Here is a 57,671-nt window from a genome sequence, read left to right as displayed (position 1 = left end):
GGTCTCGCTGCCGCCTTCCGAAGGCGAATCCGTCCGCAACGACACCACGTACGACTACTACGACAACGGCCAGGTCAGGAAATCCACGGACCCGTGGAACATCACCACGACCTACGACTACAACGAACTCGGTCAGCAGACCGCCCGCCAGCTGACCTCCGCCGCGGGGTCATCCTCGCGCACGATGCGCTGGAGCTTCTACCCGGACGGCAAGCTCAAGTCGCTGGACGACGACGGCATTCCGGTCGGTTCGGCCGAGGTGCTCGGTGCCGATTCGCAGGCGGTCCCGACCGTTGCCAGCGCGGCCGACGTGCGGACCTGGAAGCTGACGATCCCCAAGTCCGGCTCGTACACGGCGTACAAGCAGTCCACGCCCGACGGGAAATGGACCAAGGTCGGCAAGGAGGACTACAAGAAGGGCGAGATCACCACCCTCCAGGCCGACGCGGAACAGGTGAAGCTGGTCCGCGACAACTCGAAGGCAGTGGACACCGAGCGCAAGCGCTTCGCGTACGCCTACGACGTCAACGGCAATCTCACGTCGATCGACGACACCTCGACCGGGAGGAAGATCGACGCGTACACGATCTCGTACACCGGCCTGAACCAGGTGTCGAAGGTCGTCGAGGCGCTGGCCGGCGAGGAGAAGAAGTCGACCTCGTACACGTACGACGCGAACGGGCAGCCGGAGACGCTCACGCATCCGGACCAGTTCGCCAAGTACACGTACGACCTGCGCGAGTTGGTCAAAACGGTCTCGGTCGGCAAGTCGGCCACCGACGCCTCGCCGAAGGTGACCTCGTACGACTACACCTGGCGCGGTCAGAAGCAGAAGGAGACCAAGGCCAACAAGAACACCGTCGAGTACGGCTACTACCTCGACGGTGCGCTGAAGTCGACGACGGAGAAGAAGGCCGACGGCACCACCCTGGTCGCCTCGCACACCTACGCCTATGACGCCAATGGCAACAAGGCGCAGGACGTGGCGAAGAAGATGAACGCCGACGACCACACGAAATACCTGTCGTCGACGACGTCCTACACCTACGACCCGGCCGACCGCCTGGCCAAGTCGGTCCGCACGGGCGACGGCGCGGGCACGGAGACCTACGTCCACGACGACAACGCCAACGTCGTCTCGCAGACGGTCAAGGGCAGGACGACGACGTTCGGCTACGACCGCAACCGCCTCCTGAAGGCGACGGCGGACGGAGCCACGGCGACGTACAACTATGACCCGTTCGGGCGGCAGGAGTCGGTCACCGCCGACGGGAAGGTGATCGAGCGCAATACCTTCGACGGATTCGACCGGGTCGTGGAGCACGGCAGGCTCGATGCCGCGTCCGGCTCGATGCAGACGACGCAGTACAGCTTCGACCCACTGGACCGGACGTCTTCGAGGACGGCGAACGGCAAGAAGACCGAGTACACCTACCTGGGCCTGTCCGACGAACTGCTGGGTGAGGAGGTCGCCGGAAAGCGGACCGCCTCCTACCAGTACGGCGCCGGGGGTGAGCGGCTCTCCCAGGTCAAGTACGCGGCGGACGGCACGCCCAATGCGACGGCGTACTACGGCTACAACCAGCACGCCGATGTCGAGACCCTGACAGGCGCCGACGGCGAAGTGACGGCGACCTACGGGTATACCGCGTACGGCTCGGACAACAGCGCCGACTTCACCGGGGCCGACAAGCCGGCAGCCGACGGATCGGCCCCGGAGGTGTACAACCCGTACCGCTTCAACTCCAAGCGGTGGGATGGTGCTTCGGGTACGTACGACATGGGCTTCCGGGACTACAGCCCCGCCCTGAACCGGTTCACGACTCGGGACACGTACAACGGTGCCCTGGCCGATATGCGGCTCGGTTCCGACCCGATGACCGGCAACCGGTATGCGTTCGCCGGCGGTAACCCTGTTTCGTTCATGGAGCTCGACGGGCATGAGAGCTGCCCCGTCGCCATGGGCACGAACCCGAATTGCGGGTGGGACGGACAGCCGAGAAAGGTCGAGCCGAACGCGGCGAACATACCTGACCTGCCTTGCCCCGAGAGTGATCCGGAGTGGGTCTGCAAGATCCGGAATTCTCACTACAAGACCATGGCGGTCTTCGGTCCCATCATCGGGGCGAAGAGTGCCACCTCCGGCTGGGCCAATGCCAAGGGCGGCAAGACGTCGTCGAAGGGCAGAGGTGCAGCCGCCGGAGAGAGCAGCGCGACACTGCCGCAGAGCAGCACTCCGCTCACGAGCAGGCCGTCGCCCTACGGGCCTGCTCCCAGTCCGCGAGGCGCGGCACGTGACCAGGACGCCGGCCCGCCGAAGGCAGGGCCGGCCATCATAGAAAAGCAGGCTGCCGTGCCCGGCCGCACCACAGCGGAGACCATTCACGTCCTGGAGAGCCGGCTTCCCTCGTTTGCCGGGTTCAGCAGGACGAGAAAGACGGAGAACAGATCGTACGTGGGGGCGGTCAACACCAGAACCGGTGAGTCGGTCCTGGCGTCATCCGGATGGAACGCGTCCTGCAATCGGTCCTTCTGTGCCGAGGGCAATGCACTTATTGCTCTGGGCGGCTACCGCAGTGAGGTCCTCTTCACCAATGCGGTTTGGGTCCGGAGAGTGGACGGAATCCAGTCCGTCGTTCCCAGACCCGTGTGCGTACAGTGTCAGGCGGACTACCCGGTTCCGTCGCTGAACTTCTTGCCCGGCGTGCAGGGCGACCCCGGGGGCCTGTGGGGGGTGAGGGAGGATTGATGAAGCTGGAACTGCTCGAAATCGAGCTGGCTCGACACGACTGGGACGCCATGGCGTGCGGATGCGGCCGATCGGCCGCACACCTGCCGCATGAGCTGCGGCGGCTCGCCGCGGCGGCCACGGATGAGCAGGCCACGTACGAGGGCATCGTCGGCCACGTAAGCGTCAACGAAGTCTTGTACGAGCCCGCCTTCCCAGCGACTGCGGTCACCTTGGCGGCCCTGGCGGGGGAGCTCTCCGTGCCGGCCCGACGGGCCTGTGTGGAGTTGCTCTCGATGCTGACGGCGGGGGAGGACCAGGCCTCCGAGGTCGACAAAGGCCGGGATTTGAGCGCCGAGTGTCTCGAACTCGCACGAGGAGCCATCTGGCTGTTGTACGCCGATGTGTTCGCGAGTCACGACCCAGGCACTGTGTCCACGGCATTCGAACTGCTCCTCGACCTTGATGAGGACGAGGACAGGGTGGAGCGGGTGCGCGAAGCGCTCGGGGAACGGCTGAGCTGGGACCTGCGCCACTGACCCGTCGCTTATGCGCGTGGGTCATTCGACCGGCCACCGGCGTCTGCCGGTGGCCGGTCCTTTATGGGATCAGCCGTGTGCCGGCTGTGGACCGACGGCCGAGCCGCCTCAAAGGTTGTAGGGAGTGCGGAAATGAGGCTGTGAGAACCCGCACCTCCCATATGTGTGACGTCTCCGTGGGCGGTGGCGCAGTCACATGAGGACGGAGGCGAACGGTCGCCTCCACGGATCTGAATAAGGGGTGGGGATTCATGACCAAGTCGGACAACCGAGGCCATAAACAGATCCCGCAGGCCGAAGGAATGCGGGAGTACGCGGCGGAATTCGTGAGTCGGGTCAAACGGCACAGACGGCTTCCGCTCGATTACTCCCCGGCGAGCCTGCGGGTGATGGATTTTCTGATCGAGGGAATGCGTAAGGGGGGCCGTCGGCGGCCCGAAGTCGACGCGCTGCTGGCCGGTTTCGGCGCGTACGTCGGCGAGGTGCTCGTGCGCAAGGCCGGTGCCGTGTGGGTCGACTTCGACGAGGAGCAGCGGGCGTTGTTCGGGCAGCCCGTGGGTGTGCTGATGCCCGACGGGCGGGTGTGGAGCCCGCTGAGCCGTGTGGTGAACCGGTTCGAGATCGGCAAGGAAGAGTCCTTGCAGCAGTTCTATCTGACGTTGCCCGGTCGGGCGTCCGCAGGCCGTGAGCCCGTCTTCCGGTCCGGGATGGTCCAAGTTCCGGTGTACGAAGACACCATGAGCTGAGACAGCGCCGTGCCGGGTGAGCCGGCCCGAGGCCCGCTCACCCGGCACGGTCACGTAAGCGGTGTCAGGAGATCAGCTCCACCTCCGCCAACGTCCCCTCGCCCCCGGTGAACACCAGCCGGTACTTCGCGTACGCCCCCGGCTCGTCCACCGTGAAGACCCGCGTCTGCCGGTCCCACGCGAACGATTCGGCCGAGCGCTGGTCCAGGTCCTTCCAGCGCGAGCCGTCCGAGGAGCCCTGAAGCACCCACCCCGACGGGGCCTTCGCCTTGTCGGAGGAGGAGGTCAGGGTGTACTGGACGGCCTTCACCTTGCCGGGGACCGGCAGGTCCACCGACGCCGAAGTCGCCGCCGTCGCCGAGGAGTTGTCGAAGAGTTCGCCCGTGCCCTTCAGGACGTCGTCCCGCGGCGTCGGGACCTTGTCGTCGTCTGTGATGGAGACCGGGGCCGCCGAACGCCCCGTGCCCCACTTCGACGGCTTCGGCCCCATGGCGAACTCCAGGACGCCGCCCTTCGCGACCACGGAGTGCGGAAGGGCGGTCGAGTTCCACGCCTTCCCGTTCACCTTCAGACCCTGCACGTAGATGTTGCGCGCGCTGTTCTGCGGTGCCTTCACCACCAGCGTCCGGCCGTTGTCCATGCGGACCGTGGCCTTCTCGAACAGCGGGGAGCCGATGGCGTATTCGCCGCTGCCCATGACGAGCGGGTAGAAGCCGAGCGCCGAGAAGAGGTACCAGGCCGACTGCTCGCCGTTGTCCTCGTCGCCGTGGTAGCCCTGGCCGATCTCGCTGCCCACGTACAGCCGGGAGAGGACCTCGCGGACCTTCTCCTGCGTCTTCCACGGCTGAGAGGCCGCGTTGTACATGTACGTGGCGTGGTGCGCGACCTGGTTCGAGTGGCCGTACATGCCCATCCGGACATCACGGGCTTCCGTCATCTCGTGGATGACACCGCCGTACGAGCCCTTGAACTCGGGGGAGGCGGTCTCGGGGGTGGAGAAGTACGTGTCCAGCTTGTCGCCGAGGCCGGACCGGCCGCCGTAGAGGTTCGCCAAGCCGCGCGAGTCCTGGGGAGCGGTGAAGGCGTAACCCCAGCCGTTGGTCTCGGTGTAGTCGTAGCCCCAGACTCTCGGGTCGTACTGGCCCGACGGCACGCGCCAGTCGCCCTTGAGGTCGCGGCCCTGGAAGAAGCCCTTCGAGTCCGTGTCCCCGCCGCCCGCGGCGGCATCGAACAACTTCACATAGTTCTGCGCCCTGTTGAGGAAGTAGTCGGACTCCTCCTTGTAGCGCTTCTTACCGGTCTCGCGGTAGAGCTTCCGGCCCATCTGCGCGATGCCGTAGTCGTTGAGGTAGCCCTCAAGCGACCAGGAGAGGCCCTCGTGGGTCTCCGTCGAGGCGTAGCCGAGGAAGGGCGAGGTCTCCATGCCCTTGCGGCCGACGCCCGAAGACGGCGGGACGACGGTGGCGTTCTTCAGGGCCGCCTCGTACGCGGCGGAGGCGTCGAAGTCCACGCCCTTCACGTACGCGTCCGCGAAGGCCACGTCCGAGGACGTGCCCGTCATCAGGTCCGCGTAGCCCGGCGAGGACCAGCGCGAGATCCAGCCGCCGTCCTTGTACTGCTGCACGAAGCCGTCCACCAGCTCACCCGCCTTGCCGGGGGTGAGGAAGGAGTATGCCGGCCAGGTCGTGCGATATGTGTCCCAGAAGCCGTTGTTGACGTAGACCTTGCCCTTGACGATCTTGGCGCCGGTCTCCGTCGGGGTGTCGGGCTTCTCGGCGGGGGAGAAGGGGCTCGCGTACTGGTATGTCGAACCGACCTTCTCGAAGCCGGAGTTGGGGTAGAGGTACAGGCGGTAGAGCGAGGAGTAGAGCGTGACCAGCTGGTCGTGGGTCGCGCCCTCCACGTTCACGCGGCCGAGGATGTCGTCCCACTGCTTCTGGGCCTTCGACTTCACCTCGGAGAACGCCGTGCCGGCGGGTATCTCCGCGTCCAGGTTCGCCTTCGCCTGGGCCACCGAGATCAGGGAGGTCGCGATCCGCATCGTGACCGTGCGGTCCTTGCCCGCGTCGAAGCGCAGATGGCCCTTCACTCCGGACGCGGCGCCGCCCGTCACAGGCTTGTCGAAGGTCGCGTACACGAAGAGCCGGGTCGCACCGGTCGACAGGCCGCTCTTCACGTCCGAGTAGCCGGTGACGACACCCTTGTCGGTGTCGAGCGTCAGGCCCGCCTTGTCCGAGACGTTGTCGAAGAGGACCGAGGCATTGTCGTCCGGATACGTGAAGCGCATCAGCGCCGCGTGGTCCGTCGGCGTGATCTCCGACTTGATGCCGTTCGTCGATGTCATCGCGTAGTAGTGCGGACGCGCGGTCTCGTCCTCGTGCCGGAAGGGCAACGCCCGCTTCACACGGTCGAGTTCCGGGGTTCCCGCGTCCTTCGAGGGCAGCACCTGGAAGGTCTGGCGTTCGCCCATCCACGGGCTCGGCTCGTGGCTCGCGCTGAACGCCTGCACGGCCGGCAGATTGTCCGCGTTGTTGCCGCGGTGGTACTCGTACAGCCAGCTCAGGGAACCGGCGTTGGTCACCGGCGTCCAGAAGTTGAACCCGTGCGGCACGGCCGTCGCGGGGAAGTTGTTGCCGCGCGAGAAGCCGCCGCTTGAGTGGGTGCCGCGGGTGGTCGAGGCGTAGTCCGAGAGGTGGGCGCGCGGAGCCTCGGGCGCCTTCTCCTTGATCACGACGTCGTCCAGCCAGCCGCGGAACTTCGCCGGCCCCTTCGGGGCGTCGTACGCGACCAGGATCCGGTCCACGGTCTTGCCGCGCGCCACCCGGCCTATGTTCGAGGCCACGTGGTTCCACTGGTTCACATACAGCCGCTTGGCCTCGGCCTGCCCCTGCGGCGTCAGCTTCCCGCCGTGGCTGTCCACCGCACCGAGATCGCTCAGATACGTGCCGTCCGTGAAGGCCAGGTCCACGCTCACGAACGTCGCCGGATACTTCAGATCCGGCTCGTTCTCCGACATCTGCGGAAATACGCGGTACGAAAGCTCGGTATTGCGCTCTATCGCCACATCGACATCGAAGACCTTGTTGTACGAATACGCCCGGCCGTCCGCCTTGTGCGTACCCGCGTAACGCAGCGCCCGCTTTCCGGTGTATCCGACGCCGGACTTCGCGGTCGGCGAGCCGCTCGGACCGCGGTCGACCGCGCTCTGCATCTCCTCGGGGGCGGGCTGCGTCGTATTGCCGTCGGAGAACTGCACGTCGGCGAGCTGCAGAATGTCGCCCGAGCCGTTTGCGGTGAATTCGATGCGGTAGTGCGCGTATGCGGTGGAGTTCTCGAAGTCGTACTTCTTGGTCTGGAAACGCTCGGAGAAGGTCTCGCCCGTGCGCGTGTCGAGCGTCGTCCACTCCTTGCCGTCCGCGGACCCCTGGAGTTTCCAGTCCTTGGGGTCGCGCTCCGCATGGTCATTGGCCGAAGTCAGCGCATACGTCATGACTTTGACCGGAGCGTCCAGGTCGAACTCGACCCAGCCGGTGGACGCGAAAGCCAGCCATTTCGAGGAGGGCTCGAGATCGACCAGGTTCTCCTTGACCTCGCCGCCGGCCGCGTTCTCGGCGCTGGCGCGCACCGTGGTGACGCGGTCGGTGACATTGCCGGGGATGCCGCTGCTGAAGGTGCCGTCCACGCCGGACGCCTTCTTCTTGCCGTCGGGTCCCGTCTCGGGGGTGTTGCGCCAGTCGACCGCCGGCTGGTCGTCCTCGAAGGAGGAGCTGAACTCCCGGTCCGCGGAAGGTGCTTGGGGCGGTGCGGCGACGGCGGCGCCCTGCCCCGTGGCGAGGAGGGCGAAGGCGCACGTCAGGCCGAGCAGGGTGGTGTGTTTCGAGGGTCTGCTGCGGTGGCGGCTGTGCGGGGATCTGTGCGAGGACCCGGGCATCAGCATCACTCCCTTGGGTTGAGACAACGTTGTCACGATCGGCGCATCGTCCAGTAGGTGGCCAAGTGCCCAGTGATGTCAAGGGTGTTGCAGTGCCACATGAGGGGTGGTGGCGGGAATCCGACGGAGCGGCGTCGGGGCTCGTGGCCGGCGTTCGGGCGCGGGGCGCGAGCGGTCTGCGCGCCCGCGCGGGCCGGAGCCGGTGATGTTGCCGGCGTGATCGCGGAGATACGCCAAGAGGCCATGTGTGCGGCGGTTTCGAGGGTCCCGGGTTTGCGGGTGAAACGTTCCGACCGGCACCGGAATGCTTCCCTCCGGTGCCGGTCGCTCAGGGTGCCGTATGTCCGTGAGGTCTCAACTCAGGAAAGACTGACATCCAAACTTGCATTCGATCTTGCCCACTTGACGGGAAGTGGACTATACCTGTCGGCGTCCGAGCATCCTGCGGAAGCGGGTGCGAGGAGGGGGGAACAGGGGGGCCTAGAACGTTCAGGCGTCAACAGTTCACCCGCCTCAGTAAATTCAGCAGCACTTAGAGCTTCATCTGTTCGCGGGCGCCAGTGGATTCCACTGCACCGCCTGAGTCCAGGAGGGGGCGAGGACTTGAGCATGGGATCCACCCTCGGCGTATTCCATCGCGATCTGATCAGGAGCGTCGATCACGGCGCCGTGCATCTCGCAGCTGATCATCCCCGGCGCCGCTGAGCGGCGCCGGAACAACGGTGAAACGCCCCGGGTGTGCCTCTCCGCCGGCATTCCACGCGGAGACGCACCCAGAGCCGCGCTTTCAGGAAAGCGCGGCCAGCGCATCGCCGACCTGGCCCAGACGGCCGAACACGCAGTGAAACCCATGAAGATCGAATCGATCAGTGAGGATGCAGAGATGACGACTCGTATGGGGTCTCTCGACAGGCGGATGTTCCTGCGCGGGGCGATCGCGGCAGCGGCCGCAGCATCGATGGCGACTGCATGTGGTTCTCCCTCCTCCGGCAACAACGACAAGGACAAGCCGGAGGGCAAGACCTCGGCCAAGAACCCGTTCGGCGTCGCCGAGAACTCCAAGGTCGAGGCGGCCATCTTCGACGGCGGCTACGGCGTCGACTACGTCACCTTCGCGGGCACGGTCGTCCCGAAGCAGATCGCCGGTGTAAAGGTCGACGTCAAGCCCGTCGTCGACATCGCCCCGCAGCTCCAGCCCCGCTTCGTCGGGGGCAACCCGCCGGACCTCATCGACAACTCCGGTGAGGACCAGATCGGCTTCCTCAGCATTCTCGACCAGCTCGAGACGCTGGACGACGTCCTCGAAGCCAACAACTACGAGGGCAAGAAGATCGCCGACACGATCTACGCGGGCGTCAAGGAGCCGGGCACTTTCAACGGCAAGTTCATCGCGCTCAACTACGTGATGACGGTATACGGCGTCTGGTACTCCAAGTCGCTGTTCGACGCGAACGGCTGGACGGCCCCGAAGACCTGGGACGAGGCGTACGAGCTCGGCAAGAAGGCCAAGGAGAAGGGCAAGTACCTCTTCGTCCACGGCAAGGAAGCCGCGACCTACTACCAGACGCTGCTCATCGAGTCGGCGATCAAGGAGGGTGGCGACGAGGTCCGGCTCTCCCTGGAGAAGCTGGAGGCGGACTCCTGGTCGCAGCCTGCCGTCCAGGGCGTTCTCAAGATCATGGAAAAGATGGTCAAGGAGAAGATGTTCGTCCCGGGTGGCTCCGGCACCCAGTTCCAGAAGGCCCAGGCGATCTGGAGCAACGACCAGAAGGCCCTGCTCTACCCGACCGGTGGCTGGATCGAGAACGAGATGAAGGACGCCACCAAGGCCGACTTCCAGATGACCGGCATCCCGTCGATGACGCTCACCTCCAGCTCGAAGATGCCCTACGAGGCGGTGCACGCCGCCGCGGGCGAGCCGTTCATCGTCCCCAAGCAGGCCAAGAACTCGGCCGGCGGCAAGGAAGTGCTGCGGGCGATGCTGTCCCAGGAAGCGGCCGCCAACTTCTCCAAGACGAAGCTGGCCCCGACCATCGTCAAGGGCACCGTGCCCGCGGACGGCTACGGATCCTCCGCGCTCGTCTCGCAGTCGAAGATGCTCGAGGCCGCGGGCGAGAACATCTTCACCTTCAACTTCGTCGGCGCGTACGGCATCAACACCGACATGCTGGTGCCGTGGAACTCGTTCCTCTCCGGTGACCTCGACGCCAAGGGCCTGACCTCGGCGCTGCAGAAGATCTCGGACAAGATCCGGGAAGACGACTCCATCGAGAAGCTCGAGGTCAGCTAGTACCGCCATGAGTGACACGATCACCAAATCCGAACCCGCGAGCGGCCGGCTCACGTCGGCCGCTCGCGGCGGGCGGCCCCGGCGCCGCAAGCTCACCTTCGACCGGGTGACGTTCTTCCTCGCGTTCCTCGGTATCCCGCTGGCCGTCTTCATCATCTTCGTCCTGTATCCGTTCATCCAGGCGATCTACTGGGCGATGACGGACTGGCGCGGCTACAGCCCCGATTACAACTTCGTCGGTCTCGACAACTTCACCAAGATGCTCGAGGACGACGTCTTCCTGAAGGCGCTGCGCAACGTGGCGCTCCTCGCGGCGGTCGTCCCGCTGGTCACGCTCACGCTCGCCCTCGGGGTCGCGGTGGCCATCACGCTGGGCGGGCCCAGCAAGGGCCCGGTCCGAGGGATCCGGGGGGCATCGTTCTACCGGATCGTCTCGTTCTTCCCCTACGTCGTGCCGGCGATCATCGTCGGCCTGATCTGGGCGCAGATGTACGACCCGAACGCGGGCCTGCTCAACGGCATGCTCAACAAACTCGGGCTCGACTTCGAGGCGTTCGCCTGGCTGGGCGAGAAGACGACGGCGATGCCCGCCCTGATGTTCGTCTTCGTCTGGGGGCTCGTCGGGTTCTACGCGGTGCTCTTCATCGCGGCGATCAAGGGCGTTCCCGGTGAGTTGTACGAGGCGGCCAAGATCGACGGTGCCGGACGGTTCCGCACGACCATCTCGATCACCCTGCCGGCGATCCGGGACAGCGTACAGACGGCGTACATCTATCTGGGCATCGCCGCCCTGGACGCCTTCGTCTTCGTCCAGGCGCTGCTGCCGAACGGCGGGCCGGACAACTCGACGCTCACGATCAGCCAGCATCTGTTCACCACCGCCTTCCGCAAGGGGCAGTTCGGATACGCCACCGCGATGGGTGTCGTCCTCGCCGTCGTCACCCTGGTGTTCGCGGCGCTGGTGTTCACCGTCAACCGCCTGACCGGCGGTGGCGAGGAAAAGAGCAACGCACGTGGCTTCAAGGCTCGGCGTGCCGCAGTCAAGGGAGGTGCTCAGTGAGCGCCACAGCCGCCGACCCGAGCCTGGTGGCCGACCGGAAGCTGGTGAAGAGGACCAACAGCAGCGACCGCAGGTTCGCGGCGATCTCACACACCCTGCTCTCCATATGGGCCGTGATCGTGATCGTGCCCATGCTGTGGGTGCTGATGTCGTCGTTCAAGTCGACCGGCGAGATCCTCTCGTCGCCGTTCTCGCTCCCCACTGAGTGGAAGTTCGAGAACTACGCGAACGCGTGGTCCGACGCGAGCATCGGCAGGTACTTCCTGAACTCGGTGGTCGTCGTGGTCAGCGCGCTGTTCCTGGTCATGCTGCTCGGCGCGATGTGCGCGTACATCCTGGCCCGGTTCCAGTTCCCCGGACGCCGGCTCATCTACTACACGATGCTCGCCGGACTGACCTTCCCGGTCTTCCTCGCGATCGTGCCGCTGTTCTTCCAGCTGCAGAACTTCGGGCTGCTGAACACGCGTCTGGGCCTGATCCTCACCTACGTCGCGTTCGCCCTGCCGTTCACGATGTTCTTCCTCTACTCGTTCTTCCGGTCGCTGCCGCACGAGGTCTACGAGGCCGCGTTGATCGACGGGGCCGGCGACTGGAGGGCGTTCTTCCAGGTCATGCTGCCGATGGCCAGCCCGGGGATGGCCGCGGTGGCGATCTTCAACTTCCTGGGTCTTTGGAATCAGTTCCTGCTGCCGGTGGCGCTCAACACCGATCAGGACAACTGGGTCCTGACGCAGGGGATGGCCGCGTACGCGGCCTCGCAGGTCTACGACATCGACTACGGTGCGCTGTTCGCAGCGATCGTGGTCACGGTCGCGCCTGTCCTGGTCGTGTATGCCGTCTTCCAGCGCCGGATCGCCGGTTCGGTGTCCCAGGGCACGTTCCGCTGACGCTCCCTGCCCCGACTGCCCGCCGAGGACGACGATGTCGGCCTCGGCGGGCAGTTGCGTCCATACGACCTGGGTGATCACCTTCGCCCTGCCCATGGCAGGGTGGAACACGTGCGCATCCTCGTCACCGGCGGCGCCGGATTCATCGGCTCCCACTACGTCCGTACGCTCCTCGGCCCCGACTCTCCCGATCCGCACGCCGAGGTCACCGTCCTGGACGCGCTGACGTACGCGGGCCGGCGCGACAACCTCCCCGCCGCCGCACCAGGGTTCTCCTTCGTGCAAGGCGACGTGTGCGACGGACCGCTGGTCGACGAACTCGCCGCGCACCACGACCACATCGTGCACTTCGCGGCCGAGTCCCATGTGGACCGCTCGATCGCGGACCCGGCCGCGTTCATCCGCACCAATGTGCTCGGCACCCAGACCCTCCTGGACGCCGCCCTGCGCCACGGCCGGCGGGTGGTCCTGGTCTCCACCGACGAGGTGTACGGCTCGATCGACCGTGGCGCCTGGACCGAGGACGCGCCCCTCGCACCCCGCTCGCCCTACAGCGCGAGCAAGGCCTCCGCGGATCTGCTCGCCCTCGCCCAGCACCGCACGCACGGCCTGGACGTACGGATCACCCGGAGCTCCAACACGTACGGCACCCACCAGTACCCCGAGAAGATCATTCCGCTCTTCGTCGCCCGGCTGCTGCGGGGCGAGCGCGTCCCCCTCTACGGCGACGGGCGCAACGTGCGCGACTGGCTGCACGTGGACGACCACGTGGCCGGGGTCGACCTGGTGCGCAGGGAAGGGCGGGCCGGGGAGGTCTACCACATCGCCGGCGGTACGGAGCTGAGCAATCGCGAACTGACCGGCCGCCTGCTCGCGCTGCTCGGCGCGGGCTGGGACCGCGTCGCGTATGTGGCGGACCGGCCCGGCCACGATCTGCGCTACGCCCTCGACGACCGCAAGATCCGCGCGCTCGGCCACCGCACCCTGCGCGAGTTCACGGAAGGTCTGAAGGAAACGGTGGAGTGGTACGTGCGGCATCCGCAGTGGTGGGCGGGGGCCGTGAGCGGCCCGCCCACGGACGCCGGCACTCCGCTCACCAGCCGATAGTCCGTATTGCGCCGATCTTCAAGCCCTTGTGGTATCCCGTTCTCTTTCTCTCAAGGGCTTGACGGGGATGAACCCCTCAGGCTCAGCTTAGAGTTCATAAGTTGGAGAAAGTCGGGGGGCTGCAACGACGCCGCGGCCCCGGCAAGGAGGTCGTCGTGCAGACTCCGGGGTCGCAGTCGTCGCTGCACCGGGCCAATCTCGAGCGGGTCGTGAGGGCCGTGCGGATGGCAGGCTCACTCACCCAGGCCGAGATCGCCAGGACGACGGGCCTCTCGGCGGCCACGGTCTCCAATATCGTGCGCGAGCTCAAGGACGGCGGCACCGTCGACGTCACCCCCACGTCGGCCGGCGGCCGCCGCGCCCGCAGCGTCTCGCTCAGCGGGGACGCGGGCCTGGTCGTGGGCGTCGACTTCGGTCATACGCATCTACGGGTCGCGATCGGCAACCTCGCCCACCAGGTGCTCGCCGAGGAGTCCGAGCCGCTCGACGTGGACGCCTCCTGGACCCAGGGCTTCGACCGGGCCGAGGTCCTGGTCAGCCGCCTGATCGAGGCCACCGGCGTGGACCGCTCCAAGGTCGCGGGCGTGGGGCTCGGCGTCCCGGGCCCGATCGACCTGGAGTCCGGCACCCTCGGCTCCACCTCGATCCTGCCGGGCTGGCAGGGCATCAACCCCGCCCAGGAGCTCTCCGAGCGCCTCGGCGTCCCGGTGTCCGTGGACAACGACGCGAATCTGGGCGCGCTGGGCGAGCTGGTGTGGGGGAGCGGACGCGGAGTCAAGGACCTCGCGTACATCAAGGTCGCGAGCGGCGTGGGCGCCGGCCTCGTGATCAACGGGCAGATCTACCGCGGCCCGGGCGGCACCGCCGGCGAGATCGGGCACATCACGCTCGACGAGTCGGGGCCCGTCTGCCGCTGCGGCAACCGCGGCTGCCTGGAGACCTTCGCGGCCGCCCGCTACGTGCTTCCGCTGCTCCAGTCGAGCCACGGCTCGGACCTGACCATGGACAAGGTGGTCGCGCTCGCGCGCGAGGGTGACCCGGGCTGCCGGCGGGTGATCTCGGACGTGGGCCGGCACATCGGCAGCGGAGTGGCCCACCTGTGCAATCTGCTCAACCCGTCACGGGTCGTGCTCGGCGGGGACCTCGCCGAGTCCGGTGAGCTGGTCCTGGCGCCCATCCGCGAGTCGGTGGGACGCTATGCCATCCCCAGTGCGGCTCGCCAACTGTCCGTACTTCCCGGGGCACTTGGCGGTCGTGCGGAGGTGCTCGGCGCCCTCGCGCTCGCGCTCAGCGAGATGGGCGACTCGACCCTGATCGAGCAGTCCGCGCAGTCCGCCGCGGCCGGCCGGTCTGCGCCTTCCGCCCCCTCCGCAGAGGGTTCGGACGGTGACGGAGAGCTGCGTGGGACGCCCACACCTGCCTTCACTTAGATAACGAATGGCACCGTTGTCATCTCGTTAAGTATTAACTCCTTGACGGTCGCTACGCGGCCGAGTTGACTCACTGCCACCTCGGCCGCAACGACGCGGCCTCGTCAGGGAGGTTCCCCAATGAACGCGCGTATGCGTCGTGCTGCCATAGCCCTTGCTTCCACCGCCATGGCGGTTTCCCTCGCCGCCTGTGGCAGTGCCAAGGAGTCCGGCGACAAGGCCGAAGAGTCGAACGGCGGCAAGGCCAAGGGTGACGACATCACCGTCGGTCTGCTCCTGCCGGAGAACCAGACGGCCCGTTACGAGAAGTTCGACAAGCCCATCATCGAAGAGCAGATCAAGAAGCTCACGAATGGCAAGGGCAAGCTCGAGTACCTGAACGCCAAGCAGGACGCGACCGTCCAGTCGCAGCAGATCGACACGATGATCACCAAGAAGGTCGACGTGCTGATCCTCGACGCGGTGGACTTCAAGGCCGTCGCGGGCGGCGTGAAGAAGGCCAAGGACGCCGGCATCCCGGTCGTGGCCTACGACCGCCTGGCCGAGGGCCCGATCTCCGCGTACACCTCGTTCGACAACGAGGAGGTCGGCCGCACCCAGGGTGAGGCCCTCCTGAAGGCCCTTGGCGACAAGGCCAAGGACAGCACCATCGTCATGATGAACGGCTCCGTCACCGACCCGAACGCCGCGCAGTTCAAGAAGGGCGCCCACTCCGTCCTCGACGGCAAGGTGAAGAAGATCGGCAAGGAGTACGACACCAAGGAGTGGAAGCCGGAGAACGCCAACGCCAACATGGAGGGCGCCATCTCCGCCCTCGGCAAGGGCAACATCCAGGGCGTCTACTCCGCGAACGACGGCATGGCGGGCGGCATCATCACCGCGCTCAAGGGCGCCGGCTTCGACAAGCTCCCGCCGGTCACCGGCCAGGACGCCGAACTCGCCGCCGTGCAGCGCATCATCGCCGGTGAGCAGTACATGAGCGTCTTCAAGTCCTACCCGCAGGAGGCCGAGACCGTCGCCAAGATGGCCGTCTCGATCGCCAAGACGGGCAAGCTGGACGACGCCGGCCTGGAGACCAGCACGGTCGACAGCGGCACCACCAAGGCCATCCCGTCCGTGATCGTCCCCGTCGTCTCCCTCACGCAGGAGAACATCAAGGAGACGGTCATCGACCAGGGCTACTACACGCTCGACGAGATCTGCACGGCCAAGTACAAGGCCGCCTGCGACAAGATCGGCCTGAAGTAGTCACCCCGGGGCCCGGGGGCCGCCGCCGCAACGGCGCCCCCCGGCCCGTACCGGAGCTGCCGTAGCCGCAACTCCCTTGTTCCCTGCGGGACTTGCGCAGCCCTCGAAGGCGCGCTCCCGTGGAAGCACGTCCGGCGCCCCGCCGCCGACAGCCCCGCAAGCTCAACGGCGGGGCGCCGGACGGAACACCCCTCACCCCTTCATGTACAACCTCCCGCCGGGTCAGGCTCGGGCGGCGAAGGAGATGGTTCACGTGTCCGCTACGCCCGTGCTGGCGTTGCGCGGGGTCTCCAAGCGATTCGGTGCCGTGCAGGCGCTCACCGACGTAGAGCTTGAGGTCCACGCCGGCGAGGTGGTCGCCCTGGTCGGCGACAACGGTGCCGGAAAGTCCACCCTGGTCAAGACGATCGCGGGTGTGCACCCCATCGATGACGGCGTCATCGAGTGGGACGGCCGGCCGGTCAAGGTCAACAAGCCGCACGACGCCCAGGACCTGGGCATCGCCACCGTCTACCAGGATCTGGCGCTGTGCGACAACATCGACGTCGTCGGCAACCTGTTCCTGGGCCGTGAGATCCGCCGCCGCGGCGTGCTCGACGAGGTCGAGATGGAGCGCCGCTCGCGCGAGCTGCTCCAGACCCTGTCGATCCGCATCCCGAGCGTCCGTATCCCCGTCGCCTCGCTCTCCGGCGGTCAGCGCCAGGTCGTGGCCATCGCCCGCTCGCTGCTCGGCGAGCCCAAGCTGGTCATCCTCGACGAGCCCACCGCGGCCCTCGGCGTCGAGCAGACCGCGCAGGTCCTCGACCTCGTGGAGCGGCTGCGCGAGCGCGGTCACGCGGTCATCCTCATCAGCCACAACATGGCCGACGTGAAGGCCGTCGCGGACAAGGTCGCCGTGCTGCGCCTCGGCCGCAACAACGGTGTGTTCGAGGTCAAGTCGACCTCGCAGGAAGAGATCATCTCCGCCATCACCGGCGCCACGGACAACGCCGTGACCCGTCGTGCGGCGCGCAGCAACGTGGAGGCTCAGAAGTGAGCATCGACAAGACGGACCAGGTCCAGGCCTCCGACGCCGCTGTGGACGCCCCCGCCGCCGCGCCCGACGCCGTGGCCGTCGTCGACCCCCGCCTGCTCGTGCGGGAGCAGGGATTCGCGGGTTACATAGGCGAGTTCAAGCGCAAGATGCGCGCCGGCGACCTCGGCGCCGTGCCGGTGGTCATCGGCCTCATCGCCATCTGCGCGATCTTCCAGAGCCTGAACTCGGCCTTCCTCGGCGCGGAGAACCTCAACAACATCTTCGTCGCCATGGTGGCCACCGGCATGATGTCGGTCGGCATCATCTTCGTGCTGCTGCTCGGCGAGATCGACCTGTCGGTCGGCTCGGTCAGCGGTGTCTCGGCCGCGATCCTCGCCGTCATGAGCGTCACGCACGGCGTCAACGAGTGGCTCGCGGTGCTCACCGCGCTCGCCGCGGGCGCCGTCATCGGTGCGCTGCACGGCTTCTTCTTCGCCCGGATCGGCGCCCCCGCCTTCGCCGTCACGCTGGCGGGCCTGCTGTTCTGGAACGGCTTCATGCTCCAGCTGCTCGGCGCCAACGGCACGATCAACATCGACGGCGAGGGCGTGGTCGGCAAGCTCACCACGTACTACTTCACGGACGTCGCGGCCGCCTACGGCCTCGCCGTCGTCGCCGTCGCGGGCTACTTCCTCACGGCCTTCTTCGGCGCCCGCCGCCGCGAGGCCGCCGGCATCCCGTCCCGCCCGCTGAGCGAGATCGTGCTGCGCACGGCGCTGCTCGCCGTCGCCGCCTTCGCCGTGGCGGTCATGTTCAACCAGTACAAGGGCCTGCCGCTCGCCACGCTGCTCTTCGTGGTCGTGCTCGTCCTGAGCGACTTCGTGCTCCGCCGCACCGCGTACGGCCGCAAGGTCTTCGCGCTCGGCGGCAGCGTCGAGGCCTCGCGCCGCGCCGGTATCAACGTCACGGCGGTCCGCGTCTCCGTCTTCGCCATCGCGGGCTTCTTCGCGGCGGTCGGCGGTCTCTTCTGGGCCTCGAAGATCGCGGCGGCCAACCAGAGCGCCGGCGCCGGCGACCTCCTGATGAACGTCATCGCGGCGGCCGTCATCGGCGGCACCTCGCTCTTCGGCGGCCGCGGCCGCACGTGGAACGCACTGCTCGGTGTCCTCGTCATCACGTCGATCCAGTACGGCCTGGCGCTGGAGGGCATCGCCACCCCGATCCAGTACATGATCACCGGTGGTGTGCTCCTCGCCACGGTCGTCATCGACTCGATCTCCCGCAAGACCCAGAAGTCGGCGGGCCGCGCGTAATCCCGCTCACGTCCGAGCCCGGTGCCCCTGGTGGGCGCCGGGCTTCGGCGTGTGGGGGCGGGCTCGTGCCCGTACGGGGGAGTGCGCCGCAAGGCGGGCCGCGGCCTGCGCAACCCCCGCCGCCGCGGCGGCGTCCCTCCCCATACGCCCCGGGCCTGTAGCAGCCGCCGTCGCACTCCCGTACCGCCGAACGCGTGACGCACCCGACGGCAGCCTGCGGGGGCGGAACATTAGACTCGACAGACCCGGCACAGCTGCGGCAGCTCGAACAGCTCGACCGAAACACCAAACGCTAGGAGGAACGGGTGGGCATGCTCTCCCGTATCAAGGGACCGCGCGACCTGGACGGGCTCAGCCATGAGCAGCTGGACCAGCTGGCCGCCGAGATCCGTACCTTCCTCGTCGACGCCGTCTCCAAGACCGGCGGCCACCTGGGCCCGAACCTGGGTGTCGTCGAGCTCACCATCGCCCTGCACCGCGTGTTCGAGTCCCCCAAGGACAAGGTGCTGCTCGACACCGGCCACCAGAGCTATGTGCACAAGCTGCTCACCGGCCGCCAGGACTTCTCGAAGCTGCGCGCCAAGGGCGGCCTCTCGGGCTACCCCTCGCGCGCCGAGTCCGAGCACGACGTGATCGAGAACAGCCACGCCTCCACGGTGCTCGGCTGGGCCGACGGCCTCGCGAAGGCCAACGAGGTGCTCGGCAAGGACGACCACGTGGTCGCCGTGATCGGTGACGGAGCGCTCACCGGCGGTATGGCCTGGGAGGCGCTGAACAACATCGCCGCCGCCAAGGACCGCCCGCTGGTGATCGTCGTCAACGACAACGAGCGTTCCTACGCCCCCACCATCGGCGGACTCGCCAACCACCTCGCGACCCTGCGGACGACCGACGGGTACGAGCGCTTCCTGTCCCGTACGAAGGACCTCCTGGAGAAGACCCCCGTCGTCGGGCGGCCGCTCTACGAGACCCTGCACGGCGCCAAGAAGGGCCTCAAGGACTTCATCGCCCCGCAGGGCATGTTCGAGGACCTGGGCCTGAAGTACGTCGGCCCGATCGACGGCCACGACATCGCCGCCCTGGAGTCCGCGCTCCAGCGCGCCAAGCGCTTCGGCGGCCCGGTGATCGTGCACTGCCTGACCGAGAAGGGCCGCGGCTACCAGCCCGCCGTCCAGGACGAGGCCGACCGCTTCCACGCCGTCGGCGTCATCCACCCCGACACGGGCCTGCCCGTCGCGGCCTCCGGCGCCGACTGGACCAGCGTCTTCGGCGACGAGATGGTCGAGCTCGGCAGGGAGCGCAAGGACATCGTGGCGATCACGGCCGCGATGCTCCAGCCCGTCGGCCTGAAGAAGTTCGAGGCCGCCTTCCCCGACCGGATCTTCGACGTCGGCATCGCCGAGCAGCACGGCGCGGTCTCCGCGGCCGGTCTCGCCACGGGCGGTCTGCACCCGGTCTTCGCCGTGTACGCGACCTTCCTCAACCGCGCCTTCGACCAGCTCCTGATGGACGTGGCCCTGCACAAGTGCGGCGTCACCTTCGTCCTCGACCGGGCCGGCGTCACGGGCACGGACGGCGCCTCGCACAACGGCATGTGGGACATGTCGATCCTCCAGTGCGTCCCCGGGCTCCGGCTCGCCGCGCCCCGTGACGCCCAGCAGCTGCGCGCCCAGCTGCGCGAGGCCGTGGACGTGGACGACGCCCCGACCGTCGTGCGCTTCTCCAAGGGCCTGGTCGGCCCGGCCGTGCCCGAGGTGGGCAAGGTCGGCGGCATGGACCTGCTGCGCAAGGCCGGCACCGACCGTCCCGACGTCCTCCTGGTCTCCGTGGGCGCGCTCGCGCCCATGTGCCTGGAGATCGCCGACCTCCTCGACAAGCAGGGCATCTCCACGACCGTGGTCGACCCGCGCTGGGTCAAGCCGGTGGACGAGGCGCTGGCCCCGCTCGCCGAGCAGCACCGCGTCGTCGTCACCGTCGAGGACAACGGGCGAGCGGGCGGCGTGGGCTCCGCCATCGCCCAGGCCTTGCGCGACGCCGGCGTGGACGTGCCGCTGCGCGACTTCGGCATCCCGCCGCGCTTCCTCGACCATGCCTCCCGCAAGGAGGTGCTCGCCGAGATCGGTCTGACCGCCCCGGACATCGCCCGCCAGGTCACCGGACTCGTCTCGAAGCTGGACGGCCGTTACGAGAACGCGGCGCGCGAAGCCGTGGAGCCGGCCAGGGACTGACCTTCAGCGCCGGCGCCCAGCGTCACCGAGGCCCGGCCGGACCGCCCTTAACGGGTGGTCCGGCCGGGCCTTTCGTGTGACTTCGGGCCCTGGCGAGGGGTACCCGCGGGCCCGACATCCCGATCATGTCCCTCGACACGAGCGCAGGGAGGCACACGGTGACCACACCGCAGGGCACACGCCACGCCGACGGCGGCGGCAGCAGAGGCATGTTCCGCACCAAGACCGTCGAGCAGTCGATCCAGGACACCGAGGAGCCGGAGCACGCACTCAAGAAGTCCCTCTCGGCGCTCGACCTGACCGTCTTCGGTGTCGGCGTCATCATCGGCACCGGCATCTTCGTCCTCACCGGAAAGATCGCCAAGGAGACCGCCGGCCCGGCCGTCGCGCTCGCCTTCGTGGTCGCCGGCCTGGTCTGCGCGCTCGCCGCGCTCTGCTACGCCGAGTTCGCCTCGACCGTCCCGGTCGCCGGATCCGCGTACACCTTCGCGTACGCCTCCCTCGGCGAACTGCCCGCCTGGATCATCGGCTGGGACCTGATCCTGGAGATGGCACTCGGCTGCGCGGTGGTCGCGGTCGGCTGGTCCGGCTATGTGCGCTCCCTGATGGACACGGCGGGCCTGCACCTGCCGGACGTCCTCACCGGCACGCACGACGGGAAGTTCGGCTTCGACATCCTCGCCTGCCTGCTCGTGCTGCTGCTCACCGGCATCCTCATCGCCGGCATGAAGCTGTCCTCGCGCGTGAGCGCGGTGGTCGTGGCCCTCAAGGTGTCCGTCGTCCTGATCGTGATCATCGTGGGCGCCTTCTTCATCACGGGCTCCAACTACGACCCCTTCATCCCGCCCTCGCAGGCGGTCGAGGCCGGCAACGACATCACCTCGCCGCTGATCCAGCTGCTCTTCGGCTGGGCACCCACCAACTTCGGCGTGATGGGCATCTTCACCGCGGCCGCCGTCGTCTTCTTCGCGTTCATCGGTTTCGACATCGTCGCCACCGCCGCCGAGGAGACCCGCAACCCGCAGCGCGACGTCCCGCGCGGCATCCTCGGCTCGCTCCTCATCTGCACGCTGCTCTACGTCCTGGTCTCGATCGTCGTGACCGGCATGCAGAAGTACACCGAACTCTCCACGGACGCCCCGCTCGCGGACGCCTTCAAATCCGTGGGCCACCCCTTCTGGGCGGGCCTGATCAGCTTCGGCGCGGCGGTCGGCCTGACGACGGTCTGCCTGATCCTCCTCATGGGCCAGACCCGCGTCTTCTTCGCCATGAGCCGCGACGGTCTGCTGCCCAAGCCGTTCTCGGCCGTGCACCCCCGCTTCGGCACCCCGTACCGCTCGACGATCCTGCTCGGTGTGATCGTGGCGGTCGTCGCGGGCTTCACCTCCATCGACGAACTCGCCGAACTGGTCAACATCGGCACCCTGTTCGCCTTCGTGGTGGTCGCCATCGGCGTGGTCATCCTGCGCAAGCGCCGCCCCGACCTGCCGCGCTCCTTCCGCACCCCGCTGGTCCCGCTCGTCCCGATCCTGTCGGTGGCCGCCTCGCTGTGGCTGATGCTGAACCTGCCCGCCGAGACCTGGCTGCGGTTCGGCATCTGGATGGTCCTCGGCGTCGTCATCTACTTCGCGTACGGGCGCCGGCACAGCCGCCTCGGCAAGCACATGCCGCCGCGCACACCGACGGTCGACTGACGCGGGTCCACGACTCGTCGTACGACTCCCCGAACGACTCCCTCTACAACTCCCCGAACAACTCCCTCCACAACTCTCCGAACAACTCCCTCCACAACTCCCCGTCACGGACGGCGCATTCCGGCGTTCTTCCCGCGGCCCCGTATGTCCCGCTTCGGCGTGGACTGCGGGGCCGTTAGCTTGGCCCGTATGCTCGTCGAGCCTGCCGCAACCTCACGCTCCGTATCCGGACGGCCTGTTACCCGGCCAGGCGTCCCCCGGCCGCGTACCGCCTCCGACCGGGCACCCGCGCCCGCCGCGCCGTACTGGCCGAGACTCCTCGCACTCCTCGCGGTGCTCGCCTGCGTGACACGGATCCCCTCCTTCCTCTGGCCGGTGTGGAATCCGGACGAGGGCTTCCTGGCCACACAGGCCCGGATGCTGGCGGACGGCGGGCAGTTGTACGAGACGGTGGTGGACCGCAAGCCGCCCCTCGTGCCCTGGCTCTACCGGGGCGCGTTCGCCCTCTTCGGCGACGACTCCCTCGTTCCCCTGAAGATCCTCGCCGTCGCCGCGGTCTTCGCCACCGCGGCCCTGCTCGCCGCACTCGCCCGTCGCCGCTGGGGCGACGGCGCCGGGCGCACGGCCGGCGTCCTGTGCGTCCTGCTCTCCATCGGCCTCAACCCCGAGGACACCCAGGCCGCCACCTTCGAGGTGTTCATGCTGCCGTGCACCGCGGCCGCCATGTGGTGTGCGGACCGGCGCCGTTGGGGCGGTGCGGGGCTCGCGGTCGCGGCCGCCTTCCTCACCAAACAGACGGGCGCCGCGGTGCTGCTCCCGGTCCTCTGGCTCCTGTGGCAGTCGGACCGGCAGCGCGCCGCTCTCCTCCGCCTCGCCGCCGGCGCCCTGACCCCGGTCCTCACCGCGGCCCTGGTCACCACCCCCACCGGCTTCCTCTTCTGGACGGTCACCGGCTCCGGCGCGTACGCCTCCTTCACCGGCTCCGAACTCCACGTTCTCTTCCGGGCGTTGGGCAACACCGCCCTGCTCGCCGTGGCGAGCGCGGGCATCCTCCAGCCCGTGGCCCGCGTCCTGCGGATCGCCCGCACCGGAGCCACCGACCTCTGGCTCTGGCTCGGCTCATCGGCCGCGGCGGTCTGCCTCGGCTTCCACTTCTTCGGCCACTACTACCTCCAACTCGTCCCGGCCCTGGCCCTGTTGGGCACCGCGGCCCTCCAGATCCTGCCCCGCGACTGGCTGGCGACCGCCCTCCTGACCACGGCCTGCACCTGCGCCTTCTTCCTGCTCTGGGGCCTGATCGCCCCCCGCCCCGAACTGGCCCACGCGGCCCGCGTCGCCGCGGCCGTCCAGTCCCGCACCCCGCCCGGCGAACGGGTCCTGGTCTGGGGCATACACCCGGAGACGTACTGGCTGGCCGACCGCCCCCCGGCCAGCCGCTTCCTGACCGCCGGCCTGCTGACGAACTACAGCGGGGGGCGCAACGGGCCGCAGGTGGGGGAGAAGTACGCGGTGCGTGGGGCGTGGGACACCTTCCAGGGAGAGATGACCGGCCGACCACCGGCCCTGGTCATCGATGACGCACGCGGCAAGCCGTTCGGTGTGGAGCGGATCACGGGCTTGCGGAAGTTGCTGGAGCGTGGGGGGTATCAGCGGGTGGCGGTGGTGGGCGGGGCAGTGTTCTACGAGAGCGAATCGGCCCGCGGCGAACGGACAAGCCCCGTCACCGAATGAACAGGCACTGTCCGGAACCCAGCCGGGTGGTGTCGGGAAGCGGGCTTATGATGTGGCGATTCCGCAAAATTCCCGAGCTGAATGCCGGGCGTGCGACGGCAAGGGACGGTGACGGCAGGCCATGCGAGGCAGATCAGCGCGTGCGGCGGGCGACAGCCTTATAGGGGCCCCGCAGCCGGTGCAACCCCCTGCTTCCGCCATGGAGCTGACCGGGCAGTGGCTGGTCAACGGCAAAGACGGCCGACTGACCGCCTATGTCGCGGACGCCGATGGCCTGTACCGCTGGACCGAGGACCGGCCGGCTTCCGGGCAGTGGTCGGGACCAGCCTTCTTCCCCGTGTCCGGTCTGACCCACCTCACCGCGGTGCAGGGCGTCGACACGTATGTGCATTTCCTCGGGCGCCGCGAGCGCGCACATGCCGGGGGGCGCATCGACACCGACATCGTGCACGCGATCCAGTATCAATCGGGGCGCCCCGTCACAGAGTGGCGCTCATTGGGCAACCCGCACAGCGAACAGGACAGGGCGCGGCAGCTCGGCGCTCCCGCGGCGGTAACGGACGAGCGCGGCACGGTCTTCGTCTTCGCGCGCAACGCGGGCGGCGGCCTGATGCTGCGGCGCGAGGGCAAGACCGGCAAGTGGGAGCGGTGGACCGACCTGCGCGGTTCCGACCTCCTGGATCCACCCGTGCCGGTTGCCACCTCCGACGGCCGCGTCGAGGTTGTGGCGTCTACGCGCAACGGCGTGCTGCGCTGGGCGCAGAGCGAGCCGGACGGGCCGTTCGAAACGGGATCGCCCACGGGTATGCACGCGCTGCCCGGCTCCGGGGTGGCGCTGGAGACCGCTCCGGGCCGGCCCACGTACTACTGGACGGACGCCGGTCGCTCGGGAGTGGTGGCGCACCGTCCCGGCGGCTGGCCGATCCCGCTCGGCGGTGCGCCGGGCGACGGAGCCATCGCCGCCGTACGCACGATGCTCGACGGCTATGACTGCACGGTGCTCGCACAGCGAGGTCCAGGCGGCACCGTGGTGGTGGGCGTCTGCGGTACCGAGGCCGAACAGAACGGCGTGTGGTGGTCGGACACGGGCGTGGAGTGCGCGGGCGCGCCCGCTCTCGTCCGCGACGCCTACGGCCGAGTGGTGCTCGGAGTCACAGGCCGGGACGGTTCGCCTCGCGTCGTGCGCCAGGAGCAGGGCCCCGGGCTGACGCTTTCGCCGCGCTGGGAACAGCTGTAGAGCAAAGGCGCACGTGGCCAGGGGAGCGGTGGGGGCTCCGGCGTTCGGTTGGTCCCCACCTGTCCCCGTCGGCCGATGTTCCCCGGCCCCCTCAACGCCCCCCGGTGGCGGGCGACTTCTTGGCCGACTCCGGGATCTCGCCGTCCGCGCGGATCGCCTTCCACAGCGTGGTCGCCTGCGGCTCCGCGGCGACCACCCGGTTCGGGTCCCGCTTGTCGTACATGACCGGGAGCATGATCGTCTCCATGGTGGCCGGGTCGATGCCCTGCATGCTGCGGCCGAAGTCCGCGAGCGCGCTCAGCGAGGCCAGCTCGGAATCGGTGGTCAGGGATGACGTGAGGCTGTCGGCGATGCGATAGGTCTTGGTGGGGCTGCCCAGGAGGTCCTGCTGCTTGATCTCGCTCAGCAGCGCGATCATGAACTGCTGCTGCAATCCGATCCGCCCGAGGTCGCTGCCGTCCCCGACACCGTGCCGGGTCCGTACGAAGGCCAGGGACTGCGTGCCGTCCAGCTTGTGCGTGCCCTTGGCCAGGTCGAGGCCGCTCGACTTGTCGTGGATGTCCTGGTCGATGGTGACGGTGACTCCGCCGATTGCGTCGACGAGCTCCTTGAAGCCGGCGAAGTCGATCTCCATGAAGTGGTCCATGCGGACGCCGGACATCTTCTCGACGGTCTTGACCACGCATGCCGGGCCGCCGAGCGAGTAGACGGAGTTGAACATCACGCGCTGCGCCGAAGGGAGCGTCGACCCGTCCTCCTTCAGGCATGCGGGCCGCGTGACCAGGGTGTCCCGCGGAATGCTCACCGCGACCGCTGCCTTGCGGCCCTCGGGTATGTGCATCACCAGCGCGGTGTCCGAGCGGGCGCCCGCGACTTTGCCCGTGCCGAGGGAGGCGTTGGCGCCGGCACGAGAGTCGGAGCCGAGCACCAGGATGTTCTGTCCGGACGTCGGCAGTTTCTCGGGGCGGTCCCCGCCCAGAGCCTTCCCCAGGTCCACGCCTGAGATGTTGCCGTCCAGGCTGCTGTACAGCCAGTACGCGCCACCGCCCGCGCCGAGCAGGAGTGCCAGCAGGGACCACAGGACGATGCGGCGGATGCGCTGCCCGCGGGTGAGGTGCCGGCGTTCCCGGCCGCGGGGCTTCCTGCGGCTGGGTCGTGCGGGGCGCACAGCGGCAGCGTGGCTCATGACCGGTTTTCCCGTTTCTCGTGGACGCTACGAACGTTGCCCGGGCCGGTCCCGCGTGCTGCTGGGACCACTACGCCCGGGTGGTACCGGCAAGCGGCGGGCTCGAAAGTTGTCTGCCGTTTGTCGGGCCTTCACGCCTCAGACACACACTCGTGGTGAAGGGTTGTACGAAAGGGGCGGTGGGATACATCACCGTTCCGACCACGTCGTCGCCCGGTTCGGTCGCTGTATTTTTTAGTTCGATCAGATGTGAACATCCTGCGAACTGTCGACGTCGCAGGACTTAGCACTCACAAGTCGACATATCGAGACAAACAGGAACGACCCTTCGCGCGGAACCACCGGCACGACGCTGTGCCAGTCGTCCGCTCGAGGGGTCGTGGCAGGTGGATAGGGGGTTGCCGCATGGCGAGCGCGAGCAATCCGGAAGCGGGATCTCTGGTCGCGGCTTACCGGTCGGCGTTGCCGGCCGGTGCGCGGCGACGGATCGTGCGAGGTGTGCCCGTGCCGGTGAGGTCGGCGGTCAAGTCCTCGCTCGGGGCCGTGGACGCCATCAGGTCGGCCACGGTCGTCTGGGCCATGGGCGGACGGCGCAACGCTCCCCGCCACAGCGCCGCCTTTGCCCGCCGGGTGGTACGGGTCGGCCGCCGCCACATGCACGCCCTTCTGATCGACGGCGCTTCCGCCTGGGCCGCACAGGCACGCAACCTGCACATCCTCGTCAGCATCCTCGAGGCCGAGGGCATCGACTACTTCTGCATCCGCGGCAGTGCCGAAGGGGTGCCCACCGTCGCCGTGCCGAGCCGGCAGCGGGCTCAGGCGGAGGACATGCTTCGGCTGGCGTTCGAGGAAGCGCCCGGATACGTAGGGCCCCAGGGCGCCAGGGAAAGCCAGATGGAGCCCGGCGACGAGGCCAAGTCCTGGAGGCAGCTGCGCCGACAGCAGGTGCTGCGTGTCGCCTGGTACGTCACCGACCCCACCCAGCAGCTCGTGTTCGGCGCCGAGTCTGGCTGCGACGTCGAATTCTGGAGCGAGAAGGACGGCCGGCTGATCGCGCCACGGGCCAACAAGGTCGCCGACGATGTCCCGGCCTCGGCCCCGCGCAGGAGCGCACCGCAGGCCCTGTTCGCCCCCATTCCCGCCGCGTACGCCACCGGAGACGCGCAGACCCTCGCCGAGTTCGCCGTACGACTGCCCGACGACCACGCCTTTCCCATCGACGTCGTCTACACCTGGGTCGACGATTCCGACCCGCTCTGGCGCGAGCGCCGTGACCGGGTGCGGAGTGCGCTCACCGGTGAGCCCCTGCACGCCCAGGCCGCCAACGACTCGCGCTTCACCAGCCGCGACGAGCTGCGCTACTCGCTCCGCTCGCTGCACCAGTACGCCCCGTGGGTGCGCAACGTCTACCTGGTCACCGCGGGCCAGGCGCCTGCCTGGCTCAACCACGACCATCCGAACCTCCGCGTGGTGGACCACCGCGAGATCTTCTCCGACCCGGCTGCCCTGCCGACGTTCAACTCCCACGCCATCGAGACGCAGCTGCATCACATCGAAGGCCTGTCGGAGTGCTTCCTCTACCTCAACGACGACGTGTTCTTCGGGCGCCCGGTCAAGCCCTCCCACTTCTTCCACCCCAACGGGCTGACCAAGTTCTTCCAGTCCAAGGCCCTGATCCCGGCCGGTGACGTTGTCCCCGACGACCTGCCGGTGAACGCCGCGGGCAAGAACAGCCGCCGCCTCATCGCGCAGGAATTCGGCAGCGCCATCTCGCAGAAGATGAAGCACACCCCGCACGCGCTGCGCCGCAGCGTCCTCGACGAGATCGAGGAGGCGTTCGCACGCGAGCACCACATGACCCAGCACTCGCGCTTCCGCTCCCCGCGCGACATCCCGGTGGCGTCCTCGCTGCACCACTACTACGCGTACCACTCGGCCCGTGCCACGGTCGGCGATCTGCGCTACCAGTACATCGACCTGTCCGCCGATCTCGCCCAGCGCCGCCTCAACGGCCTGCTCGCCCACCGCAACTTCGACACGTTCTGCCTCAACGACACGGTCACCGCCGCGGATCCCGCCGCCCAGTCCGCAATGCTGGACCGCTTCCTGAACACGTACTTCCCTGTGCCCAGCCCATACGAGACGACCGGGCAGGTGCCGGGGATCGGGCGTAGGCGCGGGATCGAGGCGCAGGGAGCGCTTGCATGACGGCGTCCTTGACGCGTGCGGCAGGCGTCTTGCGCCGGCGTGCCCTCGCATTCCGCCGCCGCGTACGGGCCCTCCTCGCCGCGCTACGTGCCTGGTTCCTCCGCCGAGTGTTCCTGCCGATGCGCTCGCGCCGTGCAGCGAGGCTGCGGTACGCCGCGATCCTGGACGGCCAGACCGTCAACCTCCACGCTGAGCTGCCACGCAACGCCTCCCTCCCCGAGCGTGCCGAGATCGTGCTGGGGCGCGGGCGGCGCAGGTGGCGTACCGAAGCACGCGTGTACCAGGGAGCACAGGGCCGGGTGCTGATGGACGCTGCCCTGTTGCTCGGCGAGGAACTCGGCGGCGCACCCATGGCCGACGGCCGTGCGAAGCTCCAGCTCCGCGTGCGTCAAGGCCGCCGCTCCCGCCGCTACGCGCTGCTCCTGGTCGAACCGCCGGTGCCGTACGCGGGACCCACGAAGCCCATGGAGCAGTCTGCCGCGACGGGCGCGCGCCACCGCATCGGCCGCTCGTTCACCGGCAGCGCCCGGATCGTCACCCGCGCCGCACGTGCGTCGGCCGAAGTGGTCAAGGTCCACATGGACCACGCAGGCATCGTCGTGGACTTCCGGCTGTTCGGTTCACCGGGCCGCCCGGAGCAGGTGGAGTTCGTGGCGTCCGGCCGTGTTCTCGGCCGGCCGGTGGAGTTCCTGGCCCCCGACGTCGTAAGGGTGGCGGTGCCTCTGGGCGGAATGCCGCCGCGCCGCAACCGCCCAGACCACTGGGACGTGGTGGCCTGCTTCGGCAGGGGCACCCGGCTCCGTCTCGGCCGGCGGATTCACGACGTCCGCAACCCGGCCCGAGTCTTCGCGATACGCCAGCTGGCGATCACCCCTGAGGGCCTGGCGCCGATGATCGTCCAGCCTCGCTATACGCCGGCGGGCAACCTCCGCATCACCTGTACCCCCATGCCTGAGGCTGACTGAACCACCCATGAAGATCACCTTTCTGCTCACCACGGCCGACGCCGTGGGCGGCACCGAGCGGGCCGTGTTCAACCAGGCTTCGGAACTCGCGGCCCGGCACGACGTACGTGTGCTCAGCGTGTTCAAGAGCAAGCCCGCCCAGTTCTTCTCGCCCGATGAACGCGTCCGCGTCGACTACCTCATCGACGCCACAGGGCAGGGCCAGCGTCCACTGCGCCCCACCGGCGCCGACCCCGCGCTGTGGAACTCGCTCGCCGCCCAGCCCAGCGAGATCGTCGACCGCTCGTGGGAGAACGCCTTCAACCGGCTCACTGACCTCGAACTCGGGCTGGCTCTGCAGGACATCGACACCGACATCCTGATCACCACGACTCCCGCCCTGATGGCGCTCGCAGTCTCGCTCGCGCCGTCCCGTGTCGTCACCGTTCACCAGGAGCACCGCGTCTCCGAGCTGCGTGGCACCAGTGGCGAACCGCTGCGCCGTTACGCCGCCCAGCTGGACGCGCTGGTCGTGCTGAGCGAGCGCACCCGGGAATGGTTCGCCGAAACGCTCGGGGCCGGAGCGCCCCGGCTGATGGTGGTGCCCAACGCGCTGCCGAGCGGCTTCCGTCCGCGCTCCACCCTCGAAACCCGCACCGTCGTCATCGCGGGCCGCCTGGTCGGCGAGAAGCAGATCGACCACGCCGTCACCGCGTGGTCGACCGTGGCGCAGTACCACCCGGAATGGACTCTGCGGATCTTCGGCGACGGTCCGCTCAGCGGCGCCCTGCGCCGCCAGATCGATTTCCTGGGCCTGCACGACTGTGTCCAGCTCAATGGCAACTCCCCGCACCTGGCCGAGGAGTGGGCGAAGGCCAGCATCGCCCTGCTCACCTCGCGCAACGAGGCCTTCGGTCTCGTGCTCGCCGAAGCGCAGGCGGCCGGGGTCCCGGTGGTGTCGTACGACTCACCGAACGGGCCCCGTGAAGTGATCATCGACGGGCACACCGGAATGCTCGTCCCCGTGGGAGACACCGACAGTCTCGCCGCCTGCCTGCTGCGGCTCATCGAGGACGGACAGCTGCGCCACCGGATGGGCGCTGCGGCGATCGAGGCCGTCGCACGGTTCGCGCCGGACGAGGTCACCAGGCAGTGGGAGCAACTCTTCACCGAGCTGCTCCACGACCGGGACAGCGGCGGACGCGAGGTCGGCAAGGTCGAGCGCCGTGCCTATCACGCTCTGTACGCGGGCGCCGACGGCTCTGCTCAGGCAGCCGAGCCCGCACCCGCCAGCCTGGCCCGGGGCGGCGACCAGCGTGCGCTGGAGGCGAAGGTGGCCCGAAGGCACCGTGAACTGGTGCGCAGTGGCGGGCAGTTGTGCCGGGTAATTGGTTCGGAGACCCCCTGGGACATCGTGCAGGCCAATCTGGCCATCGCCGCGAACGTTCTGGAGAGCGCGAACATCCCCTACATGGTGGTCCGTGACTCCATGGTCCGGCACACCGTCGCTGTGCACGCCGACTACCGCAGCGCCGTACTCGAGGCCCTGTCCACCCGCTATGCCGAGGACGCGGTCTACGCCGCGCTCCTCAACGACGGCCAGAACGCCATCACCACCGTGCTGGCCGGACTCGCCGCCGTGCACAAGGACACACCGTGCTCCGGGGTCCGGGTGTACCAGAGCGCGGTGTCCACGTCGCGGACGATGCGTCTCGGAGCGGTGTACGGCTGCACCATCGCCTTCTGGGAGGACGACCCGGAGACTCCGGGAGTCAGCCTCTCTCCCACGCGCACCCTGGTCGGCGACCGGGTGCCGCACAGTGCCATGAACCGCACCACGATGACCCTGGGGGGCCGGCACTACCCGTCCATCGCGCCCTTCACACAGCCGCTGCACGGTGACGTGAACTTCCCGATCGACGCTGTGTACACCTGGGTGGACGGCGCTGACATCGGCTGGCTTGAGCGGAAGAACGCGGTGCTCGCCGCCATGGGCATAGCCACCGAGGACGCCGCCACCAGCGCTGCCCGGTTCCGTAACCGCGACGAGCTGCGCTACTCGCTGCGCTCCATCGACATGTACGCGCCCTGGATCCGCAACATTTACCTCGTGACCGACCGCCAGGTGCCGCCGTGGCTGGACACCTCGCACCCACGGGTCCGCGTGGTGGACCACAGCGAGATCTTCCGGGACCACAGCGCGCTGCCCACGTACAACTCGCATGCCATCGAGAGCCAGTTGCACCACATCGACGGGCTGGCCGAGCACTTCCTCTACTTCAACGACGACGTGTTCGTCGGCCGGACGCTGCAGCCGAGCGCCTTCTTCCACGGCAACGGACAGGCGAAGCACTTCATGTCGCCCACGTCGGTACCCATGTCCGCTCCGTCGTACGAGGACGAGTTCAACATCAGTGCTGCGAAGAACAATCGTGCTCTGATTCAGGCGTACTTCGGGCAGACGCTTGTGCACTCCTTCCTGCATGCTCCGCACCCACTGCGGCGCAGTGTGCTCGAGGACATCGAGACGCACTTCAAGGAAGCGGTGTACACGGTGTCCCGCAACCGGCTGCGCGATCACAGCGACGTGTCCATCGCCTCCTCCCTGCACCACTACTTCGGGTACTACACGGGCCGCAGCGTGCCCGGCGCGATCTCCTGCGGTTTCGTCAACGTCGGGCTGAGCGAGCACAAGTCGCGGCTCAACCGGATCCTCACCGCACGGCCCCATGACGTTTTCTGCCTCAACGATTTCCACGACGGAGATGTGTCGGAGGACGAGCAGGACGCCATCCTGCGGGCGTTCCTGCCGAGCTACTTCCCCGTGGCCAGCCAGTTCGAGGCCGGTTCGGCACGCAACCAGCGTGCACACGCCGGTTATCTGCCCGGGTGGCCCCTGTGACACAGACCCAAGCAGCCGACGGGAGCCAGTACGTGCAGCGTCCTCTTTCCGTGGTGCAGGTCGTCGCCCACCCCGACGACGACCTGTACTTCATGAACCCCGCCACCTTCCACGGACTCAAGGCCGGTACGCCCACCGCCACGGTCTACCTGACCGCCGGCGACGCGCTCGGCCAGAACCCGCGCCCCTGGCAGACCGAGCCCGTCGCCGAGGATCGTGAGGCGTACGGCAAAGCCCGGCAGAACGGCATCAAGGCGGCGTACGCGGCGATGGCGCTCGGCGAGCGGACGGCCGAGTGGAAGGCCTCACTGCTGCAGACCCCGGACGGGCCCGTGGCCGAGGTCTACTCGCTGGTCCGAGCTCCGTGGATCAGCCTGGTGTTCCTCAACATCAAGCAGCACGGCACCCCGGAGGGCCCGGCGCGCAGTCTGCATGTCCTGTGGCGCAACGAGGCAGAGAAGGTGCCGACCCTGGTGCCTCAGGGCGGGCTCGTGCACGAGCAGTACTGGTACAGCCGCCAGGGGCTGATCTCGACGCTGGTGTACCTCTTCGGAGTCTTCCGGGCGACCCTGATCCGCACCATGGACCCGGATCCGGACCGGTTGGTGCACGACGAGAAGTTCCCGCAGCGCCACGACTACGGCGATCTCTCGGACCACTGCGACCACACCGCCGCGGCACTGTTCGCGTGGACGGCGCTCTCGCAGTACCAGGGCCCGGACGGCTCGGGCCTTTTCACGGCCGAGGCCTTCCGCGGGTACTACAACGAACGCTGGCCGCACAACCTGGGCGCGCAGGCAGTCTCACTGAAGGAGTTCTTCCTCAACATCTACGGTGCCGCGGACGGTTACGACTGCGGCGACCCGGCGGGCAGCGGTGATTACTCCGTCGGGCTCAACTCCCGTGGCACCGGCTGGGTCCAGAGCACCCAGCCCCGCTACCCGGCCGGCACCAACTGGCTGGCCGCGGACGCTCAGGGCCGGCTCACCGCTTTCGCCGTGATCAACCAACAGGCCGTCGTATGGCGGGAGTCGGCACCCGGCAGCGACCAGTGGCGCGGCCCGTTCGTACTCGGCGGAGGGCCGCTCGCACCCGGTATCGCGGTGGACCTCACGCCGGACGGACGCTGGCAGATCTTCGCCGAGCGGCTCTCGCATCTCGCCCATGACGACGGTCATGTACGGGAGATCGGCGCCCTCGTGCAGAGCGCACCCGGTGGTGTCTTCCACGAGTGGCTCAACCTCGGGAACCCCTCCGCGGGCGACGCCCGGCGTGATCGCCATCTGGGCACCCCGGTGGTCACCCGGGACGGCCGAGGCCGCCTGCACCTCTTCGTCCGCAACGCCGGGCAAGGGTTGCACACCCGCATCCAGGAAGCCGACGGCACATGGGGCGAGTGGACCGATCTACGCGGCTTCGACCTACAGGAAGGACTGGCGGCACTCACCGCACACGACGGACGTGTCGAAGTGTTCGGCTCGAGCCGTGAGGGCGTCTTCCACTGGTCACAGAACTCTCTGGACGAACCGCTCAGCCGGGCTCCTCGGTTCAAGCTCGCCACTCCTGCGGGTCCCTGCACCGCCTTCGTCCAGTCCACGGGGCAGGTGACCGCGGTCTTCCGGCAGCCTGATTCGGCGCGTGTGCTGATGGCGCAGGAGGACGCTCCCGGTGGACGCTGGGCCAAGCCCGCCGCCTCGATCAGCGGCCGCGGGGGGTACGGGGCCGTCGCCGCCGCCACATACGCCGTGGCGGGAGGGCCCACGCTGCTGGCCACGCGCAGCGATTTGGGTGGCGTCGCGTACCGGATGCTGCCGGGCGATGATCCGTGGCGTGAGCTGTCCGCACAGCCGCTCGGCGGCACCTTCGCCCACGCCCCGGCTGCAGCGTTCGACGCGCTGGGTCGGGCCACGGTCGCGGTGATCGGCCTCGACGGCTGTCTGCACATCAGCCGCCAGCGCCGGCCTGACAGCCCGGAATTGGGTCACTGGCAGACGGTGGGCGGCTGACCCTGGGCGACCGCCTCACTGGTCCCGCTGTCCGGTCGCCCCGGACGGTGGGACCTCTGCCATGGGGAGAACGGCCCATACAGGTGCATGGTCGGAGTAACCGGTCGGTGCCTGCCCCATCTCGTTGGGTGAGGTGTCCATGAGCGAGGACTCCACTCCGCACCGGTCGAAGGGATCTTCTCCCCGAGGCTGCTTGGTCGCATAGATGTGGTCGAGGGAATGCGGCACGCTGCGGCCTTCGCCGACATCCCACTGGCGGTAGGTGACGGCCGACCGCAGCGCCGCACACTCCACGAAACCGGCCGCGAGCGGTCGGAGTTGGGGAGCATGCCCGTTGCGGTTGAAGTCGCCGGTAAGTACGGCCCGGCCTGCTGTGGCGGACGCGAAACCGAGGACGAAGTCCTTGACGCGGGTGATCTGGGTACTTACGCGTGCAGTTTCCCCGGGGAGGATGTGGGTGGTGCACACGCTGTAACGCCAGCCATGCGCCCGGACGCACAGGACGGGCAACGTCTGTTCGCTGCGACCGGCCGGGTCCGGGGGCAACGCATTGCGTGCGCTGCTGTCGATGACCCTGCCCCGCACGGCGACGGCCACCCCCAGATCTCCGCGCAGGCCGTCGCGGCATCTTGCCTCGCCTTCAGGGCGTTTGCCGACGGCATGCACCACGCTCCACTCGCTTCCCAACGCCTTTTCGAGAAGCGCGACATGGCTGCCGGCATCCTTGCCGCAGACCTCCTGAACAGTGAGCGCGTTCAAGTGACGCTTCTCGACGAGGGCTGCCAGCTGTTGGATCTTTTTCTCGGGAGAGTCGCGGTACGGGCAGAATCCGGACTGCCCGCGCACCCCACCGGCTTCCCCGCAGATATTCCAGTCGGCCAGCCGTAGTTCGGCCGGCGGCGGGAGGGTTTCGGCCGGGTCCGCCGGCTGCCCGCCGTTGGCGCATCCTGTCAGGACGAGTGCCAGGGCCGAGGCGAGCGCCCCCACCGAGCGGCGGATCCGCGTTCGGTCCGGAACATCGGGCAGGCACCCCGCCGTGCGCCGACCCTGGTGGTATTCGATGCGGGGAGTGTCGCGGACGGCGGACACGGAACGCGGGACGAACATGCCGTAATCGTCTCATCTGCGCAGGCGGAGCCCGTGCGCGCGGTGATGTGTGCACGCGCCGTCCACCCGCTGGTCAGTACACACTCCGCGGCCCCACGCACCGAGCCCCCAACGCACCCACCCGCCCCCGCAGTTCCCGGTCCGCCGTCACGACGATGCACGGTCCCGCGGCCGCCGCGGCCAGCTCCACGATCCGGTCGTCGCCGCTGCCCGGTGCCTCGTCGACGCGTACGCCCGGGACGGACTCCACCCCGCGGGCCGCGCCCTCGACCACCAGGACGATGTCGAGCGGGCCGGGGTGCTCGGGCGGCAGGCCCTCGGTGACGTACGGGACGAGCGCGTCGCGCAGGCGCTGCGCCGCAGCCCTGCGGTCACGCCACCAGCCGTCGGGACGGGACCCGACGACGTTCGCGCCGTCCACGATCAGAAGCGGTGCCGGGTGCATCCGGGCAGCCTCCCACAGGTGGGTGGTCCGGTCCGTACGAGGGAGGAACGAACGGGCCCGTAACGGGGAGGAGCGAACGGGCCCGCAACGGGGAGGAACGAACGGGGCCCGTACAGGAGCAACTCCTGTACGGGCCCGTCGTACTTCAGGTCCAGACTTCAAGCGCAGAGCGTCACGCCGGTACGGACGCCACACCCGGCGCCAGGAACCGCTTCCCGTTCACCCGCTCCGACACACCCTCACGGTCCAGGTACGGCGTCACGCCGCCCAGGTGGAAGGGCCAGCCGGCGCCGGTGATCAGGCACAGGTCGATGTCCTGGGCCTCGGCCACGACGCCCTCGTCGAGCATCAGGCCGATCTCCTGGGCCACCGCGTCGAGCACGCGGTCGCGCACCTGCTCCTCGGTCAGGACGACATCGCCCTGCTTCAGCAGCGCCGCGACCTCCGGGTCCAGCTCCGGCTTGCCGGAGTCGTAGACGTAGAAGCCGCGCTTGCCGGCCTTGACCACGGCGGCGAGGTTCTCCGAGACCGTGAAGCGGTCCGGGAAGGCGCGGTTCAGGGTCTCCGAGACGTGCAGACCGATGGCCGGGCCGACCAGCTCCAGGAGGACCAGCGGGGACATCGGCAGACCGAGCGGCTCGACGGCCTTCTCGGCCACGGCCACCGGGGTGCCCTCGTCGATCACGTTCTGGATCTCGCCCATGAAGCGCGTGAGGATGCGGTTCACGACGAACGCCGGGGCGTCCTTGACCAGGACGGCCGTCTTCTTGAGCTTCTTGGCGACACCGAACGCCGTGGCCAGCGAGGCGTCGTCCGTCTTCTCGCCGCGGACGATCTCCAGGAGCGGAAGGACCGCGACCGGGTTGAAGAAGTGGAAGCCCACGACCCGCTCGGGGTGCTGCAGCTTCGACGCCATCTCCGACACGGAGAGCGAGGACGTGTTCGTCGCGAGGATCGCGTGCGCCGGGGCGACCGCCTCGACCTCGGCGAACACCTGCTGCTTGACGCCCATCTCCTCGAAGACGGCCTCGATGATGAAGTCCGCGTCCGCGAAGCCCTCGGCCTTGTCCAGGACACCTCTGACGAGACCCTTGAGACGGTTCGCCTTGTCCTGGTTGATACGGCCCTTGCCGAGCAGCTTGTCGATCTCGGCGTGGACGTAGCCGACGCCCTTGTCGATGCGCTCCTGGTCGATGTCGGTCAGGACGACCGGCACCTCCAGGCGGCGCAGGAAGAGCAGCGCGAGCTGCGAGGCCATCAGGCCCGCGCCCACGACACCGACCTTGGTGACCGGACGGGCCAGGTCCTTGGACGGGGCGCCCGCGGGGCGCTTGCCGCGCTTCTGGACCAGGTTGAACGCGTAGATGCCGGCGCGCAGTTCGCCGCCCATGATGAGGTCGGCGAGCGCCTTGTCCTCGGCGTCGAAGCCGGCCTGGAGGTCACCGGACTTGGCGGCCTCGATGATCTCCAGGGCGCGGTAGGCGGCCGGGGCGGCGCCGTGCACCTTGGAGTCCGCGATGAAGCGGCCCTTGGCGACGGCCTGGTCCCAGGCCTCGCCGCGGTCGACCTCGGGGCGCTCGATCTTGATCTCGCCCTTGAGCACGGACGCGGTCCAGATCAGCGACTGCTCCAGGAAGTCCGCGCCTTCGAAGATCGCGTCCGCGATGCCGAGTTCGTAGACCTGCTTGCCCTTGAGCTGCTTGTTCTGGTTGAGCGAGTTCTCGATGATGACCGAGACCGCGCGCTCCGCGCCGATCAGGTTCGGGAGCAGCGCGCAGCCACCCCAGCCGGGGACGAGTCCCAGGAAGACCTCGGGCAGCGAGAACGCCGGGATGGCCTGCGAGACCGTGCGGTACGTGCAGTGCAGACCGACCTCGACACCGCCGCCCATCGCCGCACCGTTGTAGTACGCGAAGGTCGGCACGGCCAGCGCGGACAGACGCTTGAAGACGTCGTGGCCGCCCTTGCCGATGGCCAGCGCGTCCTCGTGCGTCTTCAGGAGCTCGACGCCCTTGAGGTCGGCGCCGACGGCGAAGATGAACGGCTTGCCGGTCAGGCCCACGCCCACGATGTCACCGGCGGCGGCCTCCGCCTCGACCTGGCTGATCGCCACGTCGAGGTTGGCCAGGGACTGCGGACCGAAGGTGGTCGGCTTGGTGTGGTCCAGGCCGTTGTCCAGCGTGATCAGCGCGAACCGGCCCGCCCCGAAAGGCAGTTCCAGGTGCCGTACGTGCGCCTGCGTCACGACCTCGTCGGGGAAGAGCGCGGCCGCACCCTTCAGCAGCTCAGCAGTGGTGGTGCTCACTTGCCCTCCCAGTGGGGGTTCTCCCAGATGACGGTCGCGCCCATGCCGAAGCCGACGCACATGGTGGTGAGGCCGTACCGCACCTGCGGCTGGTCCTCGAACTGCCGCGCCAGCTGCGTCATCAGACGCACGCCGGAGGAGGCGAGCGGGTGGCCGAACGCGATGGCGCCGCCGTACTGGTTGACGCGCGCGTCGTCGTCGGCGATGCCGTAGTGCTCCAGGAACGCGAGCACCTGCACGGCGAAGGCCTCGTTGATCTCGAACAGGCCGATGTCCTCGATGGACAGACCGGCCTGGGCGAGGGCCTTCTCGGTGGCCGGGATCGGGCCGTAGCCCATGACCTCGGGCTCCACGCCCGCGAAGGCGTACGAGACCAGGCGCATCTTGACCGGCAGGTCGTGCTCGCGCGCGAAGTCCTCGGAGGCGATGAGCGAGGCGGTGGCGCCGTCGTTCAGACCGGCCGCGTTGCCCGCGGTCACGCGTCCGTGCGTACGGAACGGGGTCTTCAGACCGGCCAGGTTCTCGATCGTGGTGCCCGGGCGCATCGGCTCGTCCGCGGTGACGAGACCCCAACCGGTCTCGCCCACCTCGGGGTTGGTGTTGCGCACCGAGATCGGCACCAGGTCCTGCTGGATCTTGCCGTCGGCGTACGCCTTGGCGGCCTTCTCCTGCGAGCGCACGGCGTACTCGTCGGCGCGCTGCTTGGTGATCGTCGGGTAGCGGTCGTGCAGGTTCTCGGCGGTCATGCCCATGAACAGGGCGGACTCGTCTACCAGCTTCTCGCTGACGAACCGCGGGTTCGGGTCCACGCCCTCACCCATGGGGTGGCGGCCCATGTGCTCGACACCGCCGGCGATGGCGGCGTCGTACGCGCCGAAGGCGATGGAACCGGCGGCCGTGGTCACGGCGGTCAGTGCGCCGGCGCACATGCGGTCGATCGAGTAGCCGGGCACGGACTGCGGCAGACCCGCCAGGATGCCGGCGGTGCGGCCGATGGTCAGACCCTGGTCGCCGATCTGCGTGGTGGCGGCGATGGCCACCTCGTCGACCTTCGCGGGGTCCAGGTTCGGGTTGCGGCGCAGCAGCTCCCGGATGGCCTTCACGACGAGGTCGTCGGCGCGGGTCTCGTGGTAGATGCCCTTCGGGCCCGCCTTGCCGAACGGGGTGCGGACGCCGTCGACGAAGACGACTTCCTTGACGGTACGAGGCACGATGGCTCTCCTCCAGGGGGTGCGGGATCGCTGCGTACGCACACGCCTGAGCGCGCGCTCACCCCTTCATGCTACTTGCCGGTAACCAATGGCGACAGTGGCACCGCCCCAAGCGGCGAAGGTCACACCTCTGCGCCGTCCCGTGCGCCGCCGATGACCCGCAGCACGGCATCGCGCACGAGGGGTCGGGGCGCCACAGGATCGTCGAGATCGCAGGCCACCGCGAGCCCGTCCCTGATCAGCATCAGCAGGTCCGCGGTGCGCTCGGCGTCCGGGTCACCGGCCTCGGTGAGCAGCTCCCGCATCAGCTCCCGGAACCAGGTCCGGTAATCCTCGATCGACCGCCGTACGGGGTGGGCCGGGTCGGGGTACTCCGCCGCGGCGTTGATGAACGGGCAGCCGCGGAAGTCCGCCAGCCCGCCCACGCGCCCCATGTGGTCGAAGACGGCGAGCAGCTTCTCGCGCGGCCCGTCGGCCTCCAGCTGCTCGGCGGCCTCCCGCTGCATCCGCGTCTGCTCCTCGATGTACGCCTGTACGAGGGCGTCCTTGGCCGGGAAGTGGTGGTAGAAGGTCGCCTTCGCCACCCCGGCTTCGGCGATGATCCGGTCGATCCCGACCGAGTGCACGCCCTCCGTGTAGAAGAGCCGCGTCGCGGTGTCGAGGACGCGGCTGCGGGCCGGGCTCTTCGGGGCGTTCGACGTCTTCGCGGGCATGACTTGACCCTACCAGACAGATCTGTCTAGTCTGCTGGGCAAGCAAGTAGACAGACCTGTCTGTTCGGAAAGCGTGCAGGCAGTCTCGTACCGACTCGTACCGATGTCCGGGAGGACCTCATGAGCGCTCTGTACACCGCGGTGGCGACGGCATCCGGCCGGGAGGGCCGCGCGGTCACCTCGGACGGCAAGCTGGACCTCAAGCTGTCCCACCCCGTCGAGTTGGGCGGCGACGGCTCCGGCACCAATCCCGAGCAGCTCTTCGCGACGGGCTACGCGGCGTGTTTCGCCAGCGCGATGCAGCTGGTCGCGCGGCAGCAGAAGGTGGATGTCTCGGACGTCTCGGTGACGGCCGAGGTGGGGCTCCTGAAGCAGGGCCAGGGCTTCGGCCTGGAGGTCACCCTCCGCGTGGAGATGCCGGACACCATCCCGGCCGAGCAGGGCCGCGCCCTCCTCGACGCCACCCACCAGGTGTGCCCGTACTCGAACGCGACCCGCGGCAACATCCCCGTGAACCTGGTCGTCGAGTAAGCACCTCGACACCCGTACGACGATGCCCCCGCAGCCGAACGGCTGCGGGGGCATCGCTCACTCAGGCGGTCAGGGCGACTTCGTCGCCGCGAGCGCGGCCACAAGGACCGGCGTCACCTGCTCCACCTGCCAGGGCCGCGCCCCGTGCGAGGCCAGGACCGCGGCGATCGACTCCGCGTCCGCGGAAGCCGGCGGCTCCCAGCACAGACGGCGCACCGTGTCCGGCGTGATCAGGTTCTCCTGCGGCATGTTCAGCTGCTCCGCCAGCGCCATCACAGCAGCGCGCGCCGCGGACAGCCGGGCCGCGGCCGCCGGGTCGCGGTCAGCCCAGGAACGCGGCGGCGGGGGACCGGCATGCGGCTGTCCCGGCTGTGGCAGCTCCGCGTCGGGCAGCGCCTTCGCCCGGTCCACCGCGGCCTGCCACTGCTCCAGCTGACGCCGGCCCATGCGGTGCCCGAACCCGTTGAGTGCGCTCAGCGCGTGCACGTTGGGCGGCAGGGCGAGGGCGGCCTCGACGATCGCCGTGTCGCTCAGCACCTTGCCCGGCGAGACGTCACGGCGCTGGGCGATCCGGTCCCGCGCGTTCCACAGCTCCCGTACCACCGCCATCTGCCGGCGCTTGCGCACCTTGTGCATCCCGGACGTCCGGCGCCACGGGTCCTTGCGCGGCGCGGCGGGCGGCGCCGAGGCGATCGCGTCGAACTCCTGGTGCGCCCAGTCGAGCTTGCCCTGCCGGTCGAGCTCCTTCTCCAGCGCGTCGCGCAGGTCCACGAGCAGCTCGACGTCGAGGGCGGCGTACCGCAGCCACGGCTCGGGCAGCGGCCGGGTCGACCAGTCGACCGCCGAGTGCCCCTTCTCCAGGACGAAGCCGAGCACCGACTCCACCATCGCGCCGAGACCCACCCGCGGGAACCCTGCGAGCCGCCCGGCCAGCTCGGTGTCGAAGATGCGCGACGGGATCATGCCTATCTCGCGCAGGCACGGCAGGTCCTGGGTGGCGGCGTGCAGCACCCACTCCGCGTCGCCGATGGCCGCGCCCAGCTCCGACAGGTCGGGGCAGGCCACGGGGTCGATCAGGGCGGAGCCCGCGCCGGCGCGGCGCAGCTGGACGAGATAGGCGCGCTGCCCGTAGCGGTAGCCGGAGGCCCGCTCGGCGTCGACCGCGACGGGACCGGTGCCGGCGGCGAAAGCGGAGACCACCTCGGCGAGCGAGGCGGCGTCGGCGATCACCGGCGGAATGCCGTCACGGGGTTCGAGCAGCGGGGTGGGCGGCGCCTCGTCAAGAGCGACGTCGTCCGGAGGGCCGCCCCCGGTGGTTCGCAGTGAGCTGTCGAGCAGTGAGCTGTCTTCTGCGGTCTCTTGAGCGTCGGTCACTTGGTAAGGGTATCCGTGGATGAACAGCGCCCGCCGACGGAACGTTCCGTCGACGGGCGTATGAACCGGGGTGAAACGGGATCAGTGAATGATTCCGGTACGCAGGGCCACCGCGACCATGCCGGCGCGGTCACCCGTGCCGAGCTTGCGGGCGATACGGGCGAGGTGGCTCTTCACGGTCAGCGCGGACAGGCCCATCGAGACGCCGATCGCCTTGTTGGACTGGCCCTCCGCCACCAGCCGCAGCACTTCGACCTCACGCCCCGACAGCTCGCGGTAGCCGCCCGGGTGGCTCGGGGCACCCGGGGGGCGGCGGTGCATCCGCGAGGCGGCCGCACCGATCTGGGCGGCACCGTGCCGCGTGGGCAGACCGATGTTGGTACGGGTGCCGGTGACGACGTAACCCTTCACACCGCCCGCGAGGGCGTTGCGAACGGCGCCGATGTCGTCGGCGGCCGACAGGGCGAGCCCGTTGGGCCAGCCCGCGGCGCGGGTTTCGGACAGCAGGGTCAGGCCCGAACCGTCGGGCAGGTGGACATCGGCCACGCAGATGTCGCGCGGGTTGCCGATGCGGGGACGGGCCTCGGCGATGGAGGACGCCTCGATGACGTCGCGTACTCCGAGAGCCCAGAGGTGACGGGTGACGGTGGATCGGACGCGCGGGTCCGCCACGACGACCATGGCGGTCGGCTTGTTCGGGCGGTAGGCGACCAGGCTTGCGGGCTGCTCGAGGAGAACGGACACCAGGCCTCCTGGGTGCGGGACGGGGGGAACCGGCTGTGGGGAAGAAGCCGGGCGAACCGTGCTTTCAGGGTCACGTTCGTCTTCGGCAGGGTGGGCGCCTGGCTTTAGCGAATGATCACGAATTAGTGAAACGAGGTGGGTTTGAGGTGAGCTGAGAGGTGTTTGGGGGCAGGAATCGCGCCCCACACATCGCCAGGCGTCCCACACACCTCACCTGCCCCGCACCCGCGCCTCATGCGTGTGGCACCTCCCCGTACACAGGGAGATGCCACATGAGGAGGTGGGGCGGGGGTCAGTGCGCCTGTGGTCCCCGGCGCTGGGGCAGGGACACCACCGAGGCGTCCGGGGTGCTGACCGGGGGCAGACCCGCGATCTGGCACAGCAGATCGCACCAGGCCGCCAGGTGGGAGGCCGTGTCGGGGACTCCGCCCATGCCCTCGCGCGGGGTCCACGAGGCGCGGATCTCGATCTGCGAGGCCGGGGGCCGCTCCGAGAGCCCGCCGAAGTAGTGCGAACCGGCCCGGGTGACCGTGCCGCTCGGCTCGCCGTACGCGAGGCCGCGCGCCTGCAGCGCCCCGGTCAGCCAGGACCAGCAGACCTCGGGGAGGAGCGGGTCGGCGGCCATCTCGGGTTCGAGCTCCGCGCGCACCAGCGTCACCAGGCGGAACGTGCCCTGCCAGGCGTCGTGCCCCGACGGGTCGTGCAGCAGGACGAGACGGCCGTCCGCCAGATCATCGCCGTCCTCGACGACGGCCGCTTCCAGGGCGTACGCGTACGGGGCGAGCTTCTGCGGTGCCCGTACCTGCTCCACCTCGATCTCCGGCCGCAGCCTCGCCCCCCGCAGCGCTTCCGTGGCCGAGCGGAACGGGAGCGGCACGGCGTGCGCCGCGTTCGGCTCCGTACTGTCCATCCCCTCAGCACCCTCCGACAGTCGTCCCTGCGCCGCAGCCATGCGGGGAAGATTAAGGGGAAGAGTGCCCGCGCGCGGTCACAGACACTCGGGCCGCGCCGGGCACTTCACGGCACATGGGAGACTTTCCGGTGTGAGTGCCATGGAGAGCCCCAAGGGCGAGACGAGCAAGACGTACAACTCAGCCTTCATGAAGGCGTGCCGACGCGAGGCCGTGCCGCACACGCCGGTGTGGTTCATGCGTCAGGCCGGGCGCTCACTTCCCGAGTACCGCAAGGTGCGCGAAGGCACCGCCATGCTCGAGTCCTGCATGATGCCGGAGCTGGTCACCGAGATCACCCTCCAGCCGGTGCGGCGGCACGACGTCGACGCCGCCATCTACTTCAGCGACATCGTGGTGCCGCTCAAGGCCATCGGTATCGACCTGGACATCAAGCCCGGCATCGGCCCGGTCGTGGAGCAGCCGATCCGCACCCGCGCCGATCTCGCGCGGCTGCGGGACCTGACGCCCGAGGACGTCCCGTACGTCACCGAGGCGATCGGGATGCTGACGGCGGAGCTCGGCGAGAAGCCGCTGATCGGTTTCGCCGGCGCGCCCTTCACCCTCGCCAGCTACCTCGTCGAGGGCGGCCCGTCCCGCAACCATGAGAACACCAAGGCGATGATGTACGGCGACCCGCAGCTGTGGGCCGACCTGCTCGACCGCCTCGCCGAGATCACCGGCGCCTTCCTCAAGGTGCAGATCGAGGCCGGCGCGAGCGCCGTGCAGCTCTTCGACTCGTGGGTGGGCGCCCTGTCGCCCGCCGACTACCGCGCCCAGGTCATGCCGGCCTCCTCGAAGGTGTTCGACGCCGTGGCCTCGTACGGTGTGCCGCGCATCCACTTCGGCGTCGGCACCGGTGAGCTGCTCGGGCTGCTCGGCGAGGCCGGCGCGGACGTGGTCGGCGTCGACTGGCGGGTGCCGCTGGACGAGGCGGCCCGCCGGGTCGGCCCCGGCAAGGCGCTCCAGGGGAACCTGGACCCGGCGGTCCTCTTCTCCACCACCGAGGCCGTCGAGGCGCGCACCCGTCAGGTGCTCGACGCCGCGGCCGGCCTGGAGGGGCACATCTTCAACCTCGGCCACGGCGTCCTGCCGACCACGGACCCGGACGCGCTCACGCGCCTCGTCGAGTACGTGCACACCCAGACCGCCAAGTAGCGCTCACCCGGCGGGCGGAGCAGCGCTCACCCGGCGGCGCGTACGGCGGTCACCGCCTTGCGCGCCGCCACCAGGACCGGGTCCCACACGGGTGAGAACGGCGGGGCATAGCCCAGGTCCAGGGCGGTCATCTGGTCCACGGTCATGCCCGCCGTCAGCGCCACCGCCGCGATGTCCACGCGTTTGCCCGCGCCTTCGCGGCCCACGATCTGCAGCCCGAGCAGCCGGCCCGTGCGGCGCTCGGCCAGCATCTTCACCGTCATCAGGGCCGCGCCCGGGTAGTAGCCGGCGCGGCTCGTGGACTCGATGGTGGTGGTCACGTACTGGAAGCCGGCCGCCTTCGCGTCCTTCTCGCGCAGGCCCGTGCGGGCGATCTCCAGGTCGCAGACCTTGCTGACCGCGGTGCCGACCACGCCGGGGAAGGTGGCGTAACCGCCGCCCGCGTTCGCACCGATGATCTGGCCGTGCTTGTTGGCGTGGGTGCCGAGCGCGATGTGCCGCTCGGTGCCGGCGACCAGGTCGAGCACCTCGACGCAGTCGCCGCCCGCCCAGATGTTCTCGTGGCCGCGGACCCGCATCGCCTGGTCCGTGAGCAGACCGCCGTGCGTGCCCAGGGGGAGTCCGGCCTTGCGGGCGAGGTCAGTCTCCGGGCGTACGCCGATGCCGAGGATCACCACGTCCGCCGGGTACTCGGCGTCCTCCGTCGCCACCGCGCGCACCCGGCCGTCCTCGGTGGTCAGGATCTTGGTGACCTCCGCGTCGTTCACCATGCGGATGCCCATACCGCTCATCGCCTCGCCGACCAGGCGGCCCATGTCGGGGTCCAGGGTGGCCATGGGCTGCTCGCCGCGGTTGACGACCGTGACCTCGTAGCCGCGCTTCTTCATCGCCTCGGCCATCTCGACGCCGATGTACCCGGCGCCGACCACGACCGCGCGCTCGCCCCGGGTCCGCTCCAGGGTGTCGAGCAGAGCTTGGCCGTCGTCGAGGGTCTGCACCCCGTGCACTCCGGGGGCGTCGATGCCGGGCAGCGGCGGGCGCAGGGGACGGGCCCCGGTCGCGATCACGAGTTTGTCGTACGGGACCGCGTACTCCGCGTCCTTCTCGCCCTTCGCGGCCTTCTCCAAGTCCCGTGCGTGGACGCGCTGTTCGGCGGTGTCGATCCGGAAGACCTCCGTGCGCATGCGCAGGTCGATGGCGCGCTCGCGGTGCTCCTCGGGGCTGCGGGCGATCAGCTCGTCGCGCTCCTCGACGTCGCCGCCGACCCAGTACGGGATGCCGCATGCCGAGTACGAGGTGAAGTGGCCGCGCTCGAACGCCACGATCTCCAGCTCGTCGGGGCCCTTAAGGCGGCGTGCCTGGGACGCGGCCGACATGCCCGCCGCGTCGCCGCCGATGATCACCAGTCGTTCGCTCATGCCTTCACGCTACGTCGCCGCGCCGACAACTAGCCCGGGAGCTGGACGGTTTGGCCCACCGCCAGCTTGTCCGGGTCCTTGATGTCCGGGTTGAGGCGACGCAGTTCGTCCACCGAGGTGCCGTACGCCTCCGCGATCCAGCCCAGGGTGTCGCCCGCGCGGACCGTGAACGCGGGCGGCGCCTTCAGGCGGGCGGCGATCGCCTGGCGGAAGGAGTCCATGGAGATGCCCGGGCCCTTGGGGTCGATCTTGCCGGGCTGCCACTCGGAGTGGCCGATCACCGAGGTCGGGCCGGTGGTGCCCCAGCCGTGCGCCCTGCACAGCGCGGCACAGACCCGTACGACCGCATCCACCTGTGCGGCCGGCCAGGGGTCCTTGCCGTCGCCGAAGTTCTCGCACTCGAACCCGTAGAAGTGCCGGTTGCCGTCCTTGGACGCCTCCTTGACCTTCGGCAGCGGACCTTCGGCGATCGCCGCGTCGAGCACCGCCGGGTCGCCGAGGCCCGCGTGGTTGGCGCGGCCGTAGCCGATCACGTGCACCGTGCCGTCCTTGGCGATCACCGCGTGGCACAGCGGGCCTGGCAGATCGCCGTGGCCGTCCACGCAGAGCTTCACGGTGGCGGCGGTGCCGCGGGTGACGGTGTGGTGCACCATCACCCCGTTCACCGGGCCCCATTTGCCCTTGTGGTTGCGGTTGCGGGTGCGCCAGCCGTCGTACTCGACGACCTTGACGCCCTCGTCCCGGAGCGCGGCGAGGAAGGCGTCGGCGCTGAGCGGATCGGCCACGGTGAGCTCCCTGGGTCGGTGGGGGCGAGGGGCGGGGCGTGCGGGCTACTTCGGCGGGAGCTTGAGCTTCTGGCCGACCGTGATGTGGTCCGGGTTCAGGATGCCGTTGAGCCGGGCGATCTCCGGATAGCGGGCCGCGTTGCCCAGCTTGGCCTGGGCGATGGCGCCGAGGGTGTCCCCGGACTTCACGGTGTACGTGGAGGCGCGCGGTGCGGCCTTCTTCGCCGTGGACTTGCGGGCCGTGGTCTTCTTCGCCGCCGCCTTCTTCGCCGTGGACTTCTTCGCTCCGCCCGCTTTCGCGACGCCGTGGCTCGCGAGATAGGCCATCGGGTCGGTGTGGCCGTTGTAGTGGTTCGCCGTACGGGCCTCGAAGTGCAGGTGCGGGCCGGTCACGTTGCCGGTGGCGCCGGACAGGCCGAGCCGCTGGCCGCCCGTGACGCCCTGTCCGGCCTTGACGTCGATCCTGCTCAGGTGCGCGTAGAGCGTGAAGCGGCCGTCCGACATCTGCACGATGACGCAGTTGCCGTACGCGCCCTGGTCACCGGCGACGACCACCGTGCCGGGGCCCACCGAGCTCACGGGGGTGCCGGTGGGGCAGCCGAAGTCGACGCCCGTGTGGAAACCGGCCGCCCAGGCGCCGGGCTTCTTGTACTTGGCGGTGACGCGGCCTTTGGCGACCGGCATGGTCCAGGAGGTCATGTTCCGTTTCCTCTCGGGGGGTTGAGGGCGGGGAGCCACCCCTCACAGCAGCAGTCCGAACACGGTCGCCACCAGCAGCAGCGTCGTGATGACCGGCCAGTACAGGAGGCGTGCGGCCGCGTTGCCGCGCCAGTCGACCAGCGGGAAGCGCTTCTTCGAGGTGTGCTCGATGACGTTCAGCGCCACCAGGCCGATGACCAGGTAGAGGATGAAGTAGAAGTACTCGGCGTAGACGACACCGTCCGCCGAGGTCTCGTTGCGCAGGGTGCTGTGCTGCACCGAGACCACCAGCATCATCGAGCCGCAGAAGCCGATCACCGCCCAGGTGCTGAAGCCGGACAGGCTGCGCCGGTCGGAATCGGTGGTGACCACGAAGAGCGAGCCGAAGACGAGCAGGGCGATGACGAGCAGCGGGACGAGCCGGTTGAGCAGCGGGCTCAGGTACTGGCGGCCCACGCCGATGGAGAAGGTCAGTTCGGCGTCGTTGCCCTCGAGGGAGTAGGCCGGTCTGCCGTAGTTGGTGCGTTCCGTGCCCTCGGTCAGACTGAAGGTCGTGAACTGCGTGTTCCAGTCACCGCCCACGATGTCGGGGTAGACACCGAGCTTCTGGTCCGGGTCCCAGGGGGGATACGCGGAGAAGTCGGGGACGAGGACGGTGCCCGTCTCCCGGGGCCACATCTTCAGCCACACGGCCTGGTTGTCCAGCGGGTAGTGCGTATGGTCGAAGGCCTGGCGCAGCGTGGTCTTCAGGCGCCAGCCGATCACCTGGCCCTCGGGGGTCGCGTCGCGGTAGAACTCCTCGCCGACACCGCCGTCGACGGCGTCGGGGAACTCCACGTTCGGCCGGTCGACGTCCGCCCCCGCCGGCAGGTGCTGCCAGAAGTAGCCCGTCAGACGGACGTTGTTGTTGCCGGTGAACTCCATCGTCTCGATCATCAGGCCGGTGCGCACCGGCTTGCGCTTGCCGTAGCCGTGCTCGGCGAGCGCCGCCTTCGCCTCCTCGGCCGTGTTCACGCGCAGGCCCGGTGCGCTGTCCAGCGAGTGGCCCGTACCCACCGCGACCCAGACGAACGCGGTGGCGAGGACGCACAGGAGGCTCACCACCGACGCCATCCAGCCGAGCCGCTGCGGGCGGGCGGGGGAGGGACGCAGCAGGAGCGCGGCGACGATCGCCAGACCGAGCACCCCGCAGACCACGACCACGGCGGCCCGCCGGTGATACGGGCTGAAGTCGTGCAGCGGGTTGCCGATCCCGCTCGCCGCGACCACCGCGATCAGCAGCAGGATGCCTGCCGCGACAGCCAGGGCCAGAGTTCGGGGCTTGCGGTGGGCAGGCGGCATCGGCACCTCACGGCAGTGGGGGCAGGGCTCCTGCCAGCTTGGGCGGCAGGGGCCCTGCCCTCACGTGCTGCGGGGCCGAACGGGTGACGTCGGCTGCCTGTCGGACGGGCCCGGACGCCCCGGGGCCGACGGGCTCAGGCGTCCAAGGCCGACGGGCTCACGCGCCCGGGTCCGCCGGGGGCTTCGGGCCGGTGGCGGGCGGCTGCGGGTCCGTGGACGGAGGGTTCGCGCCGGTGGGCGGCGGGTTCGAGTCGGAGGACGGCGGGTTCGTGCCGGTGGGCTCCTGATTCGGGCAGGGGGCCGGGGAGGCCGGGGCCGGGGCGGTGGACGGTGAGTCCGGGGCGTCCGGATCCGGCCGTGCGCCCCCGCCCCCGAGGGCGAGCGCCGGGGTGCGGCGCGGTACGCGGCGGCCGGACAGGCGCCACAGCAGGAACAGGATCAGGAGCACCGCCGCCCACGGCGCGATCGCGGCGAGCACGATCACGATCCACTTCGCCACGTTCACCAGCGCGTTCCAGCCGCCCGACAGCGCGTCGAGGAAACCGGGGTCGTCCTCGTCCTTCGGTGCGGGCTTCGCGCCGCTCTCGGTCAGATGCAGCGTGATCGTCGCGAGGCTCGTCCGGTCCTTGAGCGAGGCCTGCTGCGCGAGCAGCGACTCCAGGTCCGCCTGCCGGGTGCTCAACTCGCTTTCCAGGGTGACCACATCGCTGAGCTTGGTCGCCTTGTCCATCAGCGCGCGGATGCGCTCGACGCTCGCCCGCTGCGTCTTGATCCGGCTGTCGACGTCCACCACCTGCTCGGTGACGTCCTCGGCCTTGTCGCTGCGCTCCAGGACCTTGCCCGTGCCCTCCAGGGCCTGGAGCACCGCGCCGTACTGCTCCTGCGGAACGCGCAGCACGATCCGCGAGCGCTCGTTGCCCTTGCCGTCGCGGTCCGTCGTCTCGCTGCCGACGATGCCGCCGGCGTCCGCGGCGGCCGTGCGCACCTTGTCGAGCGCCGACGGCACGCTCTCGACCCGGACCCGCAGGTTCGCCGTACGGATGATGTGCTGGGCGAGCTTGGGGTTCCCGTCCGGTTCCTTCTGCTTGGCCCCGCTCCCGTCGGCGAGACCGCTGTCGGCCGCCGACTCGTTGCCGGCCCGGCCGCCTTCCTCCTGGGGCGCGGCGGCGGCGCCCTTCGCGCCGTCACCGCCCGAGTCGGCGTCCCCGACGCCGTTGCACCCCGCTCCCGCCAGCATCACGCTCAGCAGCAGCGCGGCCAGCGCCGTGCCCCGCCTTCTGTTGTTCCTCGGTGCCGTACGCATCTCGACGCAACCCCCCGGACTCCGTTGGCTGTTGGTCCCGCGACCGGTGCCGTCACTGCCTCTTCGACGCCCAGGGTCGGGGAAACGTTTGGTGCCGCGCGATTCCGAAGCGGTCACGGTACGGACGCGGAAGGGGCGGTTCAGGGCGGCGGAGGGGATCTGAGAGGGTGGGGGCATGCGCGAAACGGACACACGTACGGAACCTGGACACGCCGTGGTGATCGGCGGCGGCATCGCCGGGCTCACCGCCGCCCACCGGCTGCTCGAGAGCGGTTTCCGCGTGACGGTCCTGGAGGCCTCGGACCGCGTCGGCGGCAAGCTGCACGCCGGTGAGATCGAGGGCGTACGGGTGGACCTGGGCGCCGAGTCGATGCTCGCCCGCCGCCCGGAGGCGGTGGCGCTCGCGCGCGAGGCCGGCCTCGGCGAACGTCTCCAGGCCCCGGCCACCACGAGCGCCTCGCTGTGGACCCGCGACACCCTGCGGCCCATGCCCAAGGGCCATGTGATGGGCGTCCCCGCGGACGCCGCCTCCCTGGCCGGCGTGCTGTCCGAGGAGGGCCTGGCGCGGATCGGACGCGACCGCGAGCTGCCGCCCACCGAGGTCGGCGAGGACATCGCGGTCGGCGCGTACGTGGCCGCGCGCGTGGGCCGCGAGGTCGTGGACCGCCTGGTCGAGCCGCTGCTCGGCGGGGTGTACGCGGGGGATGCGTACAAGATCTCGCTGCGGATGGCCGTACCGCAGCTGTACGAGGCCGCGCGCACGCACGGCTCGCTGCTCGACGGCGTACGGGCGCTCCAGGAGCGGGCCGCCCGGAACCCGAGCCCCGGCCCTGTGTTCATGGGGATCGAGGGCGGCGTCGGTCAACTGCCGCTCGCCGTCGCCGAGTTGGTGCGGAAGGAAGGCGGGGAGATCCATCTCCGGACCCCCGTGACCGGCCTCGCGCGCGACGAAGCCCTCCCCGGCGAAGGCGCCTGGACCGTCCGCACCGACCACCGCACCCTGCGCGCCGACGCCGTGGTCCTCGCGCTGCCCGCCCCGCACGCCGCCCGCCTGCTCGACGGCCTCGCGCCCGCCGCCGCGGCCGAGCTGCGCACCGTCGAGTACGCCTCCATGGCGCTCACCACCCTCGTCTACCGCCGCGACGAGATCGAGCTCCCCGAGGGCAGCGGCTTCCTGGTGCCGCCCGTCGACGGCCACCGCATCAAGGCCTCCACCTTCGCGAGCCAGAAGTGGGGCTGGATCGCCGAGGAGAACCCGGAGCTCGTCGCCGTGCGCACCTCCGTCGGCCGCCACGGCGAGACCGAGATCCTCCGGCGCGAAGACGAGGAACTGGTGGAGATCTCCCGCCAGGACCTCAAGGCCGCCGTCGGAGTCTCCGCCCGGCCCGTCGCCACCCGCGTGACGCGCTGGGACGACGGACTGCCCCAGTACCCGGTCGGCCACCTCGCCCGCGTCGCCCGGATCCGCGGACACCTCGCGCCGCTGCCCGGCCTCGCGGTCTGCGGAGCCGCGTACGACGGCGTCGGGATCCCGGCCGTGATCGCGAGCGCGACGGCGGCCGCCCGGCAGATCTCCCACGGCTCCGCTCAGCTCAGCGTGAACCCGGGCGAAAGCAACTTCGGCGGCGCGGGACAATGACCTCATGAGTGACGCCCCTGAGAAGATCCCGAACGCCGGCAAGAAGGCCAAGGACCTCAACGAGGTCATCCGCTACACGCTGTGGTCCGTCTTCAAGCTGCGCGATGTTCTGCCCGAGGACCGGGCCGGTTACGCGGACGAGGTGCAGGAGCTGTTCGACCAGCTCGCCGCCAAGGACGTGACCGTGCGCGGCACGTACGACGTCTCGGGCCTGCGCGCCGACGCCGACGTCATGATCTGGTGGCACGCGGAGACGGCCGACCAGCTCCAGGAGGCGTACAACCTCTTCCGCCGCACCAAGCTCGGCCGCGCGCTCGAGCCGGTCTGGTCGAACATGGCGCTGCACCGCCCCGCCGAGTTCAACAAGTCGCACATCCCGGCGTTCCTCGCCGACGAGACCCCGCGCAACTATGTCTCGGTCTACCCCTTCGTGCGCAGCTACGACTGGTACCTGCTGCCCGACGAGGACCGCCGCCGCATGCTCGCCGACCACGGCAAGATGGCCCGCGGCTACCCGGACGTGCGCGCCAACACGGTCGCGTCGTTCTCGCTCGGCGACTACGAGTGGATCCTCGCCTTCGAGGCCGACGAGCTGTACCGCATCGTCGACCTGATGCGCCACCTGCGCGCCTCCGAGGCGCGGATGCACGTCCGCGAGGAGGTCCCGTTCTACACGGGCCGCCGCAAGAGTGTGGTTGATCTGGTGGCGGGGCTGGCCTGACCGCCGGCGGCAGTGGGGCCTTCGGCCCCGAGTCGCTCCGCCGCTCCGCGGCGGTGGGAAGGTGTGGGGGCTGACGCCCCCACACCCCCAGGTCTAGCGGGCCGCCGGCTTCGGCTCCGGGTGCGGGGCGCAGGCCGCCCGTCGCACCGGCAGCTGTCCGTGGATGAGGTACGCGTCCATGTGCCCGTTGATGCACGGGTTCGGACCGCCGCTGATGCCGTGCGTGCCGGCCGCGCGCTCCGTGACCAGCACCGAGCCCGGCAGCCGCCGGTGCAGCTCGAGCGCACCCTCGTACGGCGTGGCCGCGTCGCGCTCCGCCGCCATGATCAGCGTGGGCGGCAGCGCACCCTCGGCCACCCGCACGTCCACCGGCTGCTGCCGGGGCGCGGGCCAGTAGGCGCACGGCAGGTTCATCCAGGCGTTGTCCCAAGTCTCGAACGGGGCGATCCGCGCAAGGCGGCTGTTGTCGCGGTCCCAGACGCGCCAGTCCGTGGGCCAGGGCGCGTCGTTGCACTCCACGGCCGTGTAGACGGCGTTGCCGTTCTCGTCCTCGGCCGCCGCCTCCGGGCGGTTCGACGCCTGGTCGACCAGCGGCTTCTCGTTGCCGCGCAGGTACTCGGCGAGCGCGTGCGCGCGCTGCGGCCAGTAGTCGTCGTAGTAACCGGCCTTCAGATACGCGGCCTGCAGCTGCGCCGTGCCGACCTTCCCGCCGGCCGGCTTCGCGGCGATCCGGGCGCGCGCCTCGTCGTAACTGCGCTGCACCTCGGCCGGGGTGCGGCCCAGCTTGTACGTCGTGTCGTGCTTGGCCACCCAGGCGCGGAAGTCGGCCCAGCGGCGCTCGAAGGCGAGCGACTGGTCGAGGTTGTTGCGGTACCAGATCTGGTGCGGGGCCGGGTTGACCGCCGAGTCGAAGACCATGCGCCGTACGTGCGAGGGGAACATCGTCGCGTACACGGCACCGAAGTACGTGCCGTACGAGGCGCCCACGAAGTTCAGCTTCTTCTCGCCGAGGGCGGCCCGCAGGACGTCCAGGTCGCGGGCGTTGTTGAGGGTGTTGAAGTGCTTCAGGTCCTTGCCCGCGTGCTTGAGGCAGCCCTGCGCGTAGGCCTTCGCGCGGGCGATCCGCTCCTTCTTGAAGGTGGCGTCCGGGTGGGCGGGCGAGACCGTGGGGGCCTTCGCGAAGTCCTTCGGGTTCTGGCAGGACAGCGGCGCCGAGCGGCCCACGCCGCGCGGTGCGTAGCCGACCATGTCGTACGCGCGCGCGATGTTCTTCCACTCCGGGAAGGTGCTGAGCAGCGGGAAGTACATGCCGGACGCGCCCGGACCGCCCGGGTTGAAGACCAGGGCGCCCTGCCGCTCGGCCTTCTTGCCGGCGGCGCGCACGCGGCTGACCGTGAGCTTGATCGTGCGTCCCTCGGGGCGCGCGTAGTCGACCGGCACGGAGACGGTGCCGCACTGCACGGCCGGCGGCAGCCCTTCGGACGCGGGGCACTTGCCGAACGTGATCCCGGCGGCCGCGGCGCGTTCGGCGGCGAGGACGACGCCCCGGCTCTCCGGCGCTCCGGCCGGAGGATGGTCCGCGGGCGCGCCGCCCGCCGGGGAGACGGACAGGGCGGTCAGGGCCAGTGATCCGGTGAGGCCGTACAGGAGGGGCGCTCTCATCGCGCTGCGGGATCCCTTCGAGCGGTGCGTGCGGGCGGCCGGCTCGGGGACGGCCGCCCACGGAACAAAAGGGATACTTCGGCGGTGAGTTGGTGATGTCCAGCACCGGCGGTTGGGTGTCGGTGCAACAACCCCGATGCGCGCGTGCGGTTGACGGACCGCGGCTCAGGCGGTCAGGCCGCTGCGGTACGGGGCGTGGTGGGCCGCCGCGAGCAGCGCGTGGATCTGCGGCCGCACCTCGTCGGGGTGGTCGACCGGCGTGCGGAACGGCAGCCGTTCGTCCACGTGCGTGTGCGCGTACTCCAGGCGGAGCGTGAGGCCGTAGCGGTCGAGGGCGAGCGGGACGACCCGCTGCACACCGGGCCGCGGGTGCGGTGTCACGAGGCGGACGAGCAGCGGCACGAGCTCGCCGTGCCGGTCGACGAGATGCGTGAGCATGCCCGCCTCGCAGGTCGCGAGGGGATCGGTGGTGACGGCGTGCAGCTGCTCCAGGGTCACGAAGCTGCGCCCCTGCGGGGTCTCCAGGAGCGCCTGGCCGTACTCCATGCAGAAGCTCTCCGTGGAGTGCGCCGCATAGGGCGCCTCCAGGATGCCCGTCACGGTGAGGCGGGCGCGCAGCCGGTCGCGGACGGCCGTGGGGGCGATGTCGGTGAACTCCAGGCGGACCGGGGTGCGTTCGGCCTCGGGGTGCAGGGCCGCCTCGGCCGGGTCGTGCAGGTGGACGCGGCCCATCGCGTCGGTGCCGTCGAGCCGGTGCACCTCCTCCGCGCGGCCGTCCGTGACCACGGTCATGGACTGGGCGGTGGTCAGGAGGGTGCGGACGCGCTCGGCCGCGGTGGGGGCGAGGGCGCGGGTTCGTTCGACGGGCTGCGGCGAACGGGGGCGGAAGAGGGGCATGGATGTTCTCCCAGGGGCAGGTGGAGACGCCCGAGTCGGAGTCCCTTGCGACTTAGGCATGCCTAACCTAACTCGATGGGGCGGGGAAAAGGAAACCCCTGGAGCGGGAAAAAGGGACCCCCTGGAGCAGGAAAGGGGAGACCCCTGCGCCCCTCCGGTTCCGTCAGCGGCCCTTGTCGAAGGCGGCGCGCAGGGCGGGGTCGGTCACCGCGCGCGGGCCCCGTACCGCCACAGCCGTGAGGAAGCCGCGCTCGTCGTCGGGGCGGTCGGTCTCCAGCGTCCCGAGGAGCTGCTGGCCCTCGGAGGAGGCCCAGCGTGTGTACGGGTGCACCTCGAAGCGCGCTATCGCGAGGCAGCCGAGCGTCAGGATCAGGGGGAGCAGGAACCAGGCGACCAGCGGACCCATGCTGCCCTCGTGCTCCGGCCACATGAGCAGCGACACCGCGCCGAGCGCGATCACCGCGACCGCCGCCGCCTGCACCTGGCGCACCGCGGCCTCGACGCTGCCGCGGGCCCCGTCCGGCACCGCGAGCCCGGCGGCCGTCAGGCGCTCGGCCAGCCGGCCGACCGCCTCGCCGCCGGCCGTGCGGTGACGCACCGGCGCTATCGGGGACTGTCCGGCGGGCCCGATCGCGCCGAGCACCGAGCGCTCCAGGTCGTCCCTGCCGTCCGGGTCGACCACGGTGGCCCAGCCCGTGTGGGCGAGCAGCAGCCGGCGCTGCCGGGCCATCGCGATCATGGCGAGGGCGGCCACGCGGTCGGGGCCACCGGAGAGGAACGCGGCCTCGTAGATGCTCAGTTCGGCCGTGGGCCGCGTGGCGGCGGGGTGGCCGGCGCCGCGGGCCGCGACGAGGCAGAGCCTCACGCAGGCGATGCCTGCCAAGGCCCAGGCCAGCAGGAGGAAGGGGACCCAGAACATGGCGGAGTTTCTATGGGACCGGGCGCCTGAGCGCCATGGGTCGTTCACTATGCGGACGCCCAGTGACGGAAATGTGACCAAGCGCTGTTCCGTTGTGCCCCAGTATCCGCCGATTGCGTAGGAGATGTGAAGAGCGGGTCGCCGCACCTGAAGCAGCGGCGACCCGAGCGTGCGTCAGGAGGAACTGCCGCAGCTGGAACCCCCGCCGCCGCCACCCCCGCAGGAGGAGCCGCCGCTGCTCGAACCGCAGCTGGAGCTTGATCCGCCGCAGGAGCTGCCCGAAGAACAGCCGCCCCCGCCTCCGCCGCCCGAGGACCACCCGGAGTCGCCGGAGGACCCGCAGGACGAGCCGCCGCAGGACGAGTGGTCGGAGCCGCCGCCGCACCAGCTCACCGTGGTCGCGAAGAGCACACCGGGGTCCACGGAGGAGGAGCTCTGCTGGTAACGGGCGCCGGGGCCCGAGGCGTTGGTCAGCTGCAGATACAGGTCGCGGTCGGGGATCCGGGCGCGCCCGTGCAGCGCGACCTGGACGGCCAGATCCGGACTCGACGCGTGCTCCCGGCCGTACCGGACCAGGGCGATCCGGCCCTCGGAGGTGATCCGGCGGGCCGTGCTCAGGGCCAGGGGCAGGGCGACGAGCCCGTAGAGCGCGAGCGCCACCGCCGCGACCGGGGTGATCAGGGCCCAGACGCAGAGCGCGAGACCGGTCACCGACAGCGGCAGCCCGCGCCGTGACAGCGGCTTCGGGTCCTCGGGGCGGCGCGCGAGGCCGCGGGCGGCCAGCCCGTCGCCGACCGCCTGTACCGCCGCGCCGCGCATCACGGCGATCCGCAGCCAGTGCAGGGAACTGGTCGGCAGGGTGCGGAACGCCTCGATCACCCCGGCCTCGACCGGGTGGCGCGGGGTGAACTCGCGCAGCGCCACGATGCCCGGATCGCGGATCTCGATCTTCCGCTCGGCGGCGAGGACGGCGAGCACGGTGTCCGCGACCCGGCCCGGCCCGGCGGTCAGGAACGCCGCCTCGAAGACGTCGTACACCTCGCCCTGCGGCGGACGGGGCTCGTGCCGCGCGGCGAACCGGCGGAAGAGATGGATCAGGCTCGGCAGGCCGACGACCGCGATCATGATGTACGCGAAGATCTCCATGGTGTTCAGCCCCTTCCGAGAGCGAGTCGTACGCGCCGTGCGAGCCGCGCCACCGGCCGCTGCGCCATCGGCTTGGGACCCACGCGGTCCAGCCACCAGTCGGTCAACTCCCGCCGCACGTCCGGGTCCTCGGGCTTCCCGTCGGCGAGCAGGTGCTCGGTGAAGTCGAGCGC

Annotated in this window: 43 protein-coding genes (2 of these 43 cut by a window edge); 23 read left to right on the top strand and 20 right to left on the bottom strand. The window is 69.6% G+C overall.

Annotation, left to right across the window (positions count from 1 at the left end; translation table 11 throughout):
- The 3 genes from BLT97_RS17295 to BLT97_RS17285 all read left to right on the top strand — a co-directional run.
- Positions 1-2,749, top strand: the end of a protein-coding gene (locus BLT97_RS17295) for an RHS repeat-associated core domain-containing protein (protein ID WP_245769384.1). Its footprint begins 3,608 nt before the window's first position; the window shows 2,749 of its 6,357 coding nt (coding positions 3,609-6,357); the start codon falls outside the window, past its left edge; the stop codon is at positions 2,747-2,749.
- Positions 2,749-3,267 (top strand): hypothetical protein, encoded by a 519-nt coding sequence (locus BLT97_RS17290; RefSeq protein ID WP_093611105.1) that lies wholly within the window; start codon positions 2,749-2,751, stop codon positions 3,265-3,267. Before BLT97_RS17295 ends, BLT97_RS17290 begins: the two co-directional genes overlap by 1 nt.
- A 251-nt stretch (positions 3,268-3,518) precedes the next feature.
- Entirely contained in the window at positions 3,519-4,013 is a 495-nt protein-coding gene (locus tag BLT97_RS17285) for a hypothetical protein (protein ID WP_342742746.1), read from the top strand.
- A gap of 64 nt (positions 4,014-4,077) precedes the next feature.
- On the opposite strand, the gene BLT97_RS17280 is transcribed toward BLT97_RS17285, so the two are convergent.
- On the bottom strand, positions 4,078-7,944 hold the full coding sequence (locus BLT97_RS17280) for a GH92 family glycosyl hydrolase (protein WP_093611504.1): 3,867 nt from the start codon (positions 7,942-7,944) through the stop codon (positions 4,078-4,080).
- A gap of 883 nt (positions 7,945-8,827) precedes the next feature.
- Between BLT97_RS17280 and ngcE the strand changes: the two genes are divergently transcribed.
- The 12 genes from ngcE to BLT97_RS17220 all read left to right on the top strand — a co-directional run bounded on the left by ngcE (position 8,828) and on the right by BLT97_RS17220 (position 25,184).
- Complete coding sequence (gene ngcE / locus BLT97_RS17275) at positions 8,828-10,234, top strand: N-acetylglucosamine/diacetylchitobiose ABC transporter substrate-binding protein (RefSeq protein WP_093611502.1); 1,407 nt, start codon at positions 8,828-8,830, stop codon at positions 10,232-10,234.
- 7 nt (positions 10,235-10,241) lie between these two features.
- Positions 10,242-11,294, top strand: coding sequence for a carbohydrate ABC transporter permease (locus tag BLT97_RS17270; protein WP_093611103.1), 1,053 nt, complete (start codon positions 10,242-10,244; stop codon positions 11,292-11,294).
- A complete protein-coding gene (locus BLT97_RS17265) occupies positions 11,291-12,181 on the top strand; it encodes a carbohydrate ABC transporter permease (protein WP_093611102.1) in 891 nt (296 codons plus the stop codon). Before BLT97_RS17270 ends, BLT97_RS17265 begins: the two co-directional genes overlap by 4 nt.
- A 111-nt stretch (positions 12,182-12,292) precedes the next feature.
- Complete coding sequence (gene rfbB, locus BLT97_RS17260) at positions 12,293-13,288, top strand: dTDP-glucose 4,6-dehydratase (RefSeq protein ID WP_093611100.1); 996 nt, start codon at positions 12,293-12,295, stop codon at positions 13,286-13,288.
- A gap of 155 nt (positions 13,289-13,443) precedes the next feature.
- A complete protein-coding gene (locus tag BLT97_RS17255; protein WP_245769383.1) occupies positions 13,444-14,718 on the top strand; it encodes an ROK family transcriptional regulator in 1,275 nt (424 codons plus the stop codon).
- Between the two features lie 120 nt (positions 14,719-14,838).
- Positions 14,839-15,966, top strand: coding sequence for an ABC transporter substrate-binding protein (locus tag BLT97_RS17250; protein ID WP_093611098.1), 1,128 nt, complete (start codon positions 14,839-14,841; stop codon positions 15,964-15,966).
- 244 nt (positions 15,967-16,210) lie between these two features.
- A complete protein-coding gene (locus tag BLT97_RS17245) occupies positions 16,211-17,002 on the top strand; it encodes an ATP-binding cassette domain-containing protein (protein WP_176953799.1) in 792 nt (263 codons plus the stop codon).
- The gene (locus BLT97_RS17240) at positions 16,999-18,294 is read left to right on the top strand and encodes a sugar ABC transporter permease (RefSeq protein ID WP_093611094.1); all 1,296 of its coding nucleotides are present in this window, start codon (positions 16,999-17,001) and stop codon (positions 18,292-18,294) included. The genes BLT97_RS17245 and BLT97_RS17240 overlap by 4 nt, the downstream gene beginning before the upstream one ends.
- Before the next feature lie 305 nt (positions 18,295-18,599).
- On the top strand, positions 18,600-20,522 hold the full coding sequence (dxs, locus tag BLT97_RS17235; protein WP_093611092.1) for a 1-deoxy-D-xylulose-5-phosphate synthase: 1,923 nt from the start codon (positions 18,600-18,602) through the stop codon (positions 20,520-20,522).
- A 209-nt stretch (positions 20,523-20,731) separates the two neighbouring features.
- Complete coding sequence (locus BLT97_RS17230; protein WP_093611500.1) at positions 20,732-22,216, top strand: amino acid permease; 1,485 nt, start codon at positions 20,732-20,734, stop codon at positions 22,214-22,216.
- A gap of 189 nt (positions 22,217-22,405) precedes the next feature.
- Positions 22,406-23,947 carry a glycosyltransferase family 39 protein gene (locus BLT97_RS17225; protein WP_093611090.1) on the top strand — a complete coding sequence of 514 codons (1,542 nt, stop codon included), beginning with the start codon at positions 22,406-22,408 and terminating at the stop codon, positions 23,945-23,947.
- Between the two features lie 199 nt (positions 23,948-24,146).
- Positions 24,147-25,184, top strand: a complete 1,038-nt coding sequence (locus BLT97_RS17220) for a PLL family lectin (RefSeq protein WP_093611088.1) — start codon at positions 24,147-24,149, stop codon at positions 25,182-25,184.
- 91 nt (positions 25,185-25,275) lie between these two features.
- On the opposite strand, the gene BLT97_RS17215 is transcribed toward BLT97_RS17220, so the two are convergent.
- Positions 25,276-26,370, bottom strand: a complete 1,095-nt coding sequence (locus BLT97_RS17215; protein WP_093611086.1) for an LCP family protein — start codon at positions 26,368-26,370, stop codon at positions 25,276-25,278.
- Positions 26,371-26,775: 405 nt separating this feature from the next.
- Here BLT97_RS17215 and BLT97_RS17210 point away from each other — a divergent pair, with 405 nt between their 5' ends.
- From BLT97_RS17210 to BLT97_RS17195, 4 genes are read left to right on the top strand one after another with little or no spacing between them, the layout of a single operon-like run.
- Positions 26,776-28,578, top strand: coding sequence for a stealth family protein (locus BLT97_RS17210; RefSeq protein ID WP_093611084.1), 1,803 nt, complete (start codon positions 26,776-26,778; stop codon positions 28,576-28,578).
- Entirely contained in the window at positions 28,575-29,543 is a 969-nt protein-coding gene (locus tag BLT97_RS17205; RefSeq protein ID WP_245769382.1) for a hypothetical protein, read from the top strand. The genes BLT97_RS17210 and BLT97_RS17205 overlap by 4 nt, the downstream gene beginning before the upstream one ends.
- A gap of 7 nt (positions 29,544-29,550) precedes the next feature.
- A complete protein-coding gene (locus BLT97_RS17200) occupies positions 29,551-32,424 on the top strand; it encodes a stealth conserved region 3 domain-containing protein (RefSeq protein ID WP_093611082.1) in 2,874 nt (957 codons plus the stop codon).
- A gap of 32 nt (positions 32,425-32,456) precedes the next feature.
- Positions 32,457-34,430: a DUF8189 domain-containing protein gene (locus BLT97_RS17195; protein ID WP_143041346.1), complete on the top strand. Its 1,974-nt coding sequence runs from the start codon at positions 32,457-32,459 to the stop codon at positions 34,428-34,430.
- Between the two features lie 15 nt (positions 34,431-34,445).
- Here BLT97_RS17195 and BLT97_RS17190 read toward each other — a convergent pair whose 3' ends face one another.
- From BLT97_RS17190 to BLT97_RS17170, 5 genes are all read right to left on the bottom strand, one after another.
- Positions 34,446-35,537 (bottom strand): endonuclease/exonuclease/phosphatase family protein, encoded by a 1,092-nt coding sequence (locus BLT97_RS17190; protein WP_176953798.1) that lies wholly within the window; start codon positions 35,535-35,537, stop codon positions 34,446-34,448.
- Positions 35,538-35,610: 73 nt separating this feature from the next.
- Entirely contained in the window at positions 35,611-35,982 is a 372-nt protein-coding gene (locus BLT97_RS17185; RefSeq protein WP_093611078.1) for a PIN domain-containing protein, read from the bottom strand.
- A gap of 172 nt (positions 35,983-36,154) precedes the next feature.
- On the bottom strand, positions 36,155-38,287 hold the full coding sequence (locus tag BLT97_RS17180; RefSeq protein ID WP_093611076.1) for a 3-hydroxyacyl-CoA dehydrogenase NAD-binding domain-containing protein: 2,133 nt from the start codon (positions 38,285-38,287) through the stop codon (positions 36,155-36,157).
- A complete protein-coding gene (locus BLT97_RS17175; RefSeq protein ID WP_093611074.1) occupies positions 38,284-39,498 on the bottom strand; it encodes a thiolase family protein in 1,215 nt (404 codons plus the stop codon). The genes BLT97_RS17180 and BLT97_RS17175 overlap by 4 nt, the downstream gene beginning before the upstream one ends.
- A gap of 122 nt (positions 39,499-39,620) precedes the next feature.
- On the bottom strand, positions 39,621-40,211 hold the full coding sequence (locus BLT97_RS17170) for a TetR/AcrR family transcriptional regulator (RefSeq protein ID WP_093611072.1): 591 nt from the start codon (positions 40,209-40,211) through the stop codon (positions 39,621-39,623).
- A 120-nt stretch (positions 40,212-40,331) separates the two neighbouring features.
- Between BLT97_RS17170 and BLT97_RS17165 the strand changes: the two genes are divergently transcribed.
- Complete coding sequence (locus BLT97_RS17165) at positions 40,332-40,742, top strand: organic hydroperoxide resistance protein (RefSeq protein WP_093611070.1); 411 nt, start codon at positions 40,332-40,334, stop codon at positions 40,740-40,742.
- Between the two features lie 69 nt (positions 40,743-40,811).
- Here BLT97_RS17165 and BLT97_RS17160 read toward each other — a convergent pair whose 3' ends face one another.
- The 3 genes from BLT97_RS17160 to BLT97_RS17150 all read right to left on the bottom strand — a co-directional run bounded on the left by BLT97_RS17160 (position 40,812) and on the right by BLT97_RS17150 (position 43,812).
- Complete coding sequence (locus tag BLT97_RS17160) at positions 40,812-42,116, bottom strand: ribonuclease D (RefSeq protein WP_093611068.1); 1,305 nt, start codon at positions 42,114-42,116, stop codon at positions 40,812-40,814.
- Positions 42,117-42,197: 81 nt separating this feature from the next.
- Positions 42,198-42,860, bottom strand: coding sequence for a helix-turn-helix transcriptional regulator (locus tag BLT97_RS17155; RefSeq protein WP_052575743.1), 663 nt, complete (start codon positions 42,858-42,860; stop codon positions 42,198-42,200).
- Between the two features lie 292 nt (positions 42,861-43,152).
- The gene (locus tag BLT97_RS17150; RefSeq protein ID WP_093611066.1) at positions 43,153-43,812 is read right to left on the bottom strand and encodes a DUF3000 domain-containing protein; all 660 of its coding nucleotides are present in this window, start codon (positions 43,810-43,812) and stop codon (positions 43,153-43,155) included.
- A 91-nt stretch (positions 43,813-43,903) separates the two neighbouring features.
- Between BLT97_RS17150 and hemE the strand changes: the two genes are divergently transcribed.
- The gene (gene hemE, locus BLT97_RS17145; RefSeq protein ID WP_093611064.1) at positions 43,904-44,968 is read left to right on the top strand and encodes a uroporphyrinogen decarboxylase; all 1,065 of its coding nucleotides are present in this window, start codon (positions 43,904-43,906) and stop codon (positions 44,966-44,968) included.
- A gap of 26 nt (positions 44,969-44,994) precedes the next feature.
- Here hemE and BLT97_RS17140 read toward each other — a convergent pair whose 3' ends face one another.
- The 5 genes from BLT97_RS17140 to BLT97_RS17120 form a co-directional block, all read right to left on the bottom strand.
- Complete coding sequence (locus tag BLT97_RS17140; RefSeq protein WP_093611062.1) at positions 44,995-46,386, bottom strand: FAD-dependent oxidoreductase; 1,392 nt, start codon at positions 46,384-46,386, stop codon at positions 44,995-44,997.
- Between the two features lie 29 nt (positions 46,387-46,415).
- Complete coding sequence (locus tag BLT97_RS17135; protein WP_093611060.1) at positions 46,416-47,171, bottom strand: N-acetylmuramoyl-L-alanine amidase; 756 nt, start codon at positions 47,169-47,171, stop codon at positions 46,416-46,418.
- A gap of 45 nt (positions 47,172-47,216) precedes the next feature.
- A complete protein-coding gene (locus tag BLT97_RS37875) occupies positions 47,217-47,870 on the bottom strand; it encodes a peptidoglycan DD-metalloendopeptidase family protein (RefSeq protein ID WP_176953797.1) in 654 nt (217 codons plus the stop codon).
- Positions 47,871-47,912: 42 nt separating this feature from the next.
- Entirely contained in the window at positions 47,913-49,211 is a 1,299-nt protein-coding gene (locus BLT97_RS17125) for a hypothetical protein (protein ID WP_093611058.1), read from the bottom strand.
- A 157-nt stretch (positions 49,212-49,368) separates the two neighbouring features.
- On the bottom strand, positions 49,369-50,514 hold the full coding sequence (locus BLT97_RS17120; protein WP_093611056.1) for a DUF4349 domain-containing protein: 1,146 nt from the start codon (positions 50,512-50,514) through the stop codon (positions 49,369-49,371).
- A 175-nt stretch (positions 50,515-50,689) separates the two neighbouring features.
- Here BLT97_RS17120 and hemG point away from each other — a divergent pair, with 175 nt between their 5' ends.
- Entirely contained in the window at positions 50,690-52,153 is a 1,464-nt protein-coding gene (gene hemG / locus BLT97_RS17115) for a protoporphyrinogen oxidase (protein WP_093611054.1), read from the top strand.
- Between the two features lie 4 nt (positions 52,154-52,157).
- Complete coding sequence (hemQ, locus tag BLT97_RS17110) at positions 52,158-52,874, top strand: hydrogen peroxide-dependent heme synthase (protein ID WP_093611052.1); 717 nt, start codon at positions 52,158-52,160, stop codon at positions 52,872-52,874.
- A gap of 93 nt (positions 52,875-52,967) precedes the next feature.
- On the opposite strand, the gene BLT97_RS17105 is transcribed toward hemQ, so the two are convergent.
- From BLT97_RS17105 to BLT97_RS17085, 5 genes are all read right to left on the bottom strand, one after another.
- Entirely contained in the window at positions 52,968-54,536 is a 1,569-nt protein-coding gene (locus BLT97_RS17105) for an alpha/beta hydrolase (RefSeq protein ID WP_107407022.1), read from the bottom strand.
- Positions 54,537-54,701: 165 nt separating this feature from the next.
- Positions 54,702-55,433: a DUF2470 domain-containing protein gene (locus tag BLT97_RS17100; RefSeq protein WP_093611050.1), complete on the bottom strand. Its 732-nt coding sequence runs from the start codon at positions 55,431-55,433 to the stop codon at positions 54,702-54,704.
- A 163-nt stretch (positions 55,434-55,596) separates the two neighbouring features.
- Positions 55,597-56,352: a TIGR04222 domain-containing membrane protein gene (locus BLT97_RS17095; RefSeq protein WP_093611048.1), complete on the bottom strand. Its 756-nt coding sequence runs from the start codon at positions 56,350-56,352 to the stop codon at positions 55,597-55,599.
- 174 nt (positions 56,353-56,526) lie between these two features.
- On the bottom strand, positions 56,527-57,498 hold the full coding sequence (locus tag BLT97_RS17090) for a TIGR04222 domain-containing membrane protein (protein WP_093611046.1): 972 nt from the start codon (positions 57,496-57,498) through the stop codon (positions 56,527-56,529).
- Between the two features lie 5 nt (positions 57,499-57,503).
- Positions 57,504-57,671: the 3' portion of an MbnB/TglH/ChrH family RiPP precursor modification enzyme gene (locus BLT97_RS17085; protein ID WP_093611044.1), read on the bottom strand. It continues 1,167 nt past the right edge of the window; the window shows 168 of its 1,335 coding nt (coding positions 1,168-1,335); the start codon falls outside the window, past its right edge; its stop codon occupies positions 57,504-57,506.

Origin of the sequence: Streptomyces indicus (genome assembly GCF_900100315.1) — a bacterium.
GTDB lineage: Bacteria > Actinomycetota > Actinomycetes > Streptomycetales > Streptomycetaceae > Streptomyces > Streptomyces indicus.
Note: the sequence above shows the minus strand (reverse complement) of the source record. Positions and strands in the feature narration are given on the sequence as shown.

What these genes read in the sequence shown, in the direction of transcription:
- BLT97_RS17170 (WP_093611072.1), bottom strand. Translation starts at nt 40,211, where the DNA reads ATGCCCGCGAAGACGTCGAACGCCCCGAAGAGCCCGGCCCGCAGCCGC.
- BLT97_RS17205 (WP_245769382.1), top strand. Translation starts at nt 28,575, where the DNA reads ATGACGGCGTCCTTGACGCGTGCGGCAGGCGTCTTGCGCCGGCGTGCC.
- BLT97_RS17220 (WP_093611088.1), top strand. Translation starts at nt 24,147, where the DNA reads ATGGAGCTGACCGGGCAGTGGCTGGTCAACGGCAAAGACGGCCGACTG.
- BLT97_RS17200 (WP_093611082.1), top strand. Translation starts at nt 29,551, where the DNA reads ATGAAGATCACCTTTCTGCTCACCACGGCCGACGCCGTGGGCGGCACC.
- BLT97_RS17185 (WP_093611078.1), bottom strand. Translation starts at nt 35,982, where the DNA reads ATGCACCCGGCACCGCTTCTGATCGTGGACGGCGCGAACGTCGTCGGG.
- BLT97_RS17245 (WP_176953799.1), top strand. Translation starts at nt 16,211, where the DNA reads ATGGTTCACGTGTCCGCTACGCCCGTGCTGGCGTTGCGCGGGGTCTCC.
- ngcE (WP_093611502.1), top strand. Translation starts at nt 8,828, where the DNA reads ATGACGACTCGTATGGGGTCTCTCGACAGGCGGATGTTCCTGCGCGGG.
- BLT97_RS17215 (WP_093611086.1), bottom strand. Translation starts at nt 26,370, where the DNA reads ATGAGCCACGCTGCCGCTGTGCGCCCCGCACGACCCAGCCGCAGGAAG.
- BLT97_RS17210 (WP_093611084.1), top strand. Translation starts at nt 26,776, where the DNA reads ATGGCGAGCGCGAGCAATCCGGAAGCGGGATCTCTGGTCGCGGCTTAC.
- BLT97_RS17230 (WP_093611500.1), top strand. Translation starts at nt 20,732, where the DNA reads ATGTTCCGCACCAAGACCGTCGAGCAGTCGATCCAGGACACCGAGGAG.
- hemQ (WP_093611052.1), top strand. Translation starts at nt 52,158, where the DNA reads ATGAGTGACGCCCCTGAGAAGATCCCGAACGCCGGCAAGAAGGCCAAG.
- BLT97_RS17105 (WP_107407022.1), bottom strand. Translation starts at nt 54,536, where the DNA reads ATGAGAGCGCCCCTCCTGTACGGCCTCACCGGATCACTGGCCCTGACC.
- BLT97_RS17225 (WP_093611090.1), top strand. Translation starts at nt 22,406, where the DNA reads ATGCTCGTCGAGCCTGCCGCAACCTCACGCTCCGTATCCGGACGGCCT.
- BLT97_RS37875 (WP_176953797.1), bottom strand. Translation starts at nt 47,870, where the DNA reads ATGACCTCCTGGACCATGCCGGTCGCCAAAGGCCGCGTCACCGCCAAG.
- BLT97_RS17165 (WP_093611070.1), top strand. Translation starts at nt 40,332, where the DNA reads ATGAGCGCTCTGTACACCGCGGTGGCGACGGCATCCGGCCGGGAGGGC.
- BLT97_RS17095 (WP_093611048.1), bottom strand. Translation starts at nt 56,352, where the DNA reads ATGTTCTGGGTCCCCTTCCTCCTGCTGGCCTGGGCCTTGGCAGGCATC.
- BLT97_RS17140 (WP_093611062.1), bottom strand. Translation starts at nt 46,386, where the DNA reads ATGAGCGAACGACTGGTGATCATCGGCGGCGACGCGGCGGGCATGTCG.
- hemG (WP_093611054.1), top strand. Translation starts at nt 50,690, where the DNA reads ATGCGCGAAACGGACACACGTACGGAACCTGGACACGCCGTGGTGATC.
- BLT97_RS17290 (WP_093611105.1), top strand. Translation starts at nt 2,749, where the DNA reads ATGAAGCTGGAACTGCTCGAAATCGAGCTGGCTCGACACGACTGGGAC.
- BLT97_RS17285 (WP_342742746.1), top strand. Translation starts at nt 3,519, where the DNA reads ATGACCAAGTCGGACAACCGAGGCCATAAACAGATCCCGCAGGCCGAA.
- BLT97_RS17100 (WP_093611050.1), bottom strand. Translation starts at nt 55,433, where the DNA reads ATGCCCCTCTTCCGCCCCCGTTCGCCGCAGCCCGTCGAACGAACCCGC.
- BLT97_RS17090 (WP_093611046.1), bottom strand. Translation starts at nt 57,498, where the DNA reads ATGGAGATCTTCGCGTACATCATGATCGCGGTCGTCGGCCTGCCGAGC.
- BLT97_RS17250 (WP_093611098.1), top strand. Translation starts at nt 14,839, where the DNA reads ATGAACGCGCGTATGCGTCGTGCTGCCATAGCCCTTGCTTCCACCGCC.
- BLT97_RS17120 (WP_093611056.1), bottom strand. Translation starts at nt 50,514, where the DNA reads ATGCGTACGGCACCGAGGAACAACAGAAGGCGGGGCACGGCGCTGGCC.
- BLT97_RS17150 (WP_093611066.1), bottom strand. Translation starts at nt 43,812, where the DNA reads ATGGCTGCGGCGCAGGGACGACTGTCGGAGGGTGCTGAGGGGATGGAC.
- BLT97_RS17190 (WP_176953798.1), bottom strand. Translation starts at nt 35,537, where the DNA reads ATGTTCGTCCCGCGTTCCGTGTCCGCCGTCCGCGACACTCCCCGCATC.
- BLT97_RS17280 (WP_093611504.1), bottom strand. Translation starts at nt 7,944, where the DNA reads ATGCCCGGGTCCTCGCACAGATCCCCGCACAGCCGCCACCGCAGCAGA.
- BLT97_RS17270 (WP_093611103.1), top strand. Translation starts at nt 10,242, where the DNA reads ATGAGTGACACGATCACCAAATCCGAACCCGCGAGCGGCCGGCTCACG.
- BLT97_RS17125 (WP_093611058.1), bottom strand. Translation starts at nt 49,211, where the DNA reads ATGCCGCCTGCCCACCGCAAGCCCCGAACTCTGGCCCTGGCTGTCGCG.